Source organism: Streptomyces sp. NBC_00859, assembly GCF_045161865.1.
Classification (GTDB): domain Bacteria; phylum Actinomycetota; class Actinomycetes; order Streptomycetales; family Streptomycetaceae; genus Streptomyces.
Genome location: NZ_CP108826.1, coordinates 5,496,374 through 5,554,044 on the forward strand (window position 1 = coordinate 5,496,374; position 57,671 = coordinate 5,554,044).

General features: G+C 71.1%; 49 protein-coding genes, 2 tRNA genes and 1 pseudogene (1 of these 52 cut by a window edge). 43 read left to right on the top strand and 9 right to left on the bottom strand.

Translation table 11 applies throughout. From position 1 onward, the window contains the following. The first annotated feature begins 106 nt into the window (after positions 1-106). The 5 genes from OG584_RS24040 to OG584_RS24060 all read left to right on the top strand — a co-directional run bounded on the left by OG584_RS24040 (position 107) and on the right by OG584_RS24060 (position 6,318). The gene (locus OG584_RS24040) at positions 107-2,209 is read left to right on the top strand and encodes a hypothetical protein (RefSeq protein WP_405780808.1); all 2,103 of its coding nucleotides are present in this window, start codon (positions 107-109) and stop codon (positions 2,207-2,209) included. A gap of 149 nt (positions 2,210-2,358) precedes the next feature. Beyond that, positions 2,359-3,426, top strand: a complete 1,068-nt coding sequence (locus tag OG584_RS24045) for a glucose-1-phosphate thymidylyltransferase (protein ID WP_405780810.1) — start codon at positions 2,359-2,361, stop codon at positions 3,424-3,426. Then, a complete protein-coding gene (gene rfbB / locus OG584_RS24050) occupies positions 3,423-4,412 on the top strand; it encodes a dTDP-glucose 4,6-dehydratase (RefSeq protein WP_405780812.1) in 990 nt (329 codons plus the stop codon). Before OG584_RS24045 ends, rfbB begins: the two co-directional genes overlap by 4 nt. Before the next feature lie 73 nt (positions 4,413-4,485). Next, positions 4,486-5,370 (top strand): dTDP-4-dehydrorhamnose reductase, encoded by an 885-nt coding sequence (rfbD, locus tag OG584_RS24055; protein WP_405780814.1) that lies wholly within the window; start codon positions 4,486-4,488, stop codon positions 5,368-5,370. Positions 5,371-5,550: 180 nt separating this feature from the next. Next, on the top strand, positions 5,551-6,318 hold the full coding sequence (locus OG584_RS24060) for a class I SAM-dependent methyltransferase (protein WP_405780816.1): 768 nt from the start codon (positions 5,551-5,553) through the stop codon (positions 6,316-6,318). 73 nt (positions 6,319-6,391) lie between these two features. On the opposite strand, the gene rfbC is transcribed toward OG584_RS24060, so the two are convergent. Then, positions 6,392-6,985 (bottom strand): dTDP-4-dehydrorhamnose 3,5-epimerase, encoded by a 594-nt coding sequence (rfbC, locus tag OG584_RS24065; RefSeq protein ID WP_405780817.1) that lies wholly within the window; start codon positions 6,983-6,985, stop codon positions 6,392-6,394. Positions 6,986-7,389: 404 nt separating this feature from the next. Here rfbC and OG584_RS24070 point away from each other — a divergent pair, with 404 nt between their 5' ends. The 5 genes from OG584_RS24070 (at position 7,390) to OG584_RS24090 (ending at position 12,433) form a co-directional block, all read left to right on the top strand. Beyond that, the gene (locus OG584_RS24070; protein WP_405784249.1) at positions 7,390-8,550 is read left to right on the top strand and encodes a glycosyltransferase family 2 protein; all 1,161 of its coding nucleotides are present in this window, start codon (positions 7,390-7,392) and stop codon (positions 8,548-8,550) included. 15 nt (positions 8,551-8,565) lie between these two features. Further along, a complete protein-coding gene (gene proB, locus OG584_RS24075; protein ID WP_405780819.1) occupies positions 8,566-9,693 on the top strand; it encodes a glutamate 5-kinase in 1,128 nt (375 codons plus the stop codon). Between the two features lie 154 nt (positions 9,694-9,847). After that, the gene (locus OG584_RS24080; RefSeq protein ID WP_405780821.1) at positions 9,848-10,333 is read left to right on the top strand and encodes a hypothetical protein; all 486 of its coding nucleotides are present in this window, start codon (positions 9,848-9,850) and stop codon (positions 10,331-10,333) included. Between the two features lie 106 nt (positions 10,334-10,439). After that, positions 10,440-11,723 carry a glutamate-5-semialdehyde dehydrogenase gene (locus tag OG584_RS24085; protein WP_405780822.1) on the top strand — a complete coding sequence of 428 codons (1,284 nt, stop codon included), beginning with the start codon at positions 10,440-10,442 and terminating at the stop codon, positions 11,721-11,723. A gap of 65 nt (positions 11,724-11,788) precedes the next feature. Then, entirely contained in the window at positions 11,789-12,433 is a 645-nt protein-coding gene (locus tag OG584_RS24090; protein WP_405780823.1) for a hypothetical protein, read from the top strand. Positions 12,434-12,556: 123 nt separating this feature from the next. On the opposite strand, the gene OG584_RS24095 is transcribed toward OG584_RS24090, so the two are convergent. Continuing rightward, entirely contained in the window at positions 12,557-12,829 is a 273-nt protein-coding gene (locus tag OG584_RS24095; RefSeq protein WP_405780825.1) for a DUF6059 family protein, read from the bottom strand. Here OG584_RS24095 and OG584_RS24100 point away from each other — a divergent pair. Continuing rightward, positions 12,822-13,649, top strand: coding sequence for a hypothetical protein (locus OG584_RS24100; protein WP_405780827.1), 828 nt, complete (start codon positions 12,822-12,824; stop codon positions 13,647-13,649). The two genes, OG584_RS24095 and OG584_RS24100, sit on opposite strands and share 8 nt — an antisense overlap. Here OG584_RS24100 and OG584_RS24105 read toward each other — a convergent pair. Continuing rightward, positions 13,615-14,742: a M48 family metallopeptidase gene (locus OG584_RS24105; protein ID WP_405780829.1), complete on the bottom strand. Its 1,128-nt coding sequence runs from the start codon at positions 14,740-14,742 to the stop codon at positions 13,615-13,617. The genes OG584_RS24100 and OG584_RS24105 overlap by 35 nt on opposite strands. A gap of 115 nt (positions 14,743-14,857) precedes the next feature. Here OG584_RS24105 and OG584_RS24110 point away from each other — a divergent pair, with 115 nt between their 5' ends. The 16 genes and pseudogenes from OG584_RS24110 (at position 14,858) to OG584_RS24185 (ending at position 31,101) form a co-directional block, all read left to right on the top strand. Next, a complete protein-coding gene (locus tag OG584_RS24110) occupies positions 14,858-15,001 on the top strand; it encodes a hypothetical protein (RefSeq protein WP_405780831.1) in 144 nt (47 codons plus the stop codon). An 81-nt stretch (positions 15,002-15,082) separates the two neighbouring features. After that, the gene (locus OG584_RS24115) at positions 15,083-15,244 is read left to right on the top strand and encodes a hypothetical protein (RefSeq protein WP_328317451.1); all 162 of its coding nucleotides are present in this window, start codon (positions 15,083-15,085) and stop codon (positions 15,242-15,244) included. 46 nt (positions 15,245-15,290) lie between these two features. Further along, complete coding sequence (gene nadD / locus OG584_RS24120) at positions 15,291-15,887, top strand: nicotinate-nucleotide adenylyltransferase (RefSeq protein WP_405780832.1); 597 nt, start codon at positions 15,291-15,293, stop codon at positions 15,885-15,887. 19 nt (positions 15,888-15,906) lie between these two features. Continuing rightward, positions 15,907-17,601: a LytR C-terminal domain-containing protein gene (locus OG584_RS24125; protein WP_405780834.1), complete on the top strand. Its 1,695-nt coding sequence runs from the start codon at positions 15,907-15,909 to the stop codon at positions 17,599-17,601. Positions 17,602-17,826: 225 nt separating this feature from the next. Continuing rightward, a complete protein-coding gene (gene rsfS / locus OG584_RS24130; RefSeq protein ID WP_405780835.1) occupies positions 17,827-18,279 on the top strand; it encodes a ribosome silencing factor in 453 nt (150 codons plus the stop codon). Then, positions 18,276-18,929, top strand: coding sequence for a histidine phosphatase family protein (locus OG584_RS24135; protein WP_405784251.1), 654 nt, complete (start codon positions 18,276-18,278; stop codon positions 18,927-18,929). Before rsfS ends, OG584_RS24135 begins: the two co-directional genes overlap by 4 nt. A 111-nt stretch (positions 18,930-19,040) precedes the next feature. Further along, a tRNA-Ala gene (locus tag OG584_RS24140) sits at positions 19,041-19,113 on the top strand. Between the two features lie 386 nt (positions 19,114-19,499). Then, positions 19,500-19,733, top strand: coding sequence for a hypothetical protein (locus tag OG584_RS24145; protein ID WP_275494237.1), 234 nt, complete (start codon positions 19,500-19,502; stop codon positions 19,731-19,733). 85 nt (positions 19,734-19,818) lie between these two features. Next, positions 19,819-19,891 (top strand) — tRNA-Ala (locus OG584_RS24150). A 297-nt stretch (positions 19,892-20,188) separates the two neighbouring features. Further along, a complete protein-coding gene (gene leuS, locus OG584_RS24155) occupies positions 20,189-23,104 on the top strand; it encodes a leucine--tRNA ligase (RefSeq protein WP_405780837.1) in 2,916 nt (971 codons plus the stop codon). 161 nt (positions 23,105-23,265) lie between these two features. Next, positions 23,266-24,102 (top strand): hypothetical protein, encoded by an 837-nt coding sequence (locus OG584_RS24160; protein ID WP_405780839.1) that lies wholly within the window; start codon positions 23,266-23,268, stop codon positions 24,100-24,102. 104 nt (positions 24,103-24,206) lie between these two features. Continuing rightward, on the top strand, positions 24,207-25,052 hold the full coding sequence (locus OG584_RS24165) for a DegV family protein (RefSeq protein WP_405780841.1): 846 nt from the start codon (positions 24,207-24,209) through the stop codon (positions 25,050-25,052). Between the two features lie 677 nt (positions 25,053-25,729). After that, on the top strand, positions 25,730-26,515 hold the full coding sequence (locus tag OG584_RS24170) for a helix-hairpin-helix domain-containing protein (protein ID WP_405780843.1): 786 nt from the start codon (positions 25,730-25,732) through the stop codon (positions 26,513-26,515). Beyond that, positions 26,512-28,986, top strand: coding sequence for a ComEC/Rec2 family competence protein (locus OG584_RS24175; RefSeq protein ID WP_405780845.1), 2,475 nt, complete (start codon positions 26,512-26,514; stop codon positions 28,984-28,986). The genes OG584_RS24170 and OG584_RS24175 overlap by 4 nt, the downstream gene beginning before the upstream one ends. Positions 28,987-29,207: 221 nt before the next feature. Beyond that, a pseudogene (locus OG584_RS24180) lies at positions 29,208-29,576 on the top strand (VOC family protein); the annotation flags it as partial. Between the two features lie 634 nt (positions 29,577-30,210). Beyond that, complete coding sequence (locus tag OG584_RS24185) at positions 30,211-31,101, top strand: YceI family protein (protein WP_405780847.1); 891 nt, start codon at positions 30,211-30,213, stop codon at positions 31,099-31,101. A gap of 169 nt (positions 31,102-31,270) precedes the next feature. Here OG584_RS24185 and OG584_RS24190 read toward each other — a convergent pair whose 3' ends face one another. Then, positions 31,271-31,516 carry a hypothetical protein gene (locus OG584_RS24190; protein ID WP_405780849.1) on the bottom strand — a complete coding sequence of 82 codons (246 nt, stop codon included), beginning with the start codon at positions 31,514-31,516 and terminating at the stop codon, positions 31,271-31,273. Between the two features lie 260 nt (positions 31,517-31,776). Between OG584_RS24190 and holA the strand changes: the two genes are divergently transcribed. Beyond that, a complete protein-coding gene (gene holA, locus OG584_RS24195) occupies positions 31,777-32,772 on the top strand; it encodes a DNA polymerase III subunit delta (protein ID WP_405780851.1) in 996 nt (331 codons plus the stop codon). 301 nt (positions 32,773-33,073) lie between these two features. Here holA and rpsT read toward each other — a convergent pair whose 3' ends face one another. Continuing rightward, positions 33,074-33,340, bottom strand: coding sequence for a 30S ribosomal protein S20 (gene rpsT, locus OG584_RS24200; protein WP_405780854.1), 267 nt, complete (start codon positions 33,338-33,340; stop codon positions 33,074-33,076). A gap of 240 nt (positions 33,341-33,580) precedes the next feature. Between rpsT and lepA the strand changes: the two genes are divergently transcribed. The 4 genes from lepA to hemW all read left to right on the top strand — a co-directional run bounded on the left by lepA (position 33,581) and on the right by hemW (position 40,955). Next, positions 33,581-35,449, top strand: a complete 1,869-nt coding sequence (lepA, locus tag OG584_RS24205) for a translation elongation factor 4 (RefSeq protein ID WP_405780856.1) — start codon at positions 33,581-33,583, stop codon at positions 35,447-35,449. 189 nt (positions 35,450-35,638) lie between these two features. After that, entirely contained in the window at positions 35,639-37,528 is a 1,890-nt protein-coding gene (locus OG584_RS24210) for an AMP-dependent synthetase/ligase (RefSeq protein ID WP_405780858.1), read from the top strand. Between the two features lie 230 nt (positions 37,529-37,758). Beyond that, positions 37,759-39,696, top strand: a complete 1,938-nt coding sequence (locus OG584_RS24215) for a SpoIIE family protein phosphatase (RefSeq protein ID WP_405780860.1) — start codon at positions 37,759-37,761, stop codon at positions 39,694-39,696. Between the two features lie 26 nt (positions 39,697-39,722). Beyond that, on the top strand, positions 39,723-40,955 hold the full coding sequence (gene hemW, locus OG584_RS24220) for a radical SAM family heme chaperone HemW (protein WP_405780862.1): 1,233 nt from the start codon (positions 39,723-39,725) through the stop codon (positions 40,953-40,955). A 131-nt stretch (positions 40,956-41,086) separates the two neighbouring features. On the opposite strand, the gene OG584_RS24225 is transcribed toward hemW, so the two are convergent. Together OG584_RS24225 and OG584_RS24230 are read right to left on the bottom strand one after the other, a co-directional pair. Beyond that, positions 41,087-41,926, bottom strand: a complete 840-nt coding sequence (locus OG584_RS24225; protein ID WP_405780864.1) for a DUF3097 domain-containing protein — start codon at positions 41,924-41,926, stop codon at positions 41,087-41,089. Positions 41,927-41,936: 10 nt separating this feature from the next. After that, positions 41,937-42,695: an MBL fold metallo-hydrolase gene (locus OG584_RS24230; RefSeq protein ID WP_405780866.1), complete on the bottom strand. Its 759-nt coding sequence runs from the start codon at positions 42,693-42,695 to the stop codon at positions 41,937-41,939. Positions 42,696-42,850: 155 nt separating this feature from the next. Between OG584_RS24230 and hrcA the strand changes: the two genes are divergently transcribed. From hrcA to OG584_RS24280, 10 genes are all read left to right on the top strand, one after another. Then, positions 42,851-43,861, top strand: a complete 1,011-nt coding sequence (gene hrcA, locus OG584_RS24235; RefSeq protein WP_328317434.1) for a heat-inducible transcriptional repressor HrcA — start codon at positions 42,851-42,853, stop codon at positions 43,859-43,861. Continuing rightward, positions 43,862-44,998 (top strand): molecular chaperone DnaJ, encoded by a 1,137-nt coding sequence (dnaJ, locus tag OG584_RS24240; RefSeq protein ID WP_328317433.1) that lies wholly within the window; start codon positions 43,862-43,864, stop codon positions 44,996-44,998. A gap of 86 nt (positions 44,999-45,084) precedes the next feature. Next, on the top strand, positions 45,085-46,158 hold the full coding sequence (locus OG584_RS24245; protein WP_405780868.1) for a nitronate monooxygenase: 1,074 nt from the start codon (positions 45,085-45,087) through the stop codon (positions 46,156-46,158). Further along, on the top strand, positions 46,155-46,913 hold the full coding sequence (locus OG584_RS24250) for a 16S rRNA (uracil(1498)-N(3))-methyltransferase (protein WP_405780870.1): 759 nt from the start codon (positions 46,155-46,157) through the stop codon (positions 46,911-46,913). The genes OG584_RS24245 and OG584_RS24250 overlap by 4 nt, the downstream gene beginning before the upstream one ends. A gap of 94 nt (positions 46,914-47,007) precedes the next feature. Then, positions 47,008-47,526, top strand: a complete 519-nt coding sequence (locus OG584_RS24255; RefSeq protein WP_405780872.1) for a hypothetical protein — start codon at positions 47,008-47,010, stop codon at positions 47,524-47,526. 210 nt (positions 47,527-47,736) lie between these two features. Then, a complete protein-coding gene (locus tag OG584_RS24260) occupies positions 47,737-48,678 on the top strand; it encodes an ATP-binding protein (RefSeq protein ID WP_405780874.1) in 942 nt (313 codons plus the stop codon). Between the two features lie 5 nt (positions 48,679-48,683). Continuing rightward, a complete protein-coding gene (locus tag OG584_RS24265) occupies positions 48,684-51,893 on the top strand; it encodes a S41 family peptidase (protein WP_405780876.1) in 3,210 nt (1,069 codons plus the stop codon). A gap of 133 nt (positions 51,894-52,026) precedes the next feature. Beyond that, the gene (locus tag OG584_RS24270; RefSeq protein ID WP_405780878.1) at positions 52,027-52,386 is read left to right on the top strand and encodes a histidine triad nucleotide-binding protein; all 360 of its coding nucleotides are present in this window, start codon (positions 52,027-52,029) and stop codon (positions 52,384-52,386) included. A 5-nt stretch (positions 52,387-52,391) separates the two neighbouring features. Then, on the top strand, positions 52,392-53,309 hold the full coding sequence (locus tag OG584_RS24275; RefSeq protein WP_405780880.1) for a ribonuclease Z: 918 nt from the start codon (positions 52,392-52,394) through the stop codon (positions 53,307-53,309). A gap of 40 nt (positions 53,310-53,349) precedes the next feature. Then, positions 53,350-54,363: an adenosine deaminase gene (locus OG584_RS24280; protein ID WP_405780882.1), complete on the top strand. Its 1,014-nt coding sequence runs from the start codon at positions 53,350-53,352 to the stop codon at positions 54,361-54,363. Here the strand turns inward: OG584_RS24280 and OG584_RS24285 are convergent. Together OG584_RS24285 and OG584_RS24290 are read right to left on the bottom strand one after the other, a co-directional pair. After that, positions 54,309-55,661 (bottom strand): MFS transporter, encoded by a 1,353-nt coding sequence (locus OG584_RS24285; RefSeq protein WP_405780884.1) that lies wholly within the window; start codon positions 55,659-55,661, stop codon positions 54,309-54,311. The genes OG584_RS24280 and OG584_RS24285 overlap by 55 nt on opposite strands. Positions 55,662-55,850: 189 nt before the next feature. Further along, positions 55,851-56,633 (bottom strand): IclR family transcriptional regulator, encoded by a 783-nt coding sequence (locus tag OG584_RS24290; RefSeq protein WP_405780886.1) that lies wholly within the window; start codon positions 56,631-56,633, stop codon positions 55,851-55,853. A 370-nt stretch (positions 56,634-57,003) separates the two neighbouring features. Between OG584_RS24290 and OG584_RS24295 the strand changes: the two genes are divergently transcribed. Further along, positions 57,004-57,671, top strand: partial view of a 5-dehydro-4-deoxyglucarate dehydratase gene (locus tag OG584_RS24295; protein WP_405784252.1) — the 5' portion only. It continues 295 nt past the right edge of the window; only the first 668 of its 963 coding nucleotides appear in the window; its start codon is at positions 57,004-57,006; the stop codon falls past the right edge of the window.

Genomic DNA, 57,671 nt, shown 5'->3' on the forward strand with positions numbered 1-57,671 from the left:
AGCCTTCACATTTTCCCCAAATAAAGCATCCGGTGAATCTCCGGATCAAATGCCCCCGAATCAATACACCCCGAATAAAACCGGCACCCCCTGGAGCAGGTTCTTCGTGATTTCGACCGCCATTCGACTGGCGCGCGTAGGCAGCCGGTCCGAGCTGATCGCCGCAGCCTTCATGGGACTCAGCTACCCGTGCGTGATGATCGCCGCGCTGATCCCCAATATCTGGTTCTTCGCCGCGGCCACCGCTGTGACCTACGTGTCCGACTGGTTCCTGCACCAGCGCCGCAGTTACCTCATCAACCGCCTGGCCAAGGTCCGTGCCGGCCTGTCGATCCGTTTCCTCCTGCGCGAACTGCTGCTCATCCTGCTGCTCGCCCGCCTCCAGCTGGCCGAGCAGACTGTCTATTACGCCGCCGTCGCCTGTTTCCTCCTCTTCTACGGTCTCCAGGCCGCACACGGCACGCTGACCACCCTGATCCGGCTGCGCCGGGTCATGCCGGTGGTCACGCGGAACGTCGACCTCGGCGCCGTCCCGATCCCCCAGCCCCCGCCGCGCCGGCTGCTGAACCGTGCCGCGGAGAAGATGCTCCACCTGGACGTCTTCGCCATGGCCGGGCTGCTGGTCGCCGCCAAGACCGGTACCGACGACTACGGCTACCTCGGCATACTCCTCACGCTGGGCCTGGGTGTCCTCTACATCGCCGGGCTCGTCCCGTACATCCTCAAGGGCCGCCGGGTCCCCTCCGCCGCCACGGTGCTCGCAGGGCTCGACGGCTGGCTGGGCGAGTACCGGCCGACCGTCGTTCTCTACTTCTCCGGCTCCAGGGACTCCGCCTATCAGGTGAACATGTGGCTGGACACGATGGCCCAGGTCGAGGGCCGCCCGCTGATCATCCTGCGGGAGCGCGCCATCGTCTCGCAGCTGGCCTCCACCACGGTGCCCGTGGTGTGCGTGCCCGGCGGTGTGCACCTGATGAACATGGATCTCTCCACCGTGCGCGTCGCGCTGTACGCGGCGAACGTCGGCAAGAACATCCACATGCTCCGCGTACCCACCATCAAGCACGTCTTCATCGGACACGGCGACAGCGACAAGCTCGCGAGCGTCAACCCGTACAGCAAGGCGTACGACGAGGTGTGGACCGCCGGCCGGGCCGGACGTGACCGCTACGCGCTGGCCGACGTCGGCGTGCGTGACGAGGACATCGTCGAGGTGGGACGCCCCCAGCTGGCCCCCATCGCGAGCTGGACCGGCGCCCCGAAGCAGCAGATCCCGACCGTGCTGTACGCCCCCACCTGGGAGGGCTGGGACGACAACCCGGGCAACACCTCGCTGCTGCTGGCCGGGGAGAACATCGTCAAGCGGCTGCTCGGTGCCGACAAGCCGGTCCGGGTGCTGTACAAGCCGCACCCCTTCACCGGCACCCGCAGCGCGCACGCCAAGGCGGCGCACCTGCGGATCACGGCGATGGTCGAGAAGGCCGCGGCCGAACGTGCGGCCGAGCCCCGCTGGACCGAGAAGGCCGCGGCCGGGGCCGCCGACCGTGCCGCCGCGCAGGCCGAGCTGACCCGGATCGACGCCAGGCTGGCCGAGCTGGCCGAACGCGGGCGCGTGGGCGCCGACGAATCCGAGAAGTCCCGGACCGCCCTGGCCGACCCGGAGCGCGACGACGAGACCGCCGCACTGCGCTCCGAGTGGAACAGCGCGTACTGGCGGACCTTCGGCTACTGGGAGCACCGCGTCATCACCGGCGGCCAGCCGCATCTGTACGACTGCTTCAACGAGTCGGACGGAATGGTCTCGGACATCTCCAGCGTCGTCTCGGACTTCATCGCGAGCGGCAAGCCGTACGCGGTCACCGACTCCGCCGAACTGGGTGTCGAGGAGTTCAAGCGGCAGAACACCGCCGTACGGGCCGCGGTCATCCTGTCCAACACGGCCGAGGAGATCGACCGGCTGCTCACCGCGATCACCACATCGTCGGCGGACCCGCTCGCCGACGGCCGGCGGGAGCTGAAGGAGTATCTGCTCGGCCCCGACGAGCCGACCTCGATGGAGCAGTTCAACGCGGCGGTGCGGGCGCTCACGGTCAAGGCCGACGCCCGTAACCTTGCCGTCGCCCAGCGCACGTCCGCAGTCGAGCCGGAGTCCGCACCGGGCCTCAACGACTCGGACGCGACCGGCGTCGATTCGGCGGTCGGTGGCTGACACCCGCTCAGGAAAAACCGCTCGTACGGCCGTTCGCGCTTTCGCGCGGACGGCCGTACGGCGTTGTGCTAACGGTTTCGCAACAGGAAAGCGGATAAAATTCCGCAGTACCGATCAAGCCAGACCGACAGCTCGCCAGGGACCGAATCGTGAAGGCTCTTGTACTCTCCGGTGGCGCCGGCACCCGCCTGCGCCCCATCACCCACACCTCAGCGAAACAGCTCGTGCCCGTTGCCAACAAACCCGTGCTGTTCTACGGGCTGGAGGCAATCGCCGCCTCCGGTATCACCGACGTCGGCATCGTCGTAGGTGACACGGCCGAGGAGATCCGCGACGCCGTGGGGGACGGATCCCGGTTCGGCATCGAGGTCACCTACATCGAGCAGGAGGCACCGCGCGGCCTGGCCCACGCCGTGCTCATCTCGCGTGACTTCCTCGGCGACGAGGACTTCGTGATGTACCTCGGCGACAACTTCATCGTCGGAGGCATCACCGACCTGGTCGACGGCTTCCGCACCGCCCGGCCCGAAGCCCAGATCCTGCTCACCAAGGTGCCCAACCCGACATCGTTCGGTGTGGCCGAACTCGACGGCGAGGGCCGTGTCGTCGCGCTGGAGGAGAAGCCGGAGGTCCCCAAGAGCGATCTCGCGCTCGTCGGTGTCTACCTCTTCACGCCGGCGGTGCACGAGGCCGTCCGGTCCATCGAGCCGTCCTGGCGCGGCGAGCTGGAGATCACGCACGCGATCCAGTGGCTGATCGACCAGGAGCGTGACGTGCGCTCCACGACGATCTCCGGCTACTGGAAGGACACCGGCAACGTCACCGACATGCTGGAGGTCAACCGTGCGGTCCTGGAGACCGTGGAGCCCTGCGAGGACGGCGAGGTCGACGAGGCGAGCGAGGTCATCGGGCGGGTCAGGATCGAGGCGGGCGCCCGGATCACCCGCAGCCGTATCGTGGGCCCCGCGATCATCGGGGCGTGGACGGTGATCACGGACGCGTATGTCGGTCCGTACACCTCGGTCTCCGAGAGGTGCCGGATCGAGGACAGCGAGATCGAGTACTCCATCGTCCTGCGCGACTCCTCGATCACCGGGGTCCGCAGGGTGGCGGCCTCGCTGATCGGCCGGGGCGTCGAGGTGACGCCTTCGCCCCGCAGCCCAGCAGCGCACTGCCTTGTACTCGGTGACCACAGTAAGGTTCAGATCTCTTCATGACGAACAGGATTCTGGTGACCGGCGGCGCCGGTTTCATCGGCTCGCACTACGTCCGCACGGTGCTCGGCCCGCAGGGGCCCGGTGGCATCTCGGTGACCGTGCTCGACAAGCTCACCTACGCGGGCAACCCCGCGAACCTCGACGAGGTCAGGGACCACCCCGGATTCTCCTTCGTCCAGGGCGACATCTGCGACCCCGCGCTGGTCGGCAGGCTGATGGCCGAGCACGACCAGGTGGTGCACTTCGCCGCCGAGTCCCACGTGGACCGGTCCATCGACGGTGGCGCCGAGTTCGTCGTCACGAACGTGCTCGGCACCCACACCCTGATCGACGCGGCCCACCGGGCGGGGATCAAGACCTTCGTGCACATCTCCACCGACGAGGTGTACGGCTCGATCGACGAGGGTTCCTGGGCCGAGACCCACGCACTCGAACCCAACTCCCCGTACTCGTCGGCCAAGGCGTCGAGCGATCTGATCGCGCTCTCCTACCACCGCACCCACGGCCTGGATGTACGCGTCACCCGCTGCTCCAACAACTACGGGCACCACCACTTCCCGGAGAAGGTCATCCCGCTCTTCATCACCAACCTGCTGGACGGCAAGTCCGTCCCGCTGTACGGCGACGGAGCGAACGTGCGTGACTGGCTGCACATCGACGACCATGTGCAGGGCATCGAACTGGTCCGCACGAAAGGCCGGGCGGGCGAGGTCTACAACATCGGCGGCGGCACCGAACTCTCCAACAAGGAGCTCACCGGGCTGCTCCTGGAGGCCTGCGGCGCGGACTGGGACACCAGCGTCGAGTACGTGGCCGACCGCAAGGGCCACGACCGGCGGTACTCGGTGGACTGCGCCAAGATCCGCGCGGAGCTCGGGTACCGGCCGCGCAAGGACTTCGCGGACGGTCTCGCCGAGACCGTGCAGTGGTACCGGGACAACCGGGCCTGGTGGGAGCCGCTCAAGGAGCGGGCCGCGCTCGTCTGACGCGCCGCGACACGGGCGACCGCTTCCCGCAGGCGGCACAGGCAGCAGAAGTTCCAGAGAACAGGTGTGAGACATGAGCGGCAGTTGGCTGGTCACCGGAGCGGGCGGCATGCTCGGCCAGGACCTCCTCGCGCGGCTGGCCGATGACGGCACCCCGGCGGCCGGCCCCGGCCGGGCGGACCTCGACATCACTGACCCGGCAGCGGTCCGGAAGGCGCTGGCGGCCCACCGCCCCGCCGTGGTCGTCAACTGCGCGGCCTGGACCGCGGTCGACGACGCCGAGTCCGAGGAGGACCAGGCGCTCGCCGTCAACGGCACGGGCCCCCGGGTACTGGCCGAGGCATGCCGGGAGACCGGCGCCGTGCTGCTCCAGATCTCCACGGACTACGTCTTCGCCGGCGACAGCACCGAGCCGTACGCGGAGGGCGCCCCGGTCGCCCCGCGCAGCGCGTACGGACGCACCAAGCTGGCCGGTGAGCAGGCTGTGCTGAGCACGCTGCCCGAGCACGGCTACGTGATCCGTACGGCCTGGCTGTACGGCGCGGGCGGTGCGAACTTCGTCCGCACGATGATCAAGCTGGAGGGCGTCAAGGACACTCTGGACGTGGTGGACGACCAGCGTGGCCAGCCCACCTGGACCGCCGACCTGGCGGACCTGCTGGTGCGCCTTGGCACGGCGGCCCTCGCGGGTACCGCGCCCGCCGGGATCTACCACGGCACCAGCGGCGGTGCGACGACCTGGTTCGGCCTCACCCGGGAGATCTTCCGGCTGCTGGGCGCCGACCCGGAGCGGGTGCGCCCGACGACCAGCGAGGCCTTCGTGCGGCCTGCGCCACGGCCCGCGTACAGCGTGCTGGGCCATGACCGGTGGACGGCGGCCGGTCTCGAACCGCTGCGCGACTGGCGGCGCGCGCTCGGCGACGCGTTTCCCGCGCTGCTCGCGGCGGAACGGCCCTGAACCGACCGGTATACGAATTCTGCAAATGTCCCGCGGACGCCGGTCCCGGCAAATAGACGTTTAAATCAACACTGACGCTTTCAATGCCCGGCGTCGATGGGGTAGCTTCGCCGGAGATCGGACCAGGCTCTATTCCGGCGAAGGGCGCTCCTCGTGCACCGTCATGAATTCCTGCGCGGCATGCATCGTGTTTACCGACCCCGCAACTATCTGGAGATCGGGGTCAATGACGGTCGTAGCCTCGCGCTCTCGCGGGTACCTTCCATCGCTGTCGACCCCGCATTCAAGGTCGTGACATCGATCAGCTGTGACGTGCATCTGGTCAAGCAGACGAGCGACGCGTTCTTCGCGAGGAAGGACCCGCTGCTGCACCTGCGCACCGGGCGCAACCCGTTCCGGGCGCTCGCCCGCCGGGACCCGCTGCGGGCACTGGGCGGCGACCCCAGGCTGGAGCTGGCGTTCATCGACGGCATGCACCTCTTCGAGTTCGCCCTGCGCGACTTCATGAACATCGAGAAGCACGCCCGCTGGAGCAGTGTGATCGTCCTTGACGACATGATGCCCCGCAACGTCGACGAGGCCGCCCGCGACCGTCACACCGGGGCGTGGACGGGCGATGTCTACAAGGTCGCCGAAGTGCTGCGGCGGTTCCGCCCCGACCTCCTGGTGGCCGAGGTGGACACCACGCCGACCGGGGTGGTCGCCGTCTTCGGCGCCGACCCGTCGAACACCGTCCTGACACAGAAGTACGACGCCATCATCGAGGAGTACGTCACCGAGGACCCGCAGGACGTCCCGGACGAGATCCTGACCCGCAAACGCGCGGTCGCCCCGGAGGCTCTGCTCGGCGCCGGCTTCTGGCCAGCTCTGATCCGCGCCCGCAACCTCAACCGCCCGCGCTCGGCCTTCACCGATCTGCGCCGGCAGATCGAGCGGGTGACCGGCTGACCCGTGGGTGTGAAGGCCGGCCGCCCGCGCCTGTCCGGGACGCGGCGGCCGGCGCTCTGTCCGTCCGCGGGGTTCAGCCGCGCAGCTCCTCGGCGTACGCGACGCAGTCCGCGTACGAGGGCAGCAGGCCCTGGGCCTCGGCCTCGGCCAGCGTCGGGGCCGCCGCGTCCTTGTCGGAGAGCAGCGGGGTGACGTCCGCCGGCCAGTCGATGGCCAGCTCGGGGTCGAGCGGGTGGATGCCGTGCTCGCGCTGCGGGGCGTAACCCGTGGAACAGAGGTAGATCACGGTGGCGTCGTCCGTCAGCGCCAGCAGGGCGTGGCCGAGTCCTTCGGAGAGATAGACCGAGTGGTGGTCCACATCGTCGAGCCGTACCGCCTCCCACTGCTTGTACGTGGGTGAGCCGACCCGGATGTCCACGACGACGTCGAGAATGGCGCCGCGCACGCATTTGACGTACTTGGCCTGACTCGGCGGCACATCGGCGAAGTGAATTCCGCGCAGTGTTCCCCTGCGGGACACCGAGCAGTTGGCCTGTGCCAGCTGCAGGCCGTGGCCCGCCGCCTCGGACAGGTCGGGTTCCCTGAACCACTCGTGAAAGCTGCCGCGGCTGTCGGGGAAGACCTTCGGCTCATGAACCCAGGCTCCCTCGATGGTGAGCTGCCGCATCCGATCACGTCCTTGTCTGCATTTCCGCTGCCGGACATCAAGAATCTGCGGTGAACTCCGCAGTGACCGGACGGGTGATTCCACGGGCCGGAAATTCGCCGCCCGCCCCTCGCCGAGCCCCCTCGGCACGCGTCGTGCCGCGCCCGGGAGCCGTCCGGCGGACGGTGATTCTATCCGCCGGGGAGCCCGTTCCACCGGATGCCCGGCCGTGTGCGGAGCGGAGGTTCCGGGGACCGCGGGCGTGGCGACGTCCAGCAAGGGGCGCGGTATCTCCGCCCTTTGGCCGGAGATGGCTGGATTCAGTACGGTCACGCAGGCAACCAAACGCCGGATTTTTCTGTCTTCCGGATGTGAACTGCACAAGTGAGCCCGATGTGACCGTGGTCATCGGGGCCTATGAAGCGATGCCGTACCTCGTGAAGTGCCTTGATTCCGTGGAGGCCCAGACCCTGGGCGCGGACCGGATCGAGATCGTCGCCGTGGACGACGGATCGACCGACGGCACGGGGGAGTACCTCGAAGAGTTCGCCGCCAGGTCGAAGATAAGCACGAGAGTCGTACGGCAGAAGAACTCCGGAGGCCCCAGCGGACCGCGCAACGTCGGTCTCGGCCTCGCGCGCGGCCGCTACGTGTTCTTCCTCGACGCGGACGACTACTTCGGTGAAGAGGCACTCGAACGCATGGTCGCGATGGGCGACCGCGCAGGTACCGATGTGGTGCTCGGAAAGGCCGTCGGCGTCAATCGCGGGGCCCCCAAATCCATGTGGAAGCAGACCGTCGAGCACGCGGACGTCTTCGATTCGCAGATCAAGTTCACTCTCAGCGCCCAGAAACTCTTCCGGCGCGAGCTCCTCGTTCGCCTGGGCGTCACCTTCGACGAGAACCTGAAGACCGGCGAGGACGCCCTCTTCACCCTGGAGACCTACCTGCGCGGCAGCGGGGTCTCCGTCGTCGCCGACTACACCTGCTATTACCTGGTGGGGCGCGACGACGGCAAACACGTGACGAAGAGCGGAAGTTACCTGCTCCGGTTCGACTCGGCGCGGGCCCTCATGAAGCTGATAGCCGAGTACGTCCCGGCGGGCGCGCAGCGCGACAAACTCATGGTGCGCCCTTTCGTGGTCACCCTGCTCCCGCAGTTCGGACCCGGCTTCCTCAAGCAGTCCGCCGAGGTCCAGCGGAAGCGGATGGAGCTCGCGGCGCCGCTGATGGCCGCGTACTGGAACCCCGGCGTGGCCGGGAGACTCAAGCCGGCCGAGAGGCTGCGGCTGCACTGCGTCGCGCTCGGCAGGACCGACCTCCTCACCGGCGCACTCACCCACCTCAAGAAGGGTGAGCAGCCCGAGCGGGTCGGCCGGGGGCTCAACGGCACGTACCACCTGGCCCTCCCGTACTTCAGGGACCGCTCGGCCGGTATCCCCGACCACATCTACGCCATGTCCTGCCCGCCGCTCTGGCGGCGGTTGCCGGCCGCCGGGCGCACCCGGCTGCGCAGACTGCGCAAGTGGGCCGGCGCCCACCCTGTCCAGCGCGTGGAATACCCGCGCGCGGGCAGACGCGGCTGACATAGATTCGGCCGTGTGACAGAGGCAAGACAGCTCGTAACGGAAGCCCGCAGGATCGTCGTGAAGGTCGGGTCCTCCTCCCTCACGACCGCGGCAGGCGGCCTGGACGCGGACCGGGTGGACGCCCTCGTCGATGTGCTGGCCAAGGTGAGGGGCGGTGGCGACAAGGAGATCCTGCTGGTCTCCAGCGGCGCCATCGCCGCCGGGCTCGCGCCGCTGGGGCTGGCCCGGCGCCCCAAGGACCTGGCCAGGCAGCAGGCAGCCGCCAGCGTCGGCCAGGGGCTGCTCGTCGCCCGCTACACCGCGTCCTTCGCGCGCTACGGCGTCCGGGTCGGCCAGGTGCTGCTGACATCCGACGACACCAGCCGCCGGGCCCACTACCGCAACGCCTACCGGACCCTGGACCAGCTCCTGGCCATGGGCGCCCTGCCGGTCGTCAACGAGAACGACACGGTGGCGACGGACGAGATCCGCTTCGGTGACAACGACCGGCTCGCCGCGCTCGTCGCCCACCTCGTCCGGGCCGACCTGCTCGTCCTGCTCTCGGACGTCGACGGCCTGTACGACGGTGACCCGGCGAAACCGGGCACCCGCCGGATCGCCGAGGTGGCAGGGCCCGACGACATCGCGCACGTCTCCATCGGCTCGGCGGGGAAGGCGGGTGTCGGGACCGGAGGCATGGTCACCAAGGTCGAGGCCGCCAGGATCGCCGCGGCGGCCTCCGTACCGGTCGTGCTGACCTCGGCCTCGCGCGTCGCCGACGCCCTCGCGGGCCGGGACACCGGCACGTACTTCCACCGCACGGGCCGCCGCTCGGCCGACCGGCTCCTCTGGCTCCAGCACGCGTCGACGCCCCGGGGCGCGCTCACCCTGGACGACGGTGCGGTGCGCGCCGTCGTCGAGCGGAACTCCTCGCTGCTCCCCGCCGGAATCGCCGCGGTCGAGGGCGAGTTCAGCGCCGGGGACCCGGTGGAACTGCGGGACACCGCGGGCCGCACCGTCGCCCGCGGTCTGGTGAACTTCGACGCCAAGGAGCTCCCCCAGCTCCTCGGCCGGTCCACCCGCGATCTGGCCCGCGAGCTCGGACCCGCCTACGAGCGGGAAGTCGTACACAGGGACGATCTCGTCGTCATGGCACCCTGAAACGGCTGAAACACCAGCCTTCCGGCAGAGACCTTCGGGAAAACCGTCACGCGCCGGGCGCGGGGCTGGTCAACTTTGTCCGGGAGCCTGCTCCCTTCCGCTGCCCGGCCCGTCACCGCGGGGCAGACTCAGCAACGCACACAGGAGGCCGCCGGTGAGACGAGCCCGTCCGGGGGCACCGCCCCGAGGAGCCGGGGAGCGGACCCTGACGAGCGTCGGCACGGGAGCCGGCTTCGAAGCCCGTCAGGACGAAGCGAGCGGCGAACAGCGGCCGCAGAAGCCCGGGGACGACGCACCCCTGTCGAAGCTGTGGCACATCACCCTGAGCGTGTCGGGCGGCGCCGCCCCGCTCAGGGAGGTCAGACGCGGCCTCGAACAGCTCGCACACGACCACCCGTTCCTGCTGACCAGCCGCTACGCCGACGACCACGCGGAGATCCGGTACTGGGAGGAGGCGCGGGACCTGCACGACGCCGCCGCTGTGGCCCTGCGTCTCTGGGGTGAGCACCGCTCGACATCGAAGCTGCCGCCGTGGGAGATCGTGGGCCTCGAAGTCATCGACCGCGAGACCTACCACCTGCGCATCGCCGAGGGGTACGGCCCGCCGCCCGCGGCGCCCGTAGGAGTCCACCCCTTCTGAGGGACCACCGTGCTGCGAAGCCCGCGCTCCTGCCCGGACAGGGCCGGCCGTCTCGGAGCGTGGGATAACGGGCGGACACCCGCAGACCGCGCATTAGTCTGCGGGCATGACCTCGCTCTCCCCGCTCTCCGACCAGTCCCCGGTCATCCAGGCCGCCTACCGGTCCCGCGCCGCCGCAGCCGGCCTCGCGCCGCTGCCGCGCGCCGCCAAGGACGACGCGCTGCTGGCCATCGCCGACGCACTCGAAGTGCGCACCGCCGAGATCGTCGAGGCCAACGCCGAGGATGTCGCGAAGGCGAGGGCCGCCGGAGCCGCCGAGACGGTCATCGACCGCCTGACCCTCACCCCCGGGCGCATCCGCGCGATCGCCGGGGACGTACGGGACGTAGCGGCCCTGCCCGACCCGGTCGGTGAGGTCGTACGCGGCTCCACGCTGCCGAACGGGATCGACCTGCGCCAGGTGCGGGTGCCGCTCGGCGTCGTCGGGATCATCTACGAGGCCAGGCCCAATGTGACGGTCGACGCCGCCGCGCTCTGCCTGAAGTCGGGCAACGCGGTGCTGTTGCGCGGCTCGGCCTCGGCGTACGCCTCCAACACCGCCCTGGTGCGGGTGCTGCGGGACGCGGTCTCGGGCGCGGGGCTGCCGGCCGACGTCATCCAGCTCGTGCCGGGGGAGTCCCGGGAGTCCGTGACGGAGCTGATGCGCGCCCGCGGGATGGTCGACGTGCTGATCCCGCGCGGGGGCGCCTCGCTGATCCGTACCGTCGTCGAGCAGTCCACCGTCCCGGTCATCGAGACCGGCACCGGGAACTGCCATGTGTACGTGGACGCGCAGGCCGACATCGACATGGCCGTCGCCATCCTCGTCAACTCCAAGGCCCAGCGCCCCTCCGTCTGCAACGCGGCCGAGACCCTCCTGGTCCACCGGGACATCGCCGACGCCTTCCTGCCGAGGGCTCTCGACGCACTCGGCGAGGCGGGGGTGACCGTGCACGGCGACGAGCGGGTGCTCGGATACGCCGCGTCGGCCAAGGCGACAGTCGTCGAGGCGACCGCGGAGGACTGGGAGACCGAGTACCTCTCGTACGACATCGCGGCCGCCGTCGTCGATTCGCTGGACGCGGCCGTCGCGCACATCAGGCTGTGGACGTCGGGGCACACCGAGGCGATCGTCACCACCTCGCAGGCCGCGGCCCGCCGTTTCACCCAGCTGGTCGATTCGACGACGGTCGCTGTGAACGCGTCCACCCGTTTCACGGACGGCAGCCAGTTCGGATTCGGCGCCGAGATCGGTATCTCCACGCAGAAGCTGCACGCCCGCGGCCCCATGGGGCTGCCCGAGCTGACCTCGACCAAGTACATCGTGACAGGAGACGGTCACACCCGGTGACGCCCCGATCGGGCGACTTCGCACTCTCCCTGCCCAAAACCACCCGCCGGGTCTACTCTGATGCTGTGCCGGACGACGTGGGGGGCAGGCCGTTCCAGGACGGCTGGGAGCCTGACGACGACCGCGGAGGAGCGGACGAGGAATTCGCCTCCGTGGTCTTCGGCGAGGACTTCGTCAGGGCCGCCACCATCCATGAACCGTCCGCCGTCGAGCGGCTGCTGGCCGCCGCCGAGGCGCGCGCGGAGGCCGAGGCCGCCAAGGCGCGTGCGGGCGGCCCCGGCGGCGAGGACGACCACTACGACGAGTACGACGAATTCCTCCGCCAGAGCGCCGGGGAGTACGGCCTGCTGCGCCGGCCGGGCGGCCCGGGGGACTACGGCGACGGGTCGGACGACGGCGGGGGCGGGCCCTACGGGCTCCACGGCGGCGCCCTGCGCCCCTACCGCGGCCGGGCGCGCTGGCACCGCCCGGTGGCCTGGCTGCTGGCTCTGGTGATGGGGATCGGCATGGTGGCGCTGGCATTCGCCGCGGTCTACCGGGGGGCTTCGGCCAGTCGGCAGGACCAGGTTCCCGCGCCCGTGACGACGGGGGTGGGCGCTGTGCCGGGCGGTACGGGCGTCACCCGGCCGTCCGCTTCGCGGTCGGTCCCCGCGGGCCGCTCGGTGAGCCATTCGGCTCCCCCCGCCCCGGTGCTTCCGCGCACGCCCTGAACCGCGGCACCCGCCCCTGTCGGCCCGCCGTGGCCACGGTTGCCGCGCCTTTCGCGTGCCGCCGGGGTACGGACCGCCCCGAAGTTGTCCTGGGCGGGAGCGTTTAGGCAGCCCCGCCGCGACCTACTCTGAAGGTATGGCGGGGCGCGACGAGCCACCCGAGGGGACACCCGACGGCCTGCCCAGCGGTGGCGAGGACGAATACCGGTCCGTCGTCTTCGACGAATCGTTCATCCGTGCTGCCCGGCTCCAGGAGTTCTCCGCGCAGGAGCGCATGGGCGACCACGCGCGGGCCGTCCGCAGCCGCTCCGGATGGCCGGGCCGGGGCCCCGGACGGCTCCTCGCCGCACTGGCCCTGCTGTTCCTGGCCTTCGGCACGGCGGTCTTCATGGGCATCCACCACCCCTACCAGGCACCACGCGTCACCCGGGCGGAGCCGCTGCGCACCGTGGTCGTCCCGCTCGCGCCACGCGGCGCCGTACCGGGTGGGACGCCGGCCGAGCTCTTCGCCCACAGCCCGGCCGCCGAATTCAGCAGCGGGGCCTCCGGGGTGAGTCTGCCCGGCGCCCGTGGGACCGCGCACTTCGCGTACAGCGAGGTGCTGGCCGGGCTGAAAATCGCCAGGCAGTACGTCCTGGCGTCCTCGCTGGACCCCGCCGTGCTGATGGGCGGCTCGGCGGGAAGGGTCAGGGACCTGATCGCCCCGGCCCAGTACGCGCAGTTCAACCGGAGCCTGGCCGCGCCGTCGGCCGACGGCCGCCACGCGGCGACGGGCTGGCTGGTGCGCTTCGACCCCGCACAGGTGGTGCAGGCCGGCACCGAGATCCGGGTGTCGGGTTCCATCCAGTACGCGGAAGCGGCGGACGGGACCCTGGAGGTCGTCGCGGACCACACCTTCGTCTATCCGCTCAGGCCGGCCGGGTCAGCGAAGGCGGCCGGTGCCTCGCTCTTCACCGTCCGCCGCGAGGTGCACTTCCGCTTCAGTGCCGAGGACCTGAGGCTGCGCCAGGCGCAGGTGGCGGTCAGCGATGTGCAGGCCGGGCCGCAGAACTGCACCGCCGACGCGGTGAACCGGCTGCGTCCGCTGCTCGCGGGGCAGCACGCGACGGACGGCGGTCCGGCGGGTACGGACCCATACACCACCGGACGCCCGGCCACCGCCCTGTGCGGGACCCTCGCCGCTAGTTCGCAGCCGGTCCTTCCCGGTCACCGCTAGGACCGTCGCCCTCGCCGCCGGCCCCGCCCTCGGACTTCCCGCTCTCGTCCTTGGCTGCGCCGCCTCCGGTGAACTTCCCGCGCAGCTTCCCGCCCAGGTCGCCCGCGCCGCCCGCTATGTCGCCCACCAGCTTCATCAGCGGGTCCTTGCTGGTGCGCACCGTGTCGGCGTAGTGCGACGCGGACTCACGGAAGGAGTCCGCGACCGACGTGTCCTTGTCCTCGTCGCGCCGGGGGTAGTGCCCGTCCATGATCCGCTGGAAGTCCCGGCTCGCCGCCCACTTCTTCAGCTCGGCTGCGCGCACCGTGGTGAACGGGTGGCTGCGCGGCAGCACGTTCATGATCTTGAGCACGGAGTCGCGCAGGTCGCCTGCCGCCTCGTACTCCTCGGCCTGCTCCAGGAACGCGTCCACGTTCATCTCGTGCAGGTGATTGCCGCCGGCGATCTTCATCAGGCCGCGCATCGAGGCCCGGAGGTCCTGGCCCACGAGCAGCCCCGCCCGGTCGGCCGAGAGCTCCGACTTGCGGAACCACTCGCGCAGCCCCGTCACCAGCGCCATGATCGCCACATTGCCCAGCGGGATCCAGGCCACCTTCAGCGCTATGCCGGTGAGGAAGAGCAGGATCGTGCGGTACACCGAGTGGCCGGAGAGCGCGTGCCCCACCTCGTGGCCGACGACCGCGCGCATCTCCTCCTCGTCCAGCAGCTCGACCAGGCCGGTGGTGACCACGATGACCGGCTCGTCCAGGCCGATGCACATCGCGTTGGGCTGAGGGTTCTGCGTGACGTACATGGCGGGGACCTTCTCCAGGTCCAGGATGTAGCAGGCGTCCCGCAGCATGACGTGGAGGTGCGCGAACTGGGCGTCGCTCACCCGCACCGAATCCGAGAGGAAGAGGAGCCGCAGACTGCGCTCGGGCAGCAGCCCGCTGAGGGCCTTGAGGACGGTGTCGAAACCGGTGAGCTTGCGCAGCGCCACCAGAGCGGACCGGTCGGCCGGATGCTCGTACGCCCGTGAGGAGATGCCCTCGAACCGCCTGCGCTGCCTGCTCGGCACGTGCTCGTGACTGTTCTCGTGACCGCTGTCTGTCATGAATGTCCCCCTGCCTTCTGTCTTCGAGCCCTGCTCGTCCCCCTGACGGGCCCCAGCGTATGCGGTGGGGCTACCGTGTGGCGGGGGACCGATACCGAGAAGGAGCGCACCCGTCATGCCGGACGCGACCACACTGCTCGCCGCTGCCACCGACCAGCAGGGGCCCGGCGACACCTTGCGGGTCCTGCTGGTCGTCCTGCTTGTCGGGGCTGTCCTGCTCGCCTGGTTTCTCCTGCGTGGATATCGCGACAACGACTGAGTCGGCGTGAGCGTGCCCGGGAGGCCCGCATACGATGTCCGCGAAGCCCCCGCTCCGACTCCCGGATAGGTCCTGCAGACCATGAGCCTTCACAGCACCACAGCCAGCCTCGCCACTCTCGCTTCCGAGAGCGGACACGGCGGCAACCACGAAAGCCTCAGCCCCTACGTCACCGGCGGCGGCGCGTTCCTCGCGCTCCTGCTGCTGCTGTGGATCACCACCCGTTTCAACCGCGACCGCTGACCCGCGGCGCTGACGGTCAGGTGGCGGGCCAGTAGGGTCTGCACGCATGGGAGAGCAGAAGAGGCGTCTCGGCGTGATGGGCGGGACATTCGACCCGATCCATCACGGACACCTGGTGGCCGCCAGTGAGGTGGCCTCCCAGTTCCACCTGGACGAGGTCGTGTTCGTACCGACCGGGCAGCCGTGGCAGAAGAGCCACAAGGTCGTCTCGCCGGCCGAGGACCGCTATCTGATGACGGTCATCGCGACCGCGTCCAACCCCCAGTTCTCGGTCAGCCGTATCGACATCGACCGCGGCGGGCCGACGTACACCATCGACACCCTTCGGGATCTGCGCGACATCAACACCGACGCGGATCTCTTCTTCATCACCGGTGCCGACGCGCTCGCCCAGATCCTCACCTGGCGGAACGCGGAAGAGCTTTTCGCACTCTCCCATTTCATCGGCGTGACCAGGCCGGGTCACGTCCTGACGGACGACGGCCTGCCGGAGGGCGGTGTCTCCCTGGTGGAGGTCCCCGCCCTGGCGATCTCGTCGACCGGCTGCCGCGCCCGGGTCGGGCAGGGGGATCCGGTCTGGTATCTGGTTCCGGACGGTGTGGTGCGCTACATCGACAAGCGCCAGCTGTACCGCGGCGAATGAACCGCGGAGAGGGGCACCGTTGAACGACCGACAGAATCCGTATGTTCAGTACGACCAGTACGGGCAGCCGATGCAGCTCGTCGGGTACGACGAATACGGGCAGCCGGTGTACCAGCAGGTGCAGCCGCGGCAGGAGCAACAGCAACAGCAGCAACAGCAGTACGACTCGTACGGGCAGCAGCACCAGCAGGCGCCGGGGTACGGATACGACCCGTACGCCCAGCAGCAGCCCCCGGACCCGTACCAGCCCCAGGGCTACGACTACGGCACCGGGCAGCAGCCCGCCGTGGACACCGCCCAGCAGTGGATCCCGCAGCAGAGCCAGCAGTCCCAGAGCCGGCCCCCGCAGCCTCAGTCCCCGCAGAGCCGGCCCCCGCAGCAGCCGGAGCCGGAGCAGCCCGCGGAGGACCAGCCGCAGCGGGCCGTTCCCGGCCAGCGGCGTGCCGCGCCGGGCGACGCCGATTACCGGACCGAGCAGTTCTCCTTCATCGAGGAGCCCGACGAGGACTCCGAAGACGTCATCGACTGGCTGAAGTTCACCGAGAGCCGCACCGAGCGGCGCGAGGAGGCCAGGCGCCGGGGGCGTCACCGCGTCGTCTCACTGGTCGTGGTGCTGGCACTCGTCGTCGCCGGCGGTGTCGGCTACCTCTGGTACGCGGGCAAGCTGCCCGGAGTCTCCGGTTCCGGCGACGGCAGCGACGTCGCATCCGGGGCGCAGCAGCGGAACGCGATCGTGGTCCATCTGCACAACACGAAGAGCGGCGGTACATCCACCGCGCTGCTCGTCGACAACGTCACCACCGGCAAGGGCACCACGCTCCTGCTGCCCAACTCCCTCTCGGTCTCGAACGACGACGGGACGGCGACCACACTCGGCAAATCCGTCGACGACGACGGCTCGGACGGCACCAGGGACGCGCTCGACAGCCTCCTCGGAGCCAAGATCGGCGGCACCTGGCGGCTCGACACCCCGTTCCTGGAGAACCTGGTCGAGCTGGTCGGCAACATCGACGTCGACACCGACACCGACGTACCGGACACCAAGAAGAGCGCCGAGCCGCTGGTGCACCGGGGCAAGGACCAGACACTCAGCGGACAGATGGCAGTCGCGTACTCCACCTACCGCGCACCCGGCGAGCCCGAGGCGAAGCAACTGGAGCGGTTCGGACAGGTCATGCAGGGCGTCCTGAAGAAGATCTCGGATGTGCCGCAGGCGGCCACTGTCACGGTGAAGAACCTGGCGCAGATCCTGGATCCGCCGCTGACCGACAAGGACCTGGGTACGTCCCTGGCCAAACTCGCCGCACATGCCAGGAAGGGCGACTACAGCACGGAGCTGCTTCCTGTGCGGAGCGACGGCACGCTCAGCCCGCAGGCGAGCAGCAGTGTGGTCAAGGATGTCCTCGGCGGTTCCGTGAAGGCACCCGCCCAGGGCGACGCCGTCACTGTCGGGATCACCAACGCCAGTGGCCGGAGCGCCGCGCCGGAGAGCGCCAGGATCGCCCTCGTCAACGGCGGCTACTCGGTCGTCGTCGGCGGGACCGCCGGCGCCGCCGCGTCTTCCCAGGTCACCTACAGTGACTCGGCGCAGAAGGCGAAGGCGGGCGAGGTCGCGAAGACCCTCGGTCTGCCGGCCGGATCGGTCCGTAAGGGCAAGGCCGCGTCGAACGCGGACGTCACTGTGGTGCTCGGCCGGGACTACAAGGTCACCTAGGCGTCCTTGCACGATGAGCGTCCGGTGAGGTCGCGTGGTCCGGCGCCTCGCGAGACGCGGTGCCGGACCACGCGACCCGGGCGGGCACAGTGCAAGACCCCTCGGGACCGACCGGTGAACGGGCCCGTGCCCGTGCCCGGCCGGCCGCCGTTCGCGGAAATTGCGGGACCGTCGGCGGTCCGTGAGACCCTGGGGTACTCCACGACCGCCGACGAAAGCCTGCCAGTGACCGCCACGGACCGTTCCATCGAGCTCATCAACGCCGCCGCTCAGGCGGCCGCCGACCGGCTCGCGCACGACATCACCGCGTACGACGTCAGCGATGTGCTGTCGATCACAGACGCCTTCCTGCTCGCTTCGGCGCCCAACGACCGCCAGGTCAAGTCGATCGTCGACGAGATCGAGGAGCGGCTGAACAAGGAGCTCGGCGCCAAGCCGGTGCGCCGGGAGGGCGACCGCGACGCCCGCTGGATCCTCCTGGACTACGTCGACATCGTCGTCCACGTCCAGCACAGCGAGGAGCGCGTCTACTACGCGCTGGAGCGGCTCTGGAAGGACTGCCCCGAGATCGCCCTCCCCGAGGACGCCGTCAAGACGCGCGGCAAGGGCGAGGAGCATGCCAGGCTCAACGGCGCGGGCGCCGGAGCCGACGACGACCTGGACGGTGAGCTGCACTGAACGGCACCAAGGGCGGCCGGGGCCGCCGAGTGGTTCTCTGGCGGCACGGCCAGACCGCCTGGAATCTGGAGCGCCGTTTCCAGGGCTCCACGGACATCGAGCTGACCGAGACGGGCGTCGGCCAGGCGCGCCGCGCCGCCCGGCTGCTCGCCTCGATGAAGCCCGACGCGATCGTGGCCTCCGACCTCAGCCGGGCCGCCACCACCGCCCGTGAGCTCGGTGCTGTGACCGGCCAGGAGATCACGTACGACGCCGCCCTGCGGGAGACCTACGCGGGTAGCTGGCAGGGACTCACGCACGACGAGATCCTGGCGAGCTTCGGCGAGCAGTACACGGCGTGGAAGCGCGGTGAACCCGTGCGGCGCGGTGGCGGCGAACTGGAGTCCGAGGTCGCCGACCGGGCCGCCCCTGTGGTGCTCAGCCACGCGGACGCGCTGCCCGACGACGGGACGCTCGTCGTCGTCAGCCATGGCGGCACCATCCGCACCACGATCGGACGGCTGCTCGGTCTGGAGTCGCGCCACTGGGAGAGCCTGGGCGGGCTCTCCAACTGCTGCTGGTCGGTGCTGGGCGAGGGTGCCCGCGGCTGGCGACTCCTTGAGCACAACGCCGGGACCCTCCCCGAGCCGGTCCTCGGCGACGACGACTGAGCGTTCTCCGGAGGACATCGGGGCGGATTTCACTTTCCGGCTGGTCGCAGGCTAAAGTTCTTCTTGTTCGCGCCGCAGGACGCAGAGAATGCAGCGAGCGAAGCGAACAGCGGGGCTATAGCTCAGTTGGTAGAGCGCCTGCATGGCATGCAGGAGGTCAGGAGTTCAATTCTCCTTAGCTCCACAGTCGAAAGCCGGACAAATCCCGTCCCCATCAGGGGGCGGGATTTTTCGTCCGCCTGCCCCGGTCTCCGTCCGCGCGTCCCCCGACGCCGCTGCCCCTCTTGCGGGGCCATGGCAGAATCGGACCGCCGGAGGGACGACGGCCCGTAGGGAGGGGAGAGCGCGATGCCCGCGAGCATGCTCGATCGCGTCCACGCCCTGGCCGGCGGGGCGACGGCCCGCGCCCGCCCCCGTCACGGCACCCCGCCCAACTGCCCTGCACGGCCTGTCCGTCCGGCTCGCCGCCCCTGTCCGTCCCGCGGATCCGCCCACGTCGCCCGGATGCCCGGCGACAGCGGCGGCATCTCGTACATGTGCCCGGCCTGCGGCCACAGTTGGAGCTGACTGATGGGTGCACACAGGAGGAAATGCGACTGGTGCGGCAGTGGTACGCCGATCGTCAGGGACATGGACCCGATCAACGCCGACTACCAGTACTGGTGCGAGGAGTGCGCGCGGGCGCTGATCATAAAGGGCGACCCGATCGAGACCTACCGAGAGCTGGAGGGGGAGCCGATCTACGGACGGCTCCTGGAGGAGCACTGCACGCTCAAACGGTTCTACTCCTTCGCCACCGCCTGACCGCGGAACGGATTTGGCGGAGCAACGGGGGACCGGTAATGTTGGCGGAGCCGAGGGGGCGACCCCGCGAAACGGCGGACAGTACGGGGCTATAGCTCAGTTGGTAGAGCGCCTGCATGGCATGCAGGAGGTCAGGAGTTCAATTCTCCTTAGCTCCACAGTGGGATACGCAGAAGCGGGTCATCCGAATCGGATGGCCCGCTTCTGCGTGTCGGCGCGACCGTCCCGGTGGCCGGGCGCCGGGACGGCCCGTGCGGTGCCTGCGGTACCCTGACGCCATGCGTGCCGTACGCCTTCTGCTTAGTGAGCCGCGCTGATCAGTCCCGACCGATGAAGTGTCCCGGTCGGCATCAGCGCGGCGCCCCCTCCTGTGCGAGGGGCTTTTTCGTTTGGTGCCCCTGGCGCCACAGCCATGAGGATCGCGGGCAGAGACGACCGATGGAGCTTTGAGGACCATGACCGAGACGAATTCTTCCCCCGCTGCCGAAAGCGCGGGAGGAGCCCCCTCCGATGTGACCGCAGCGCACCGTTACACGGCTGCCATGGCCGCTGACATCGAGGCACGCTGGCAGGACTTCTGGGACGCCGACGGCACGTACGACGCACCGAACCCCACCGGCGACCTGGCGGGCGATCCGGTGCTGGCCGCCAGGCCCAAGAAGTTCGTCATGGACATGTTCCCGTACCCCTCGGGCACCGGTCTGCACGTCGGTCACCCGCTGGGCTACATCGCCACGGACGTCTACGCCAGGCACCAGCGCATGACGGGCCACAACGTCCTGCACACCCTGGGCTTCGACGCCTTCGGTCTGCCGGCCGAGCAGTTCGCCGTCCAGACCGGCACCCATCCGCGGGCCTCCACCGAGGCCAACATGGAGAACATGAGGAGCCAGCTGCGCAGGCTGGGCCTGGGCCACGACAAGCGCAGGTCGTTCGCGACGATCGACCCCGAGTACTACAAGTGGACCCAGTGGATCTTCCTGCAGATCTTCAACTCCTGGTACGACCAGGACGCGCAGAAGGCCCGGCCGATCGCTGAACTGGCCGCCCAGTTCGAGAGTGGTGAGCGCCCGGTCCCCGGCGGCCGTGTGTGGAGCGCGCTGAGCGCCGTGGACCGCGCCGACCTGCTGAGCGAGTACCGCCTGGCGTACGCGTCGGACGCCCCCGTCAACTGGTGCCCGGGTCTGGGCACGGTCCTGGCGAACGAGGAAGTGACCGCCGACGGCCGCTCGGAGCGCGGCAACTTCCCCGTCTTCAAGGCGAAGCTGCGCCAGTGGAACATGCGCATCACGGCGTACGCGGACCGGCTGCTGTCCGACCTGGACGGACTGGACTGGCCCGAAGCGATCAAGCTGCAGCAGCGGAACTGGATCGGCCGCTCCGAGGGCGCGCGCGTCGACTTCGCGGTCGGCGGCGGCTCCGGGCCGATCACGGTCTTCACCACCCGCCAGGACACCCTGTTCGGTGCGACTTACATGGTGCTGGCGCCCGAGCACGAGCTGGTCTCCGGCGAGAAGTCCATCGTCCCGGACGCCTGGCCCGAGGGCACGCACGACGTATGGACCGGCGGCCACGCGACCCCGGCCGAGGCCGTCGCCTCGTACCGCGCCTTCGCCGCGTCGAAGTCCGATGTCGAGCGGCAGGCCGACGCGAAGGAGAAGACCGGCGTCTTCACCGGTGCGTACGCGGTGAACCCGGTCAGCGGCGAGCAGGTCCCCGTCTTCATCGCCGACTACGTGCTGATGGGGTACGGCACCGGCGCGATCATGGCCGTCCCCGCACACGACAGCCGTGACTTCGCCTTCGCGCGCGCCTTCGAACTGCCGATGCGCTGTGTCGTCGAACCGTCCGACGACCGCGGCACCGACCCCGCCACCTGGGACGACGCCTTCGGTTCCAACGACGCGAAGCTGGTCAACTCCGCCCGCGACGGCATCTCCCTGGACGGCCTGGGCGTCGTCGAGGCCAAGGAGCGGATCACCGGGTGGCTGGCCGCTCGCGGGATCGGTGAGGGCACGGTCAACTTCCGGCTGCGCGACTGGCTGTTCAGCCGCCAGCGCTACTGGGGCGAGCCCTTCCCGATCGTCTACGACGAGGAGGGCATCGCACACCCGCTGCCCGAGTCGATGCTGCCGCTGGAGCTGCCCGAGGTCGACGACTACTCGCCGCGCACCTTCGACCCGGACGACGCCGACACGTCACCGGAGACCCCGCTGTCCCGCAACGCGGACTGGGTCCACGTCGAGCTGGATCTGGGGCTGGGCGACGGCGTGAAGAAGTACCGCCGCGAGACCAACACGATGCCGAACTGGGCCGGTTCCTGCTGGTACGAACTGCGCTACCTGGATCCGCACAACAGCGAGAAGCTGGTCGACCCGGCCATCGAGCAGTACTGGATGGGCCCGCGCGAGGGCCTGCCGCACGGCGGCGTGGATCTGTACGTCGGCGGCGCCGAGCACGCCGTACTGCACCTGCTGTACGCGCGGTTCTGGTCCAAGGTGCTGTTCGACCTGGGGCACATCTCGTCGGTCGAGCCGTTCCACAAGCTGTACAACCAGGGCATGATCCAGGCCTTCGTCTACCGGGACAGCCGGGGCATCGCGGTGCCCGCGGCCGAGGTCGAGGAGCGGGACGGCGGATTCTGGTTCGAGGGCGAGCAGGTCAGCCGCGTCCTGGGCAAGATGGGCAAGTCGCTGAAGAACGCCGTCACCCCGGACGAGATCTGCGCGGAGTACGGCGCGGACACGCTGCGCCTGTACGAGATGGCGATGGGTCCGCTGGACGTGTCACGGCCGTGGGACACCCGCGCGGTGGTCGGCCAGTACCGGCTGCTGCAGCGGCTGTGGCGCAACGTCGTCGACGAGAACACCGGTGAGGTCACCGTCAGCACCGCGGAGCCCGGTGAGGAGACCCTGCGCGCGCTGCACAAGGCGATCGACGGCGTCGGCCACGACATGGCGGGGCTGCGGTTCAACACCGCCATCGCCAAGGTCACTGAGCTGAACAACTACCTGACCAAGGCGGGCGGCCCCGTGCCGCGCACGGTGGCCGAACGGCTGGTGCTGCTGGTCGCCCCGCTGGCGCCGCACATCGCCGAGGAGCTGTGGCGCAGGCTGGGACACACCGGGACCGTGGTGCACGAGGACTTCCCGGTGGCCGACCCCGCGTACGTCGTGGACGAGACCGTGACGTGTGTCGTCCAGGTCAAGGGCAAGGTCAAGGCGCGCCTGGAGATCTCCCCGTCGATCGCGGACGAGGACCTGGAGAAGCTGGCGCTGTCGGACCCGGGAGTGGTCGCCGCTCTGAACGGCGCCGGGATCCGCAAGGTGATCGTGCGGGCGCCGAAGCTGGTGAACATCGTTCCGGCCTAGGGTCTGCCGTCGTCGCCCGGAGGGCGTCGCACCGCAGACGGCAGTTTGACCACAGACCCCGGGGTTTCCCCTACGGGCAGGCTGGGGGTTCCGGCGGAACCCCCAGCCTGCCCGTTCCGTTTACCGTGGAGGTACTCAGTCCGACAACCGAGGGACGCCCCATGGAAGCCGTGATTCTCATCCTGGTGCTGCTGTTCCTCGCCTTCATCGGCGCAGGGGTGTACGCGGCCGTGAAGGTGGTGGGGACGGCCAGGCGGAGCGTGGACCGTACGATCTCGCAGGCCAGGCGCACCGTCGAGGACACCGCGCTGCGCGCGAAGAGTTACGGTCAGCCGGGTGCGGCGGGCGAGCTGGCACAGCTGCGGCTCTCGCTGCGCACGTCGATGCGGGCCACCCAGGACGCGCTGCACGCGGGCGTGGCGGAGGACGAGTCGCTGCGCGAGACGCTGGGGCTCTTCGAGCGGCTGAGCGCGCACGGCCTGGAGCTGGACGCGGAGCTGAGGCGGCTGGAGCGCGAGCCGGACAAGGCCGGGCTCGGCCGGCGGCTGCCGGGGCTCCGGGAGCGCACGGAGCAGATCACGCACTCCGCGGACGCGCTGCGGTGGGCCGCCAGGGACCGGGCACGGAGGTTCGCGGACGACGACCTGATCGCGCTGAACGAGCAGATCGATGTCGAGGCCGGGGCACTGCGGCACTGGACGACGGCGGACGGCAGCGAGCGGGAGCCGGGGGGACGGGCTGCCGGGACCCTGCATGACCAGGGGGGCACGCGTGCCGCTGACGGGCGTCCCCAGGGGCACGCAACCGGTCCGGGGACCGGGGCGTCGCCGCAGGCGCAGTCGTGGCCCTCGCCCGGCGGCGCGGCCGGTGCGGCGCAGTCCTGGCCGCCGGCCGACGACGAGACCGTGGCCGGCCCCGAGGCGATCACCGCACGGGACCCGAAGCAGCGGCAGCGCTACCCGTGGGAGAAGACCGCCCGGCCCGACAGCACCACCTGAGTGTCCGTCGAGCCCTCCGTGACGGGCGAGGACGGAGCGCCGCCGGTCACGTCGGCGAGGGGCCGCACTGCCGGGCCGCCGCCTCTGCGGGTAATCTCCGGCTCATGTCCCGCCATGTCGCGATCGTCACCGATTCCACGGCCTACCTGCCGCAGCAGACGTTGGCGCGGCACGGCATCACCGCGGTGCCGCTGACCGTCGTCCTCGGCGACCGCGCCCTGGAGGACGGTACGGAGACCTCGGCCCGCGCGCTGGCGCTGGCCCTGCAGAAGCGGCGTTCGGTGACCACGTCCCGACCTGGCCCCGAGGTGTTCGCTGCCACCTACCGGGCGGCCGCCGAAGCCGGGGCGAGCGGAATCGTCTCGCTCCATCTGTCGTCGGAGTTCTCCGGCACGTACGACGCCGCCGTCGTGGCGGCGCGGGACGCGCCCGTGCCCGTCCGCGTGGTCGACACCGGCATGGTCGCGATGGCCCTCGGGTTCTGCGCCCTGTCAGCGGCCGGAACGGCGGAGACGGGTGGCACGCTGGACGACGCGGTGGCGGCCGCGGAGAAATGCGCCGGAGGGATGTCCGCGTACTTCTACGTCGACACGCTGGACTATCTGCGGCGGGGCGGCCGGATCGGTGCGGCCCAGGCACTGCTCGGCTCGGCCCTCGCGGTGAAGCCCCTGCTGGAACTCGACGGCGGCCGCATCGAGATGCTGGAGAAGGTGCGCACGGCGTCCAAGGCGATCGCCCGGCTGGAGGAGCTCGCCGCCGACCGGGCGGGAGCGCGCCAGGTGGACATCGCCGTGCACCATCTGGCGGCGCCCGAGCGCGCGGCCGCGCTCGCCGATCGGCTGCGGGAACGTGTGCCCGGCCTGATGGATCTTCACGTCAGTGAGGTCGGTGCGGTCATCGGCGCGCATACGGGGCCCGGTTTGCTCGCGGTCGTGGTCTCGCCCCGCTGAAATGCCGGAGGCACTCGTTCGGGTGGCGGTGTTATCCACAAGTTCCGGTGTTTCCACCGTAATTGACCTTGATCAGCAGGGTTGTGCCGACTTCCCTACTGTCTCGTGGCATGACTTCCCGCACGCTCACGTCACGTTCCGCGACCAGCGGTCCCGGCCGGGCTCCCGCATCGGACGGCCGTATCCGCCACACCGGCCCGCGCCGCCGTATCCGGCGCATGCGTCACCGGCGGGCGCCGACGGGGTCCGACGAGGCTCCGCGTCTGCGGGCCGAGGCGCTCTTCCAGCGTCGCTCGGTGGCTGCGGCGGGTTTGAGGAGCCCGGGGGACGAGCCGGCTCCGGTCGCCGCGACGGGTGTCGTGACCCCTGATGGAGCGGGCGCCCCGGCCGCGGTGGCCGATGCGGCACGGGCGGTCGCGGCGGATGGCTCGGTCCCGGCAGCCGTCCCGGCCGTGCGCCCTGCGCCGCGTGCCCCGCGTAAGAGGGCGCCGTCCCCGGAGCGGAGGGCGGCCGGGAGCGGGGGCGCTGGTGCCGGCGGAGGCACGCGCGGTGGCTCGGGCACAGGTTCCGGGGGCCGCGTCGGCGAAGTCACCGGTGTGGGTACGACCGGCGGGGCAGGCGCGGCAGTTGCGCCGGGCCTGCCGGGTGATCGGGGCCTGCCGGGTGGTGGCGCACCGGTGTCCGGGCGTACGGGCGCGGCTGTCGCCCGGACTGCTGAGGCCCTTCGGGAGCGCCTGCCACTGTGGATCCAGGCACGCTGCGGGCTGGCGCCCAGGACCCTGGCCGCTCTGGCCGTCGTGCTCGCCGTGGCCGCGGCCCTCGCAGTCCAGCACTTCTGGGCCGGGCGTCCGCAGCCCGTCCGGGCGCCAGCCGTGGTCAGCGCGGGGCTGCCCACCACCGGATCACGGACCGCTGCCGCCGGGCAGGCGCCGTCCGGGTCTCGCCCGTCCCCGGGATTCCTGGCGTCCGGGGGATCGGGACCCGCGCCGTCCGGGGCGCCCGCCGCCCGGATCGTCGTCGATGTGAGCGGCAAGGTCCGGCGGCCCGGCATCCAGCGGCTGCCCGCCGGATCGCGGGTTGCCGACGCGCTGCGAGCGGCGGGAGGGGCCGAGGACGGGGTGGACACCGAGGACCTCAACCGGGCCCGTGTACTCACGGACGGCGAACAGGTGATCGTCGGCGCCCCGGTGGCGACGGCAACGACGGCAACGCACGGCGTCGGCACCGGGGGAGGCACCGGCGGCCCCGCTGCCGCTACGGGGGCCGCAGCGGGGCCGGTCAGCCTCAGCAGCGCCACTGTGGACCAGCTGGACACACTGCCCGGTGTCGGCCCGGTACTGGCCCAGCACATCGTCGACTACCGCTCGGAGCACGGTGGGTTCGCCTCCGTCGACGAACTCCGGCAGGTCACCGGCATCGGCGACCGGCGCTTCTCCGACCTGCAACCCCTCGTACGGCCATGACACGCGCGGCAGTTCACGCGGCGTCGGGCCACCGGCTCGGCGCGGCCGATCCACGGCAGGAAGGCCCTGCCGACCTGCGGCTGGTGGCGCCCGCTCTGGCAGCGTGGGCCGCGGCCGCCCTTTCCGTGGCGGCCTCAGGGCGGTGGGCGTTCTGTTTCACGGTGCTCTGCGCCGGTACAGCGGCGGTGGTGGCGGTGCTGGGGCGCGGCGCCGTCCCACGGGGAGTCACCCGGCCGGGAGGCCGGCTCAACACGACGGCGGTGGTCACCGCGCTGCTGTGCGCCGCCGCGGGCACGGCGTCCGGCGGGCTGCACGGCGCTGATGTCCGGCGCGGGCCCCTGCCCGCACTGGCACGTCAGTCGGCCCGGGTCACGGTGGAGCTGACCGTCACCTCCGACCCCCGCCCGACGCGCCCCCGGATCCGTGGCGACCACGCGACCCGCGCATCCGTCGTCCTCGACGCAGAAGTGACCCGGGTACGGGGCCCGGACGGAACCACATCAACCATCCGCACGCCCGTCCTGGTGATCGCCCACTCGGCCGGTTGGCAACGGCTGCTGCCGACCACCCGGCTGCGGCTGAGCGCCCGCACGGAGCCGCCGCTGCCCGGCGACGATCGCATCGCTGCCGCGCTCAGCGCGGACGGCGGCGGGCCCCCGCGGATCATCGGCGCGCCGACGTCCGTCCAGCGTCTCGCCGGGCACCTGCGCGCCGGACTGCGCGAAGCAAGCGAAGGGCTCGCCCCGGACGCACGGGCACTGCTCCCCGGGCTGGTGGTGGGAGACACCTCACGGGTCCCGCCCGATCTGACCGATGCTTTCAGGACAACCGACCTCACCCATCTGCTGGCTGTATCGGGCAGCAACCTCACCCTTGTCCTCGCCCTTCTGATCGGTTCGCCGGGCACCGCACTCCGCGCGGAGCGGGGCGGCCTCGCGCCGCGGCTCGGAATCCCGCTGCGGACGACGGCCGCGCTCGGTGGCGCCCTCACGCTGGGCTTCGTGATCGTGTGCAGGCCGGAGCCCAGTGTCCTGCGCGCCGCCGCCTGCGGGCTCGTCACGCTCCTCGCGATCGCCACGGGCCGGCGCAGGTCACTGATCCCGGCCCTGGCTGCCGCGGTACTGCTGCTGGTCCTGTACGACCCGTGGCTGGCCCGGAGTTACGGCTTCCTGCTCTCGGTCCTCGCCACGGGAGCCCTCCTCACGCTCGGTCCGCGCTGGAGCGACGCACTGCGGCGGCGCGGCATGACACCGAGGCTCGCCGAGGTGGTGGCGGCAGCTGCCGCCGCGCAGGCGGTGTGCGCGCCTGTGATCGTCCTGCTGGCCTCCCGCGTGGGGCTGGTCGCCGTCCCCTGCAATCTCCTTGCCGAGCTCGCGGTCGGACCTGCGACGGTTCTGGGTTTCGCGGCTCTCGGGGTGGCTCCGCTGTGGAGCGCGGCTGCCGCCGTACTGGCGCACTGCGCCGGGTGGCCGGCAGGCTGGATCGCCGCAGTGGCCCGGACCGGCGCCGCGCTGCCCGGCGCGGAGATCGACTGGCCGGGCGGCCCGGTGGGAGCAGTGCTGCTCGCAGCGGTCACGCTCGCCCTGGTGGCGGCCGCCCGCCGAGTGCGCCGTCGCCCCTGGGTCTGCGCGGCCTGCATCCTCCTGCTGCTGCTCGCGGTCGTCCGGCCCGCACCACTCACCCGGGTCGTGACGGGCTGGCCGCCGCCCGGGTGGAAATACGCGATGTGCGACGTGGGGCAGGGCGATGCGACGGTGCTCGCGGCCGGCGAGGGGGCTGCCGTCGTCATCGACACCGGACCCGACCCCCGCCTGGTCGACCACTGCCTCCGGGCCCTCGGTGTGACCCGGGTCCCGCTGCTCCTGCTCACCCACTACCACGCCGACCACGTGGCCGGCCTGCCCGGCGTGCTGCGCGGCCGGACGGTAGGCACGATCGAGACGACGGACCTCCAGGACCCGCCCGACCAGCGAGCGGCCGTGGTGCGAGAGGCAGCGGCCGCGCGTATCCCCGTCGTCCGGGCGGGGCCGGGGGAGCAGCGCCGTATCGGACCGCTCAGCTGGCAGGTCCTTTGGCCGCCCGCAGCATCCGCGTCCGTCGCCGACGGGCCGAACGACGCCAGCGTCACGCTCCTCGTCCACGCGGCGGGTCTGACCCTGCTGCTGCCGGGCGACCTCGAACCACCCGCCCAGCAGGCACTGTTGCGGACCTATCCGGCTCTCCCGCCGGTGGATGTACTCAAGGTGGCCCATCACGGCTCGGCCTACCAGGACCCGGCGCTGCTCCGCGCGCTGCGCCCCCGGCTTGCCCTGATCTCCTGCGGCGAGGACAACCCGTACGGCCACCCGGCGCCGCGCACGGTCGCGTCGCTCAGAGCGGGCGGTGCCACGGTGCTGCGCACGGACAAGGACGGTTCCATCGCGGTGACGGGCGCCGGGCCGGCGCTGCGGGCGATACCGGTGGGGCACTGACCCGCGCCCGCAGGCGGGCAGGGTGGCGGTGGCCCGCCTGCTTCGGCAGGACATGATCCTGACGGGTGACGGGTGACGGGTGACGGGTGACGGGTGACGGGTGACGGGTGACGGGTGTCGGACGACGGGTGACGGAATGTCGGTTCGTCGATGCAGGCCGTGTGATGGAGGCGGTGTGATGAAGGCCGTGTGATGGAGGCGGTTTACATAGGGTCGGCGGCATGACGACACGGCTTGCTCACATCGCTATGAATGCCCGGGACGATTCCGCGCTCGGCGCGTTCTGGGCTGAGGTGTTCGGCTGGAGTGCTGTCGGCGAGGGGCCCGGCGTGACCACCGTCGAACCTGTGGGCCTTGTCCATCCCGACCCTGTCGCCATCCGTATCGACGTCCTTCGCGTCCCGGAACCCAAGACGGTCAAGAACCGTCTGCACATCGACCTTGCCACCACGTCTGAGGCTCATCAGGCGGATTTGGTCACGCGACTTCAGGCTCTCGGTGCGAACCGGGCCGACGTGGGCCAGGGCGATGTGCCGTGGACGGTCATGGCCGATCCGGAGGGCAATGAGTTCTGCGTGCTCACTCCGCGCTGACACGGAGTCCTCCGACACCTCGGCCCGTGGGTAACGGGGCACCACTCCGGTGCCCGACTCGCCGGCTGAAGTGGTGGCCCGCGAGGGCCCGGTGGTGCCTTCCGTATCTGTTGCACGGCGGACGGCGGACGGTGGGCGGCGGCCCGGACGTCGTGCGGCCCGGCGACAGCAGTGGCAGGTGGAGGAACGCCCGTGCGGTCCGGCCGACTTCGGGGGAGGGGGCGGCGCCACCGCACCTCGCCCGCCTCTCGCGCCACCGTTCAGTCACCCGCTCGTCCGTCGGATCAGGGCCCGGCGGCAACGGCAGGATCACGTTCACCGGCAACATGTCGTCCACTGCGGTGCGGCGTGAGCGGGTACGAGCAGTCACTGTGCAGCGGCGCGTTGAGCCTGGCGTCCCACCTTGACCACTGCGGGCTGGAGTTGGGCCGGGTTCTGTTGGACACGGACATTACTTCTGAGTAAGTACAACTCGTGACAGCTGCCCGCCAACCCGTACGACCAGCGCCGTTTGCCCAGACCGGCCCAACAGTGATCGAATGCATATTCGTCAGCGGGTCGCCGCCCCGACAATGACGTCCTCCCGTGCGTGCGACCGAAGGTCGACCCGATGCGCGGGGGTTCTGCAGAAGTGTTCAGCCGTTGGTTTGGTAACCGGTCACAGGCCGGCGCAGGTCGAAGTGGCGGCCCCCTGGGCGGGCTGACGGTGCCGGCTCACGCGGGTGTGCTCAGTTGCCGGGTGCTCGACCCCGTCAACGAGCCTGTCCAGCAGGCGGAGTTCGTACTCACGGACGCCATGGGCCGCAGAACCGTCGGCGGCGAGACCGATCCGTACGGTTCCATATTCGCCACCGTGCCCCCGGGTGAGTACCGGCTGGCCGTCACCGCCGAGGGCTTCACCCCCTTCCACGGCAGCGCCACCGTGACCGAGGGCGGCCACTCCGGGCTGGGCGACGTCACACTCCAGGTCACCCAGCCTCCCTCGCTGCCGGAGCCGGGCGAGTGGGAGATCGAGCCGATGCACTCGCAGATCAGCTTCACCGCCCGCCACATCGGGATGGCCCGCATCCACGGACGTTTCAACACCTTCGCGGGTGCGGTCAGGATCGCGGAGCACATGGAGCAGTCCGCGATGCACGTCATCATCGACGCGGCGTCCATCGACACCAACGTCCGGATGCGGGACGACCACCTGCGCTCGGGAGACTTCCTCGATGTGGCGCACTTCCCGACGCTCGAGTTCTACAGCGAGCGCTTCGTGCACCGCGGCGGCAGCCGCTGGGGGGTGACCGGCGCGCTCACCCTGCACGGCGTCAGCCGTACGGTCACGCTCGACACGCAGTACCTCGGCATCGGCAATGGTATGGAGGGGGAGGTGCGTGCGGCCTGCCGCGCCACCACCGAACTGCACCGGGACGACTTCACCGTCAGCTGGCAGACCATGCTGGCCCGTGGCATCGCCGTGGTCGGCAACAGCATCACCATCGACCTGGACGTCCAGATCGTGAAGAAGGCCGTCTGAACGAGGCGGTCGGGGACGCGCCCTCGTCGGCCGACTGGACGCCGGCCGACTGGACACCGACCGACTGGACACCGGTCCCACTGGACACCGACCGACTGGACACCGGTCCCACTGGACACCGGTCCGAGGGACACCGGCCGGACGGCACCGGTCGATACCGGGGGACGGCTCAGGGCGCCTCCAGCCACCCCTCGTACTCCGCGGCGAACGCGTCCAGGGCCACCGGATCCAGCCGGGCCTCCGGGTCCTCGACGACGACCAGCCACTGTGCGTCCTCGGCGTCGTCCTCGCCCGCCAGCGCGTCACGGACGAGCTGGGGCTCCTGGACCACTCCGAAGCGCTCGGTGACCTCCCCGGCCACCTCGTCGGCTGTGTCGCGGTCGGGCAGCACCAGTACATGTCTCACATCGCTCACCGGTCCATTCTCCGGCACGCACGGACAGCACGGGGCTGCACGGACCGCCGTACGAGCTGCACGGGCTGCACGGATCGCCGTACGGACTGCACGGGCCGCACGGGCCGCTCGGACCGCATCTGCGCCGGGGCGGCGGGGCGGCGGGGCAGTGGGGCAAGCGGGGCAGCGGGGTGCCGGACGGTGTCCCGGGCTCCGGATCACCAGGGCAGCCGACGTGATCGCCGGGGCGCTGTCGGTGCCGCGTGGGATGCTGGACCGCGATGATCCGGAAACAGAGTCAGCAGAGCTCCACCGACAACCCGCTGGTACCCCTCACCCTCGCTGTGGGACAGGAGGACCTGCTGCTCGACCGTGCCGTTCAGCAGGTGGTCGCGGCCGCCCGCGCGGCCGATGCCGACACCGATGTCCGTGATCTCACGTCCGACCAGCTCCAGCCGGGCACCCTCGCCGAGCTGACCAGCCCCTCGCTCTTCGCGGAGCGCAAGGTCGTCGTCGTGCGGAACGCGCAGGACCTCTCCGCCGACACGATCAAGGACGTCAAGAATTACCTGGGAGCCCCGGCCGAGGAGATCACTCTGGTGCTCCTCCACGCCGGCGGCGTGAAGGGCAAAGGGCTGCTGGACGCCGCCCGCAAGGCCGGCGCACGCGAGATTGCCTGCCCGAAGACGACCAAGCCTGCCGAGCGGCTCTCCTTCGTTCGGTCGGAGTTCCGGGCCCTGGGCCGTTCCGCGACCCCCGAGGCGTGCCAGGCGCTGGTCGACTCCATCGGCAGCGATCTGCGGGAGCTCGCGAGCGCCGCCTCGCAGCTCGTCGCTGACGTCGAGGGGACGATCGACGAGGCGGTCGTCGGGCGCTACTACACAGGGCGCGCGGAGGCCTCCAGCTTCACGATCGCCGACCGGGCCGTCGAGGGGCGCGCGGCGGACGCGCTGGAGGCGCTGCGCTGGTCGCTGTCGACCGGGGTCGCTCCCGTACTGATCACCAGCGCCCTGGCCCAGGGAGTCCGGGCCATCGGCAAGCTCTCGTCGGCCCGCGGGGGGCGTCCCGCCGATCTCGCACGTGAGCTGGGCATGCCGCCGTGGAAGATCGACCGGGTGCGGCAGCAGATGCGGGGCTGGACGCCGGACGGAGTCGCGGTCGCGCTGCGAGCCGTCGCCGAGGCGGACGCGGGGGTCAAGGGCGGCGGCGATGACCCGGAGTACGCGCTGGAAAGAGCGGTGGTGGCGGTAGCCGGGGCGGCCCGGATGCGCCGCTGACAGGCAGGACCGCCACAGGCAGGACCGCCACAGGCAGGACCGCCCGCGGACGACGCGGTCCGGCCCGGCACGCCGGAGGCCCCGTCTCCGTCCTGGGGAAGGACAGAGGCGGGGCCTCGGCTCAAGCTGTGGTGCGCCGCACCCGCGTGGCGAACGCAGGCCGTGTGCGGCGCGGGGTGCCGTACCGGAGCGGTAGAGGGGCCGCTGGGCCCGGGACGACGGTGTGGGGCTCGGACGGAGCCCCGTCGGTCGAAGTCACTCGAAAGCGGTCAGCCGGAAGGCCGGACCGGATCGGTCAGCTTCAGGCGGAGAGACCGGCAACGCGCTTGGCGATCGCCGACTTCTTGTTGGCCGCGGAGTTCTTGTGGATGACGCCCTTGCTGACGGCCTTGTCGAGCTGCTGCGACGCCAGCCGAGCGGCCGTGGTGGCCTTCTCGACGTCGCCCGCGGCAGCGGCCTCACGGGACTTGCGGATCGCGGTCTTGAGCGACGACTTGACGGCCTTGTTGCGCAGGCGCGCCTTCTCGTTGGTCTTGTTCCGCTTGATCTGGGACTTGATGTTCGCCACGAAAGAGCCTTTTCAGGTTCGATGAATTCGAAATTTCGATGAGCGCCCCGCGCCGACCGTCAGGAACCATGTGGAGCGTTCATCCGGAAGGCCCAGGAGGCACAGCTGACCACGGTACCAGCCGGCCGTCCACCGGCCCAAAACGGGATCGGCCCCACAGCCGTGGGACCATGGTGCCTACGTATCGATCCGCCATCGCCCGAGACGAGACGCCCGGCGTCTCAAGAATCAGGACCCTGCGTGCCCGCGACTCCTACCAACGTGCCCGAGCCGAGCCGTACCGACCCGGCGCTGATCCGCAATTTCTGCATCATCGCGCACATCGACCACGGCAAGTCGACCCTTGCCGACCGGATGCTCCAGCTGACCGGTGTGGTCGACCAGCGGCAGATGCGCGCTCAGTACCTCGACCGTATGGACATCGAGCGCGAGCGCGGCATCACGATCAAGTCCCAGGCGGTACGGCTGCCCTGGGCGCCCATCACGGGCCCGGACCTGGGCACCACCCACGTCCTGAACATGATCGACACCCCTGGTCACGTGGACTTCACCTACGAGGTCTCCCGTTCCCTCGCCGCCTGCGAGGGCACGATCCTGCTGGTCGACGCGGCCCAGGGCATCGAGGCGCAGACCCTCGCCAACCTCTATCTGGCGATGGAGAACGACCTCACGATCGTTCCGGTCCTCAACAAGATCGACCTGCCCGCCGCGCAGCCCGAGAAGTTCTCCGAGGAACTGGCGAACCTCATCGGCTGCCAGCCCGAGGACGTGCTCAAGGTCTCGGCGAAGACCGGTGTCGGAGTGGACGTGCTCCTCGACCGGGTCGTCAAGGACGTGCCCGCGCCCGTGGGCCAGGCCGACGCACCGGCCCGCGCGATGATCTTCGACTCGGTCTACGACTCCTACCGCGGCGTCGTGACGTACGTCCGTGTCATCGACGGCCAGCTCAACAAGCGCGAGCGCATCCGGATGATGTCCACCAACGCCACCCACGAGCTGCTGGAGATCGGTGTCTCCTCCCCGGAGATGACACCGGCCGACGGTATCGGCGTCGGCGAGGTCGGCTACATCATCACCGGCGTGAAGGACGTCAGGCAGTCGAAGGTGGGTGACACCATCACCTCGATGCACAAGGGCGCCACCGAAGCCCTGGGCGGCTACAAGGACCCCAAGCCGATGGTGTTCTCCGGGCTGTACCCGCTGGACGGCTCGGACTACCCGGACCTCCGTGAGGCCCTGGAGAAGCTCCAGCTCAACGATGCCGCCCTGGTGTACGAGCCGGAGACATCGGCCGCGCTCGGCTTCGGCTTCCGGGTCGGCTTCCTCGGCCTGCTCCACCTGGACGTCGTCCGGGAACGGCTGGAGCGCGAGTTCAATCTGGAGCTCATCGCCACCGCGCCCAACGTGGTCTACCGCGTGGACATGGAGGACGGTGCCGAGCACATCGTCACCAACCCGAGCGAATTCCCCGAGGGGAAGATCGACAAGGTGCACGAGCCGGTCGTCCGCGCGACGGTCCTCGCTCCCAGCGAGTTCATCGGCGCGATCATGGAGCTCTGCCAGAACCGGCGCGGCACGCTGCTCGGCATGGACTACCTCTCCGAGGACCGCGTCGAGATCCGCTACACCCTGCCGCTCGCCGAGATCGTCTTCGACTTCTTCGACCAGCTGAAGTCGAAGACCCGCGGTTACGCCTCGCTCGACTACGAGCCCACCGGCGAGCAGGCGGCCGAACTCGTCAAGGTCGACATCCTGCTGCACGGCGACAAGGTCGACGCGTTCTCCGCCGTCACGCACAAGGACAAGGCGTACGCGTACGGGGTGCGCCTCGTCGCCAAGCTGCAGAAGCTGATCCCGCGGCAGAACTTCGAGGTGCCGATCCAGGCCGCCATCGGTGCCCGGGTCATCGCCCGTGAGACCGTCCGCGCCATCCGCAAGGACGTCCTCGCCAAGTGCTACGGCGGTGACATCTCCCGTAAGCGGAAGCTGCTGGAGAAGCAGAAGGAAGGCAAGAAGCGCATGAAGATGGTCGGCAACGTGGAGGTCCCGCAGGAGGCCTTCATCTCGGTGCTGTCGACCGACGACTCGGGCGAGAGCAAGAAGAAGTAGCCGGGACGCAAGAACCGGCGAACGGGCCCCCGCGCATCTGCGCGGGGGCCCGTTCGTTATGAAGCACACGCCCGTCCCCCCTTACGTGGCGGAGACCGGCGCTCTACTCTGATCACTAGTTACTCGCCAGTTTAATAACAGCCACCAGCCAGTCGCGCAGAGCTGCCCGCAGGCCCGGAGGACGACGTCGTGAGCGACACACAGACCTTGATCGATAGCCGGCCGCCCTCCGTGGCGACCCTTTTCACCCAGCGGGTGGCCGAGACGCCGGACGCCGAGGCGTATCGCTTCCCGGTACCCGCGGCCTCCGGTGACGGACCCGACGAGTGGAAGTCCCTGAGCTGGGGCCAGGCCTCCGAGCGGGTGTACGCCATCGCCGCCGGCCTGATCGGACTCGGAGTGCGGCCGGAGGAGCGCGTAGCGCTCGCCTCGTCGACACGCGTCGAGTGGATCCTGGCCGACCTCGGTGTGATGTGCGCGGGAGCCGCGACCACGACGATCTACCCGTCGACGAACACCGAGGAGTCCGCGTTCATCCTGGCCGACTCCGGGAGCCGGGTGCTGATCGCGGAGGACGCGGCGCAGCTCGCCAAGGCGCGGGAAAACCGGGCGGAGCTGCCGGAGCTGAGGCATGTCGTGGTGATCGACACCGCGGGGCTCGAACCCGGTGAGGCCGACGGGACCGGCTGGGTCCTCTCGCTCGCCGATCTGGAGGCCCGCGGAGCGGCGTACCTGGCGGAGAACCCGGGGGCGGTCAAGGAGCGGATCCAGGCCATCACCCCAGAGCAGCTCGCCACGCTGATCTACACCTCGGGCACCACGGGCAGGCCCAAGGGCGTACGGCTTCCGCACGACAACTGGTCGTACATGGCCAGGGCCATCGTCTCCACCGGACTGATCTCCAAGGACGACGTCCAGTACCTCTGGCTGCCGCTCGCCCACGTCTTCGGCAAGGTGCTGACCTCCGGCCAGATCGAGGCCGGCCATGTGACGGCCGTCGACGGCCGGGTGGACAAGATCATCGAGAATCTCCCGGTTATCCAGCCGACCTACATGGCGGCGGTCCCGAGGATCTTCGAGAAGGTCTACAACGGGGTCGCGGCCAAGGCACGGGCCGGTGGCGGGGCCAAGTACAAGATCTTCCAGTGGGCGGCCGATGTGGCACGCGAGTACGCGCAGGTCACCCAGGACAACTTCCGGCACACCGGCTCCGCGTCGGCGCCGTTCGCGCTCTCCGCCAAGCACAGGGTCGCCGACGCGCTGGTGTACGCCAAGATCCGGGAGGCGTTCGGCGGGCGGCTGCGCGCCTGTGTGTCGGGCTCGGCGGCACTGGCCCCCGACATCGGGCTGTTCTTCGCCGGAGCGGGCATCCACATCCTGGAGGGTTACGGGCTCACCGAGTCCAGCGCCGCCTCCTTCGTCAACCCCGGCGAGGCCTACCGCACCGGCACGGTCGGCAAGCCGCTGCCCGGTACGGAGGTCCGGATCGCCGACGACGGCGAGATCATGCTCCGCGGCCCCGGCATCATGGCGGGCTACCACGGGCAGCCGGAGAAGACCGCCGAAGTGCTGGAGTCCGACGGCTGGTTCCACACCGGGGACATCGGTGAGCTGTCCTCCGACGGCTATCTGCGGATCACCGACCGCAAGAAGGACCTGATCAAGACGTCCGGCGGCAAGTACATCGCCCCGGCCGAGGTCGAGGGCCAGTTCAAGGCGGTGTGCCCCTTCGTCTCCAACATCCTGGTGCACGGCGCGGACCGTAACTTCTGCACGGCGCTGATCTCCCTGGACGAGCCGACCATCCTCGACTGGGCGGAGGAGAACGGCCTGGGCGGCCGGACCTACGCCGACGTGGTGGCCTCCAAGGAGGTCGAGTCGTTGATCGACGGCTATGTGAAGCGCCTCAACGAGGGCCTCCAGCGCTGGCAGACGGTCAAGAAGTTCCGGCTGCTGCCGCGCGACCTGGACATCGAGCACGGCGAGCTGACGCCCAGCCTCAAGCTCAAGCGGCCGGTCGTGGAGCGCGAGTACAAGGCGCTCATCGAGGAGATGTACGCCGGCTCACGCGAGGCGTGACGGCCCGCCAGGGAACGGCGGCGGCAGGCCCCGCCGCCGTTCCCGGCGGACTCCGGTGGGGCCGAACCCTGCTCCGCAGTGGAAATCCGTGTCTTCGCACCGCTCCGACCAGCGCTTTCGCCGTCCCGCACGGCTCATTTGGGTAACTCGACGCATATGGGCGGGCTCAGTCTGTCACTCTGTCGTTGTCGTCATCGGCGCAACGTCAGATCTGGTCAGGGAGCCACCGAGTGGGGTCCATTCCCGTGCAGAGGGAGACCGCGGTCCGAACCGTGCGTCCCTCGGGGTCACCGGCCGGCGTGCCGTCGGTGGTCCGCACCAGCCTGCCCGGCAACCCGCTGTCCCCGTCCGCCGCACGCCGGTTCGTCCGGGCCGCGCTCGCCGACTGGAGCGCGCTCGGGCTGCCGACCGCCACCGCGTTCACCGACCAGCTCGCCGACGACTCCGCGCTGATCGCCAGTGAACTCGTCACCAACGCCGTCGTGCACGCGGGCACCACGGTCGAGGTGCTGGTACGGCTGGAGGACGCGGCAGGCGACGAGCCGCCCGCGCTGGTGATCGAGGTCTCCGACCACCATCCGTCGCGAGTGGTGCGCAACGACCCGGAGAGCGGGCAGGACAGCGGCATTCCGGAGTACGGGCGGGGGCTGCGGCTCGTGTCGTCCCTGGCCGAGGCCTGGGGCATCACCTACCGCACCGGGCTCAAGACGGTCTGGACCCGGCTTCCGCTCGACGGGGGCGACCCGCAGCCCGCCCCCGGCAGCGGCAGGCACCTCCAGCGCGGGCTGCGCGCCACCGAGATCCTGGCCCCCACGCCCCGGCGTGCGACCGGCGAGGAACGGGAGTGGAGCAGCAGCGGAGCGCTGAGCTTTCTCGCCGAGGCGTCCGAGCTGCTCGCCGGGCAGTTCGACGAGGACATGATCGCCGCACTGGCCGGCCAGCTCCTGGTGCCCCGGCTCGGCGACTGGTGCGCCGTCTGGCTGGACCCGGAAGCGGGCGGCCCCGGACGCAGACCGAGACTGTCGCGGGTCTGGCACGCCCAGGAGAGCCGGATCGACGAACTGCGGGCCGTACTGGAGAAGGAGCCGCCGCAGCTGCCGGAGTCCGCGAAGGGCGGCGGCGTCCCCCTGGTGTGGCCCGCCGCCGGCGGACCCGCGGAATCCGGCGTGCCGACGGGAGCCGGTGCGCCGACGGGGGCCGACGGCACGGTGCTCGGCTACCGGCTGCTCGCGGCGGGCCGGCCGCTGGGCACACTGCTGCTGGGCCGGGCCGCCGGGCGGCGCGCCCAGGAGGAAGTGACCGCCCTCGTGGGCGACTTCGCGCGCCGGGTCGCCCTGGCGATCGCAGCCGCGCGCCAGTACACCCGGCAGGCCACCATCAGCAGAGTCCTCCAGCGCGGGCTGCTGCCCAGCAGCGTCGCCGAGATCCCCGGCGTCGACAGTGCCCTGGTCTACGAGCCGCGCGGCGAAGGCGTCGCGGGCGGCGACTTCTACGACGTCTTCCCCGGTGACAGCGCGGGCGGCCGCTGGTGCTTCGCGCTCGGGGACGTCCAGGGCAGCGGCCCGGAGGCCGCCGTCGTCACCGGACTCGCCCGCCCCTGGCTGCGGCTGCTCGCCCGCGAGGGCTACCAGGTCTCCGCGGTGCTCGACCGCCTCAACAAGCTGCTCCTCGACGACGCCATGGAGACCGCTGAGGCCGCGGCCCGGATGGTCGCGATGGCGGGCGGCCAGGAGCTCCACGAGGACCACCAGTCCCGCTTCCTCTCGCTGCTCTACGGCGAGCTGGTGCCGCTGCCCGACGGTGCCGGGGTGCGCTGCACCCTCGCCAGCGCGGGTCACCCGCTGCCCCTGCTGCTCAGCCCCGACGGCACGGTGCGGGCCGCCGCCGCACCACAGATGCTGCTCGGGGTGATCGAGGGCGTCACCTACGTGAGTGAGACGTTCGACCTGCTGCCGGGGGACACACTGCTCTGCGTCACCGACGGCGTCACCGAGCGGCGGGCGGGCCCGCGCATGTTCGACGACGGCGACGGGCTTGCGGCCGAGCTCGCTGACTGCACGGGGCTGACCGCGCAGGGCGTCGCCGAGCGGATCAAGCAGGCCGTCTACGCGTTCGGGGTGGAGCCGCTGGACGACGACATGGCGCTCCTGGTGCTGCGGGCGGAGTAGGTCCCGGCCCGGGGGACAATGGGGGCATGCCTTCCGTACTGCCCGATGGTGAGCCCATGCCCGAAGACGGGGCGCTGCCCGGTCATGCCCTGGAGGGCGCGAGCGGCCGGCCGCTCGGGTTCTATCTGCACGTGCCCTACTGCGCGACGCGCTGCGGGTACTGCGACTTCAACACGTACACCGCCACCGAGCTGCGGGGTTCTGGCGGCGTACTGGCCTCGCAGGACAACTACGCCTCGACCCTGACCGAAGAGGTCCGGCTGGCCCGCAAGGTGCTCGGGGACGATCCCAGGCCGGTCAGCACCGTGTTCGTCGGTGGCGGCACTCCGACCCTCCTCGACGCCGCCGACCTGGTACGGATGCTCGGCGCGGTACGGGACGAATTCGGTCTCGCCGACGACGCGGAGATCACCACCGAGGCCAACCCCGAATCGGTCGGCCCCGAGTACCTGGAGACGCTGCGGGCCGGCGGCTTCAACCGGATCTCGTTCGGCATGCAGAGCGCGCGGCAGCACGTCCTGAAGATCCTCGACCGCACACACACCCCGGGCAGGCCCGAGGCGTGCGTCGCCGAGGCACGCGCCGCCGGCTTCGAGCACGTCAATCTGGATCTGATCTACGGCACACCGGGCGAGTCCGACGACGACTGGCGGGCCTCGCTGTCGGCGGCGGTCGGAGCCGGTCCCGACCACATCTCCGCGTACGCGCTCATCATCGAGGAAGGCACCCAGCTGGCGCGGCGGATCCGGCGCGGCGAGGTGCCGATGACGGACGACGACGAGCACGCCGACCGCTATCTGATCGCGGACTCGGTCCTGGCCGACGCGGGGTTCTCCTGGTACGAGGTCTCCAACTGGTCCACCACCGAAGCGGGCCGCTGCCTGCACAACGAGCTGTACTGGCGCGGCGCGGACTGGTGGGGCGCCGGGCCGGGCGCGCACAGCCACATCGGCGGTGTGCGCTGGTGGAACGTGAAGCACCCCGGCGCCTACGCGGCCGCCCTCGCCGCCGGGAAGTCCCCCGGCGCGGGCCGGGAGATCCTGCCCGCGGAGGACCGCAGGGTGGAGCGCATCCTGCTGGAGCTGCGCCTCCGCGACGGCTGCCCGCTCGCCATCCTTGCCCCGGCCGGACTCGCCGCGTCCCGGCGCGCCCTGTCGGACGGGCTGCTGGAGGCGGAGGCCTACGAGGCGGGGCGCGCGGTGCTCACGCTGCGGGGGCGGCTGCTGGCCGACGCGGTGGTCCGGGACCTGGTCGACTGAGCCGTCGGTACGTCCACCGGGCGCAGCCCGGAGGACCCTGCTGACCCCGCTCCGTGGACTCCTCCCCGCCAGGCTGTGTCCGTAAAGTCGCGCCCGCCCTCCGGGCAACGACGCGACTCTGCGGACACGGCCTAACGCTGGGAGGAGTCCCCCGCGCCTTCCGGCGCCGTCACGAAGTCGATCAGTTCTTCCACCCGGCCCAGCAGCGCGGGCTCCAGATCCCGGTAGGACCGCACGCACGCGAGGATCCGCTGCCACGCGGCGCCGGTGTTCTCAGGCCATCCGAGGGACCGGCACACCCCCGTCTTCCAGTCCTGGCCGCGCGGCACGGAAGGCCACCCCGGGATGCCGACGGACGACGGCTTCACCGCCTCCCAGACATCGATGTAGGGGTGCCCCACCACCAGCGCGTGGTCGCCGGTGACCCCGGCCGCGATCCGTGACTCCTTCGACCCCGGGACCAGGTGGTCGACCAGGACACCGAGGCGCGCGTCCGCCGCCGGGCCGAACTCCGCGACGATCGCCGGGAGATCGTCGACGCCCTCCAGATACTCGACGACGACACCCTCGATCCGCAGGTCGTCGCCCCACACCCGCTCGACGAGCTCCGCGTCGTGCCGTCCCTCGACGTAGATCCGCCCGGCGCGGGCGACCCGCGCCCGCGCGCCGGGGACCGCCAGCGAACCGGAAGCCGTCCGGCTGGCGCGCAGGGGCGCCGCCGTGGGGCGTACGAGAGTGACCGGGCGTCCTTCGAGCAGGAAGGCACGCGGGCCCATCGGGAACACCCGGTGCTTGCCGAAGCGGTCCTCCAGGGTGACCGTCGGCCCCTCGGCCGTCTTCTCGCACCGGATCACCGCACCGCAGAACCCGGTGGCGATCTCCTCGACGACCAGATCGGGCTCCGCCGTGACCTCGCGGGCGGGCGTCTGCTTCTTCCACGGCGGCGTGAAGTCGGGGCTGTAGCTGCGCATTCCGCAGACGCTACGACACCCTTGACCGCGCTGCCAGCACATCCCGCTGACCGCGGACGAACGCGGCGTCGACCACAGCGCCGTGCCCCGGCACGTACAGCGCGTCCTCGCCGCCGAGCGCCAGCAGCCGGTCCACCGCGGCGGGCCACCGGGCGGGCATCGCGTCGGGGCCCGCCTGCGGCTCGCCCGACTCCTCGATCAGATCCCCGCAGAAGACGATGTCGCGGTCGCCGGATCCGCCGCCCGGCCCGCACTGGCCTCCGGGGACGAGCAGCGCCAGGTCGTGGCCGGTGTGCCCGGGGCCGCAGTTCACCAGGGTGACCCGGAGGCCGCCCAGCTCCAGGGTCAGCTCCCCGGAGACCGGATGGTGCGGAGCGACCAGGTGCGCCACCGCTTCGGCCGCCTCCGGGGCCGGGACCCCGTGACGCACCGCGTCCCGGCGCAGCGCGTCGGCGCCGCGGGAGCCCCGGGCGAGCAGCGCGTCTGTGCCCACCGCGCCGTAGACCTGTACACCCGCGAACACGGCGGTGCCCAGCACATGGTCGAAGTGGGGGTGGCTCAGCGCGATGTGCGTCACTCTGCGGCCCAGGACCGCCTCCGCCCGCGTCCGGAGCTCCCGGCCCTCGCGCAGCGTCGCACCCGTGTCGAACAGCAGCGCGCCGTCCCGGCCCGCCACGAGCCCGGCTGTCGCGTCCCAGCGGGGGAGACGGTAGCGGCCGACCCCCGCGGCCAGCTGTTCCCAGCCGGAGTCTTCCCAAGCGGCGTCCATACGGCGACGCTATCCCGGACGGCGGACACCGGCGCGACCGTGCGAAGGCCCGCCCTTGCCAGCAGTGAACGTCTCCGCCGTACACTGGGACGTCGCTGGCACTCGAACATCCCGAGTGCCAGGTAGGCCGGACCGACAGCTGGAGGTGTGCGCGGGTGCTCAGCGAACGCAGACTCGAAGTGTTGCGCGCCATCGTCCAGGACTATGTGGGCACCGAGGAGCCCGTCGGCTCCAAGGCGCTCACCGAGCGGCACCGGCTCGGTGTCTCACCGGCCACCGTCCGCAACGACATGGCGGCCCTGGAGGACGAGGGATTCATCGCCCAGCCGCACACGAGCGCGGGCCGTATCCCCACGGACAAGGGGTACCGGCTCTTCGTCGACCGGCTCGCGGGCGTCAAGCCCCTCTCGTCGCCCGAGCGGCGCGCCATCCAGAACTTCATGGACGGCGCCGTCGACCTCGACGACGTGGTGGGCCGGACCGTGCGGCTTCTCGCACAGCTCACCCGGCAGGTCGCCGTGGTGCAGTACCCGTCGCTGACCCGTTCCACGGTGCGGCACGTGGAGCTGCTCGCACTGGCACCGGCCCGGCTGATGCTCGTGCTGATCACGGACACCGGGCGGGTGGAGCAGCGTCTTGTCGACTGCCCGGGGCCGTTCGGTGAGACTTCTCTCGCCGATCTCCGTGCCCGGCTCAACAGCCGGGTGGTGGGGCGGCGCTTCGCGGACGTACCACAATTGGTGCAGGACCTTCCCGAGTCCTTCGAGCAGGAGGACCGGGGTACGGTTTCCACGGTGCTCGCGACCTTGCTCGAAACGCTGGTCGAGGAGACCGAGGAACGGCTGATGATCGGCGGAACCGCCAATCTGACGCGATTCGGACATGACTTCCCACTGACCATCAGGCCGGTGCTGGAAGCGCTGGAGGAGCAGGTCGTGCTCCTCAAACTGCTCGGTGAGGACTCGGGCATGACCGTACGCATCGGGCATGAGAATGCCCACGAGGGCCTGACGTCCACATCGGTCGTCGCCGTCGGCTACGGTTCGGGCGACGAGGCAGTCGCCAAACTCGGCGTGGTCGGACCGACCCGCATGGACTACCCCGGAACGATGGGAGCGGTACGCGCAGTGGCACGTTACGTCGGACAGATCCTGGCGGAGTCGTAAGTGGCCACGGACTATTACGCCGTTCTCGGCGTGCGCCGCGACGCTTCCCAGGACGAGATCAAGAAGGCATTCCGGCGATTGGCGCGCGAGCTCCACCCGGATGTCAATCCCGATCCCAAGACGCAGGAACGCTTCAAGGAGATCAACGCCGCCTACGAGGTGTTGTCGGACCCGCAGAAGAAGCAGGTCTACGACCTCGGCGGCGACCCGCTCTCGCAGGCGGGCGGCGGCGGAGCCGGCGGCTTCGGCGCGGGCGGCTTCGGCAACTTCTCGGACATCATGGACGCGTTCTTCGGTACGTCGTCCCAGCGCGGGCCGAGGTCGCGTACGCGGCGCGGCCAGGACGCGATGATCCGGCTGGAGATCGACCTCAACGAGTCGGCCTTCGGTACGACGAAGGACATCCAGGTCGACACCGCTGTGGTCTGTACGACCTGCAGCGGCGAGGGCGCGGCCCCCGGCACGTCGGCCCAGACCTGCGACATGTGCCGTGGACGCGGTGAGGTCTCGCAGGTCACCCGGTCCTTCCTGGGCCAGGTCATGACCTCGCGGCCGTGTCCGCAGTGCCAGGGCTTCGGCACGGTCGTGCCGACCCCGTGCCCCGAGTGCGCGGGCGACGGGCGCATCCGCTCCCGCCGCACCCTGACGGTGAAGATCCCGGCCGGTGTCGACAACGGCACCCGGATCCAGCTTGCGGGCGAGGGCGAGGTCGGCCCCGGCGGCGGCCCCGCCGGCGACCTGTACGTCGAGATCCACGAGCTGCCGCACGCGGTCTTCCAGCGGCGGGGCGACGACCTGCACTGCACGGTGACGGTCCCGATGACGGCGGCCGCGCTCGGCACCAAGGTGCCGCTGCAGACGCTGGACGCGCTGGAGGACGTCGATATCCGGCCGGGCACGCAGTCCGGGCAGTCGATCCCGATGCACCAGCGCGGCATCACGCATCTTCGCGGCGGCGGCCGGGGTGACCTGATCGTGCACGTCGAGGTGCTCACCCCGACCAAGATGGACGCCGAACAGGAGCGCCTGCTGCGGGAGTTCTCCAAGCTGCGCGGTGAGGAACGGCCGACCGGCCAGTTCCAGCCCGGCCAGCAGGGGCTGTTCTCACGGCTGAAGGACGCGTTCAACGGGCGGTAGCGGGATCGGCCCGACGCCGCTTATCCGCCCCGGTTGTGGCCGGGCGCCGATTCGATGCGGTGCGGAGGACGTGACACGATGCGGTCATGTCCTCCGCACTCGCCGATCTCTGCCGATATCCGATCGTGCAGGCCCCCATGGCGGGCGGTGCTTCAGGCCCGCAGCTCGCCGCAGCCGTCTCCGAGGCGGGCGGCCTCGGGTTCCTGGCCGCCGGGTACAAGACCGCCGACGGCATGTACGAGGAGATCAAGCAGCTTCGCGGGCTGACCTCCCAGCCTTTCGGCGTGAACCTGTTCATGCCCCAGCCGGAGAACGCCGACCCGGCGGCCGTCGAGGTCTACAGCCATCAGCTCGCCGGTGAGTCCACCTGGTACGAGACACCACTCGGCGATGTACTGGGCAGCACGGACGACGGGTACGAGGCAAAACTGGCGGTCCTGCTCGACGACCCCGTTCCTGTCGTCTCCTTCACCTTCGGCTGTCCCTCCCGAGACGTGCTCGACGCCCTCGACCGGGCCGGCACCTTCACCATCGTCACCGTCACCACCGCCGAGGAGGCACAGGCCGCCCAGTGGTGCGGTGCCGACGCGGTGTGCGTGCAGGGTGTCGAGGCCGGCGGCCACCGGAGCACGCACCGCGACGACCCGCAGGCGGACGGCTCCGGCATCGGTGTGCTGTCGCTCATCACGCAGGTGCGGGAGACGGTCCAGCTGCCGGTCCTGGCGGCCGGCGGTCTGATGCGCGGTTCCCAGATCGCCGCGGTGCTCGCGGCGGGCGCGGAGGCGGCGCAGCTCGGTACGGCTTTCCTGGTGTGCCCGGAGTCCGGGGCGAACCCGCTGCACAAGCAGGCACTGACGAACCCGCTCTTCGTCCGCACCGATCTCACCCGCGCGTTCAGCGGGCGCCCGGCGCGTGGCCTCGTCAACCGGTTCATGCGCGAGCACGGGCCGTACGCGCCCGTCGCCTACCCGCAGGTGCACCATCTCACCGCGGGGCTGCGCAAGGCCGCGGCCGGAGTGGGCGACGCCCAGGGCATGGCGCTCTGGGCCGGGCAGGGCCACCGCCTCGCCCGGGAGCTGCCCGCGGGTCAGCTCGTCGAGGTGCTGGTGTCCGAACTGGACGCGGCGCGCGCCGCGTTGGCCACCGGCGGCGCCTCATGACGGCCCCGGTCTTCGTCGTCGACGCGGCCGGCGGCCTCGATGTGCCCCCCGGCGGCAGATTCGTCCTGGACGGTCCCGAGGGACGGCACGCGGTGTCCGTGAAGCGGCTGCGGGCCGGCGAGGACGTCGTACTGACCGACGGCGCGGGCCGCTGGTCGAGGGCCGTCGTACTGTCGGCGGAGGGCAAGGACCAGCTGGTCGTCCGGGTGGACTCCACCACCGACGATCCGCCGCCCGCCCCCCGGATCACCGTCGTCCAGGCGCTGCCCAAGGGCGACCGCGGTGAGGTCGCCGTCGAGACCATGACGGAGACGGGCATCGACGCGATCGTGCCGTGGCAGGCCTCGCGCTGCATCACCCAGTGGCGGGGCGACCGGGGAGCGAAGTCCCTCGCCAAATGGCGCAGTACGGCACGGGAGTCGGGAAAGCAGTCGCGGCGGACCCGCTTCCCCGAGATCGCCGACGCGCTGAGCACCAAGCAGGTCGCGCGGCTCCTCGCGGACGCCGACTTCGCAGGGGTGCTGCACGAGGACCAGGAGTACGGCAGCGAGCCGCTGGCCGCGGCCGAACTCCCCACGCGGGGAGAGATCGTGCTGGTCGTCGGCCCCGAAGGCGGAGTCTCGCCCGACGAATTGACGGCTTTCACGGCGGCCGGGGCCGGGGTCTACCGGCTGGGGCGCAGCGTGCTGCGCACGTCCACGGCCGGCACGGTCGCCGGGGCGCTGCTGCTCGCACGGACGGGACGCTGGGGCTGACTCCGCTCCGGCCCCGCCCTGTTGCGCACCCGCGAGAGTGAAGTACGCCCAAGAGGGCTGCACAACGGCCGCGTTCGATGGGATCCTGCCCCGTATGGGGGCATTGAGCCGCGTACGTGGCACATCGGTTCTTGTGGCGATCTGCGCTGTCGGCGCGGCAGTTGTGGGCGTCGCGGGCTGTGACCCGGTCGACGGCGTCGACACCGCGTCCGTCGCGTACACCACCGACCGCACCGCCACCAGCGCCCTGGAGCACCACGGCGTCGCTGTCGACTGGCTGACCTGCACGGCCGACGCCGGTACCGGTACGTCGCCCTCGCCCGCCGCGTCCGCGTCCGTGCACGGCCTGGCACAGGTCGACTGCCAGGGCAGGACCAAGGACAAGAAGGACATCACCGTCAAGGGCAAGGTGACCAGGACCGTCGACGGCCGGTGTGTGAGCGGGGACGTGACCGGCAGGATCGGCGGGGATCTCGCGTTCAGGGCCACGCTGCTCGGCAACTGCGCGGCGCCGCCCCCGGCGGCCAGTGCCACGCCGCCGGACCCCGGCGGCGCACGGCCGACGGCCACCGTCACCGTGACCGCCACGGTGACGCAGTATCCGGGCAAGTAGGGCTGCCGTGGCGCCGCGGTCCTGGGCCGTGTCCGCGAAGTCGCGCCGTCGCCCGGTGCGGCGAGAGTGCGTATCGGGCGTCGCACGCCGGGCGCGGCTTCGCGGATACGGCCTAGGTATCCCTCCTAGGTACCCCACCCGCGGATTTAGGTGTACGGATCTTCGGTCGTCGCCCGCGCGCGGCGGGCGGTCTCCGGCCAGGGTGGGGCCATGGCTGCCCTTCCCGAACCGGACGTCCTGCCCGAGCCGGAGCTCGGTGCGCTCACCGAACGCCTTGCCGCCACCCGTCTCGTCACCCTCACCGGCCCCGGCGGCGTCGGCAAGTCGCGCCTTGCCGCCCGGCTCGGCGAGGCCGTGGGGCCGCCCGTGCGGTGGGTCGACCTCTCCGGATGCCCGGACGCGGCGCTCGTGCCGCACACCGTGGCCACCGCGCTGTACACCGCCCCCGCGCCGGGCGCCGACCCGGTGCCCGCGGTGCTCGACCTGCTCGCCACGAGCAGGGGGCTGCTCGTCCTGGACACCTGCGAACACGTGCTGACGGGCTGTGCCTACCTCGTCGGCAGGCTGCACGACAGCTGCCCCGGGCTCCGGATCCTGACCACCAGCCGAAAGCCGCTCGGCGTGCCCGGCGAACAGCTGGTGGAGGTCCCGGCGCTGACCCGCGAGCGGACGGCCGGGCTGCTCCAGGAACATGCCGCCTCGTACGGTTTGGAGCTGCCCGCTTACTGGGCCGGGCTGCTGGCCGGGCAGCTCGACGGCGATCCGCTCGCCACCCTGCTCGCGGCGCGGAGTCTGCGACTGATGACCGCAAGGCAGTTGCACGGATCGCTCCGCGAGCCCGGCGGGCGCTTCGCCGTCCTCACCGACGGCCCCGGGGACCCGGCCAGGCACCGCACACTGCTGCGGACCGTCGAGTGGAGCCACGAACTGTGCAGCAGGGCGGAACGACTGCTCTGGGCACGGCTGTCGGCCTTCGCCGGTGAGTTCACCGAGGAGCAGGTCCGTACGGTGTTCCCCGACGGATCCTCACTCGCCTCCCTGGTGAGTTCGTCGGTGGTTCTCGCCCACCGCGACGGGATCTACCGGCTGCCGCTGGCGCACCGGGAGTACGGACAACTCAGGCTCGCCGGGCTGGGCGACACCCTAGGGTGATCCTTGTGACGCAGCCTTCCTATCTCCGGTTTCCGCATGTCCAGGGCGATCAGATCGTCTTCACCGCAGAGGACGACGTCTGGACGGCCCCGCTCGACGGCGGCCGTGCCTGGCGTGTCAGCGCCGACAACAGCCCCGTCAGCCATCCCCGGATATCGCCCGACGGCCAGTGGGTCGCCTGGACTTCCACCAGGGACGGCGCTCCCGAAGTGCACATCGCACCGGCCGACGGCGGTCCTTCCAGGCGACTGACGTACTGGGGCGACGCGCGGACATCCGTCCGGGGCTGGACACCGGACGGTGAGGTGCTCGCCATCAGCGCCCAGGGCCAGGTATCGCTGCGGCGCACCTGGGCGCGGGCCGTTCCTGTCGACGGCGGCCCGGCCAGGACCCTGCCGTACGGGCCGGTCGGCTCCCTCGCGTACGGGCCGGACGAGCGGGTGCTGCTGCTGTCGGCGACCATGGGCCGCGAGGCCGCCGCCTGGAAGCGGTACCGCGGCGGTACCGCGGGCAAGCTGTGGACCGGGGAGACCGGCGGGGACTTCGTACGCCTCCACGCCGGCATCGACGGGAACATCGAGTGCCCGCTGTGGGTGGGCGGCCGGGTGGCCTTCCTCTCCGACCACGAAGGCGTCGGCGCGCTCTACTCCTCGCTCCCGGACGGCTCGGACCTGCGCGGGCACACGGGGACCGACGGGTTCTACGCGCGCCACGCGTCCACCGACGGCACCCGTGTCGTGCTCGCGTCGGCGGGCGAACTGTGGATCATCGACGACCTCGAAGGCGCCGGACCGCGACGGCTCGACATCCGGCTCGGCGGCCAGCGCGCCGACCTGCAGCCCCAGTCCGTACGCGCCGGACACCACATCGGCGCGGCGTCCCCGGACCGCACCGGACGCGGCAGCGCCGTCGAGTCACGCGGCGCCGTGCACTGGGTCACCCACCGGGACGGCCCGGTCCGCGCACTGGCCGCGGAGCCGGGCGTCAGGGCGAGGCTGCCCCGCACCTTCAGGGCCGACAGCGCCGAGCACGTCGTCTGGGTCACCGACGCGGAGGGCGAGGACGCCCTGGAGTGCGCGCCCGCGACCGGCGCCGGAACCGGCGCGGCCCCGCGCCGCCTCGGCCGGGGCAGGCTCGGACGGGTGCTCGGGCTCGCCGCCGCCCCGGACGGCAGCCGGTTCGCCGTCGCCGCGCACGACGGGCGGGTGCTGATCGTCGAGCGGGAGTCCGGCGACGTGCACGAGGTGGACCGCAGCGAGGACGGCGACGCCTCGGGTCTGGTCTTCTCGCCCGACTCCGCCTGGCTGGCCTGGTCGCACCCCGGCCCCGAGCCGCTGCGCCAGCTCAAGCTGGCGCACCTCGCCGACCTCTCCGTGGCCGAGGCGACCCCGCTGCGCTTCCGGGACGTCGAGCCCGCCTTCACCACCGACGGCAAACACCTCGCCTTCCTCTCCGAGCGCGCCTTCGACCCGATCTACGACTCGCACGTCTTCGACATGGCTTTCATCGGCACCTGCCGTCCGCACCTGCTGACGCTCGCCGCGGCCACCCCGTCCCCGTTCGGGCCCCAACGGCACGGCCGCTCGACCGAGAAGGACCGGGACACCGACGAGCACGACACGCTCACCGCGCTGCCCGTGACCCGTATCGACCTCGAAGGCCTGGCCGACCGGATCGTGCCGCTGCCCGTCGAGGCCGGCAGCTACTCGACCCTGCGTGCGGCCAGGGACGGACTGCTCTGGCTGCGCCATCCGCTGCGCGGAGTCCTCGGCACGACCAGGGCCACCCCGGACGCTCCCTGGCCGCACACCGTCCTCGAACGGTACGACCTGGAGAAGCTGCGCGACGAGGAGATCGCCCCCGACGTCGACCACTTCGAGGTCAGCGGCGACGGCAAGCGGCTGGTGCTGCACATGGACGGCAAGCTGCGCGTCGTCCCCTCCGACAGCCGGGTGGCCAAGCACGACGCGGATGGTGACAACGAGAACAACGTCTGCGTCGACCTCTCCCGGATCCGCCGGACCCTCGACCCGGCCGCCGAATGGCGGCAGATGTACGAGGAGGCCGGACGCATCATGCGGGACAACTTCTGGCGCCCCGACATGTCCGGCGTGGACTGGGACGCCGTCCTGGAGCGCTACCGGCCCGTCCTCGCCCGTGTGGCCACCCACGACGACCTGGTCGACCTGCTCTGGGAGGTGCAGGGCGAGCTGGGCACATCGCACGCCTACGTGACCCCGCCGGCCGGCTGGCGCGACGACACCACCCGGCAGGGACTGCTGGGCGCCGACATCTCCCGTACGGACGAGGGACATTGGCGTATCGACCGGGTGCTCCCTTCGGAGACGTCCGACCCGGCGGCGCGCTCCCCGCTCGCCGCACCCGGTGTGGCCGTACGCGCGGGGGACACCGTCCTGGCCGTCGACGGCCAGGACGTCGACCCGCTCACCGGCCCGGCGCCGCTGCTCACCGGCTCGGCGGGCAAGCCCGTTGAGCTCACCGTCTCGCCCGCGGACGGGGGCGGCCCGCGCCATGTCGTGGTCGTCCCGACCGACGACGAGGAGGCGTTGCGCTACCACGCGTGGGTGGCCGACCGCCGGAGCTACGTCCACGAGCGCTCGGGAGGCCGTCTCGGCTACCTCCACGTCCCCGACATGGTCGGTTCGGGCTGGGCGCAGCTCCACCGTGACCTGCGCGTGGAGGTGGCCAGGGAGGGCCTGGTCGTGGACGTACGGGAGAACCGCGGCGGCCACACGTCGCAGCTGGTGGTGGAGAAGCTCGCCCGCCGCATCGTCGGCTGGGACCTGCCGAGGGGCATGCGGCCCGCCAGTTACCCACTGGACGCGCCGCGTGGCCCGGTGGTGGCCGTCGCCAACGAGTTCTCCGGCTCGGACGGCGACATCGTGAACGCCGCGATCAAGGCGCTGGGGATCGGGCCCGTGGTCGGCACCCGGACCTGGGGCGGGGTCGTCGGTATCGACAGCAGGTACCGGCTGGTCGACGGGACGCTGGTGACCCAGCCCAAGTACGCCTTCTGGATGGAGGGTTACGGCTGGGGCGTCGAGAACCACGGAGTCGACCCGGACGTCGAGGTGGTCCACGCGCCGCAGGACCACGTGGCCGGGCGGGACCCGCAGCTGGACGAGGCGGTCAGGATCGCGCTCGCCGCGCTCGATGAGACCCCGGCGAAGACGCCGCCCGGTCTGCCGGTCTGACGGCCGCATCCCCCGCCCGTGCCAGGGCGGGGGAGCGGGCACCGAGGGCGGAGCACCGGTCCGCCGGCCGCCCCCGGCTAGCATGGCCACGTACACGATCATCACCGACCGAACGACACCGAGGAGTGCGCGCATGGCGGGAGAGCCGCAGACCGACTGCCTGTTCTGCAAGATCGTCTCGGGGGACATTCCGGCGACCGTCGTCCGGGAGACCGACACCACGGTCGCCTTCCGCGACATAAACCCGCAGGCACCCACCCACGTTCTGGTGATCCCCAAGGCCCACTACCCGGACGCGGCCTCCCTCGCGGCGGCGGAGCCCCAGATCACGGCGGACGTGCTGCGGGAGGCGGGCGAGGTCGCCGCCGCGGAGAAGGTCGACGGGACCGGATACCGGGTCATCTTCAACACCGGCTCCGGCGCCGGCCAGACCGTCTTCCACGCGCACGCCCACGTCATGGGCGGCCGCGGGCTCAACTGGCCGCCCGGATAGTTCCGTTGTCCGTACGAGAACTCGTGGTGCTCGGCACCGCAAGCCAGGTCCCGACCCGGCGCCGCAACCACAACGGTTATCTGCTGCGCTGGGACGGCCAGGGCATCCTCTTCGACCCCGGTGAGGGCACCCAGCGCCAGATGCTGCGCGCCGGCGTCGCCGCGCACGACATCGACCGGATCTGCGTCACGCACTTCCACGGGGATCACTCGCTGGGCCTGGCCGGGGTGATCCAGCGGATCAACCTGGACCGGGTACCGCACCCGGTCACCGCCCACTACCCGGCGAGCGGCCGGCACTTCTTCGACCGGCTGCGGTACTCCACCGCCTACCGCGAGAACGTCGACCTGGCGCAGGCCCCGGCGTCCGGTGACGGAGGAGTCCTGGCGCGGACGCCCGGGTACGAACTGGAGGCCCGCAGGCTCTCGCACCCCGTCGAGTCGTACGGCTACCGGCTGACCGAGCCGGACGGGCGCAGGATGCTGCCGGCGAAGCTCGCCGAGCACGGTGTGACCGGTCCGGACATCGGGCGGCTCCAGCGTGACGGCGAGCTCGGCGGAGTCACACTCGACCAGGTCAGCGAGGTACGGCGGGGCCAGCGGTTCGCCTTCGTCATGGACACCCGGCTCTGCGACGGCGTGCACCTGCTCGCGGACGGCTGCGACCTGCTCGTCATCGAGTCGACCTTCCTCGACGAGGACGAGCAGCTGGCGGCGGACCACGGTCATCTGACCGCGGGACAAGCGGGCCGGGTCGCGCGGGACGCGGGCGTACGGCATCTCGTCCTGACACACTTCTCGCAGCGGTACGCCGATCCTGCGGAGTTCGGCAGACAGGCGCGATCCGCCGGATTCGACGGCGCCCTGACCGTCGCCGACGACCTGATGCGCATCCCGGTCCCCACCCGGCACACCACCGACTGACCGCGCACGACCCCATCCCCCCGAACTGAGCGAGACCCCGATGCACCACCTCCCCAAGGCCGAACTCCACCTCCACATCGAAGGCACCCTGGAACCGGAGCTGGCCTTCACACTCGCCGCCCGCAACGGCATCGAACTTCCGTTCCCGGACACCGAAGCGCTGCGCAGGGCATACCTCTTCAGTGATCTGCAGTCGTTCCTCGACCTGTACTACGGGCTGATGGCCGTGCTGCGCACCGAGGACGACTTCGAGGAACTCACCGACGCCTACCTCGCGCGCGCCGCCGCACAGGGTGTGCGCCACGCGGAGATCTTCTTCGACCCGCAGGCGCACTCCGCGCGTGGCGTGCCGATCGGCACCGTGGTCGAGGGCATCTCGCGGGCGCTGGAGCGCAGCGAGGAGCGGCACGGCATCTCCACGCAGCTCATCATGTGCTTCCTGCGCGACGAGTCCGCCGACTCGGCGATCCGCACCCTGGAGGCGGCCGGGCCCCATCTGCACCGGATCGCGGCGGTGGGCCTCGACTCGGCCGAGGTCGGGCACCCGCCGTCGAAGTTCCGCGAGGTGTACGAGGCGGCCGGCGCGCTGGGGCTGCGCAAGGTCGCGCACGCGGGCGAGGAGGGCCCCGCGGCCTATGTGCGTGAGGCCCTGGACATCCTCGGGGTGGAGCGGATCGACCACGGGCTGCGTTCGATGGAGGATCCGGAGCTGGTGGAGCGGCTGGTCAGGGACCGGGTGCCGCTCACGCTCTGCCCGCTGTCGAACGTACGGCTGCGGGCCGTGCAGACCCTGGAGGAGCACCCGCTGCCGCAGATGATGGCCGCCGGGCTGCTCTGCACCGTCAACTCCGACGACCCGGCGTACTTCGGCGGCTACGCGGGTGACACCTTCCGCGCCGTGCACGAGGCGCTCGGCCTCGGGCACGAGGAGCTGCGGACGCTGGCCCGCAACTCCTTCCTCGCCGCGTTCCTGGACCACGACGAGGAGCGCAGGGCGCGCTACTTGGCCGAGGTCGACGCGTACGACTTCGACGAGGACCTGGATCTGGGCTGAACGCCCCCGGTGAGCCAGTACTTGCGGCGCGGTGGCGGATCCAGGGCGATCTCGGTGACGACGAGTTCGGGTGCGCCGAGCTGAGGGACGCCGGCCGCCACCGCGCCCAGGCTGCCCGCCACGACGGCCGCTGGGGCGCCGCCCCTGCGGCGTACCGAGCCGGGCAGCACCGGACGGCCCGATGTGTGCAGCGCGACCGCCGTCAGCGGGATCGCCAGCAGCAGTAGCAGTGCGCACAGGACCCCGCCCATCAGGGGGAATCCGGTCCGCGCCGCGAGCAGGCTGCCCGCGACCGGGCCGCAGGCCACGCCGATCGAGGACGCCGAGCCGACCAGGACGGCCCAGCGGCCGCGCGGATCGAGCGAGGCGGCCAGACCGATCAGATACGACAGGACCACCGGGTAGAAGGTGTTCCAGAGGATCTCGCCGGACGCGAACGAGGCGAGCCCGCTGGCCGATGAACTCAACGCGATGCAGGCCGAGATGACGACGGTGCCGCCACCGATCGGCAGCGCTCTGCCGAGCCGCGAGCCGAGTGCCCCGGCCCCGGCGACACCGATCAGCCCGGCGCCCAGTGACATCGCGAAGATCGCGCCGACCGTCACTTCGGACAGCCCTGCCTGGTCCTGGCCGATCCGGCTGCTGACGCCCCAGAGCGAGTTCTGGGCCATCGCCCAGCAGAGCATCGCACCTGCCAGTACCGCGCCCGAGCGCAGATGCGGGATGCGGCCGCGCCCGGCCCCAGGGGCCGGTGTGTGCGGGCACGCGCCGCCCAGCCGGCCGGTCGCGGGCCAGACGAGAGCGGCGACCAGCGCGATGGCGGCGAACGGTGTCCGGTGTCCGCCGCCGAACTGCGGCAGGACGAGGTAGAGGGCACCGGCTGTCGCCGACACCGTGAGCAGCCCGGTGGCCGAGGCCCGGTGGGGGTCGGGCAGGCCCGCGATACCGCCCGCGGCCACCGCCGTCGCCGCGCCGGAGCCCACCCCGCCGACCGCTGCCGCCGCGATGACGAGCGGCAGGCAGGCGGTGGTGGCGGCGGTGCCGTATCCGGCGAAAGCGAGCAGCAGCCCGGCGCGGGCGACCCGCTGCGGACCGATGCGATCGACATGCGAGGCCAGCACGAGACCGGCGCCCGCCGAACAGAGAAGGAGGACCGAGCCGGCGAGGCCGGCTTCGGCAGGAGAGAGACCGAGACCGGAGCCGAGGCGTCCGACGATGGTCGGGAGGAGGTACGAGGCGAGGTAACCAGCGGTGAACACGGCGATGAGAGGCCATGTGGCGCGTGAGCGCGAAGACACGGGCGTTCCTGACGGAGACATGCCTTGACCAGGCAGGAGAGTGGGGGGAAGTGGGCGGTGTCCCGTTGACAGGAGCGCGCGGCCAATGTGTATCAACCACGCGAAGCCAACGAAAAGCCGCCACCTCGTGATCTATAACACTTTCGGTTTATAGTCGCGGAGGCGCGGGCGGGAGCGATATTTTTTTGCTCAGATCCAGTCGGGTGCGCCGGGCGGCGTGTGCGCCGCGGCCTCGATCTCCGTCCGGATCCGGCGCATCGTCGCGATGATCCGGCGCTCGTGGTCGCCGGTCAGCCGGGCCACCGGCACCGAACAGCTGACGGCGTCGACCGCGGGGGTGTCGTACCGCAGTACGAAGCCGAACCCCACGATGCCGGTGACGCCCTCCTCGCGGTCGACCGAGTGGCCCCGCTCGCGTACCAGCGCCAGATCGGCGTCGAGGGCGGCCCGGTCGCAGAGGGTGTTCGGGGTGAACCGTTCCAGCTCCCCGGCAGGCAGCTCGGCCGCGTCACGCTCCGCCAGCAGCGCCTTGCCCAGCGCGCCCACGTGTGCGGGCAGTCTGCGGCCGACGCGGCTGAGGGTGCGCAGATACTCGTGCGACTCGCGGGTGGCGAGATAGACGACGTCGCCGCGGTCGAACCGTCCCATGTGGACGGTCTCGCCCAGCGTGGTGGACGCCTCGTCCAGGTGGGGCCCCGCCGCCCGCACCCGCGGATCCGTGTCGAGGTAGCTGGTGCCGGTGAGCAGGGCGCGGATGCCGATGCCGTACAGCGATCCGGTCGCGTCCGTACGGACCCAGCCGCGGTCGGTCAGGGTCTGCAGCAGCGCGTACATGGAGCTGCGGGGTACGCCGAGCTCCTCGGCGAGCTCCCGCAGCCGGGCGGGCCGGTCGCCGCGCGCGGCGAGTACTTCCAGCAGCTCGACCGTGCGGCCCGCCGACTTCACCTCGCGTACGCCCCCGGTCTCCGGCATGCCCAGAGCCTAAGGGGTCCTTGCGCGGTGCCCGCCCGGGTCGCGTGGGCTGGCACCGCGTCTCGCGGCGTTGCCGAAAAAGCCCAGGTGGCTCCTCCCTCAAGGCATTGAGGGCCAGGAGCCCCACCCAGGGCCCTCCGGCGCCTCGCGCTGCACGACACCTGCCCACGCGGCCTCATCGGAAGCTCATCGTGCACGGGCCCCTGAGAGCTGCCCCCGCCGGTTCTCCCGTCCGGCTCGGTCCGGTCCCGCTCCGGTCCCGCTCCGGGCCGGGGGAGGGCGCGCGGGGCGGTCGGTGCCCTTGACGCCCCTCGTTCAGCTATCTAGTCTCCATTTTCATGCATGGACGCTATCTACATACGGAGACATGATGGATGCGGGGACCGGCACGACGGCGGCGGAGGCAGCCGTGACGGTGGCGCGGCTCAGAGAAGGCATGGACCGCGGAGTCCTCTCCTTCCCGCTGACCGCCTTCACCGACGGCGGAGAGCTCGACATCGACAGGTACCGCGCCTACCTGGAGACCCAGCTGGCCGCCGCCCCCGGAGCGGTCTTCCCGGCCTGCGGCACCGGCGAGTTCTTCTCACTGGACGAGGACGAGTACCGCAGCGTCGTCACCGCCACGGTCGAGGCGGCCGGCGGACGCACACCCGTCGTCGCGGGCATCGGGTACGGCTGGGCACAGGCCGTCAGATTCGCCCGGATCGCCGAGGAGGCCGGGGCCGACGCGGCCCTCGTCCTCCCGCACTACCTCGTCGAGGCCCCGCAGGACGGGCTCGTCGCCCAGCTGGAACACATCGCAGCCCGCACCCGGCTGCCCCTCATCGCCTACCAGCGCGGCCAGGTCGCCTACACCGCCGCTTCGCTTCGCCGGATCGCCGAGCTCCCGGGCGTCATCGGGCTCAAGGACGGCCACAGCGACCTCGACCGGCTCCAGCGGCTGACACTCGCGGCCCCTGACGGCTTCCTCTTCTTCAACGGCGCTTCCACCGCCGAGATCCAGGCCCGCGCCTACGCCACCGTGGGCGTCCCCGCCTA

What these genes read in the sequence shown, in the direction of transcription:
- OG584_RS24100 (WP_405780827.1), top strand. Translation starts at nt 12,822, where the DNA reads ATGGGCATCCACCACCCCTACCAGGCACCACGCGTCACCCGGGCGGAG.
- OG584_RS24250 (WP_405780870.1), top strand. Translation starts at nt 46,155, where the DNA reads ATGACGGCCCCGGTCTTCGTCGTCGACGCGGCCGGCGGCCTCGATGTG.
- rfbD (WP_405780814.1), top strand. Translation starts at nt 4,486, where the DNA reads ATGAGCGGCAGTTGGCTGGTCACCGGAGCGGGCGGCATGCTCGGCCAG.
- OG584_RS24095 (WP_405780825.1), bottom strand. Translation starts at nt 12,829, where the DNA reads ATGCCCATGAAGACCGCCGTGCCGAAGGCCAGGAACAGCAGGGCCAGT.
- nadD (WP_405780832.1), top strand. Translation starts at nt 15,291, where the DNA reads ATGGGAGAGCAGAAGAGGCGTCTCGGCGTGATGGGCGGGACATTCGAC.
- OG584_RS24105 (WP_405780829.1), bottom strand. Translation starts at nt 14,742, where the DNA reads ATGACAGACAGCGGTCACGAGAACAGTCACGAGCACGTGCCGAGCAGG.
- OG584_RS24110 (WP_405780831.1), top strand. Translation starts at nt 14,858, where the DNA reads ATGCCGGACGCGACCACACTGCTCGCCGCTGCCACCGACCAGCAGGGG.
- OG584_RS24145 (WP_275494237.1), top strand. Translation starts at nt 19,500, where the DNA reads ATGGGTGCACACAGGAGGAAATGCGACTGGTGCGGCAGTGGTACGCCG.
- rfbC (WP_405780817.1), bottom strand. Translation starts at nt 6,985, where the DNA reads ATGCGGCAGCTCACCATCGAGGGAGCCTGGGTTCATGAGCCGAAGGTC.
- OG584_RS24270 (WP_405780878.1), top strand. Translation starts at nt 52,027, where the DNA reads ATGGCGGGAGAGCCGCAGACCGACTGCCTGTTCTGCAAGATCGTCTCG.
- leuS (WP_405780837.1), top strand. Translation starts at nt 20,189, where the DNA reads ATGACCGAGACGAATTCTTCCCCCGCTGCCGAAAGCGCGGGAGGAGCC.
- OG584_RS24070 (WP_405784249.1), top strand. Translation starts at nt 7,390, where the DNA reads ATGCCGTACCTCGTGAAGTGCCTTGATTCCGTGGAGGCCCAGACCCTG.
- rfbB (WP_405780812.1), top strand. Translation starts at nt 3,423, where the DNA reads ATGACGAACAGGATTCTGGTGACCGGCGGCGCCGGTTTCATCGGCTCG.
- OG584_RS24165 (WP_405780841.1), top strand. Translation starts at nt 24,207, where the DNA reads ATGTCCCGCCATGTCGCGATCGTCACCGATTCCACGGCCTACCTGCCG.
- OG584_RS24225 (WP_405780864.1), bottom strand. Translation starts at nt 41,926, where the DNA reads ATGCGCAGCTACAGCCCCGACTTCACGCCGCCGTGGAAGAAGCAGACG.
- OG584_RS24230 (WP_405780866.1), bottom strand. Translation starts at nt 42,695, where the DNA reads ATGGACGCCGCTTGGGAAGACTCCGGCTGGGAACAGCTGGCCGCGGGG.
- OG584_RS24160 (WP_405780839.1), top strand. Translation starts at nt 23,266, where the DNA reads ATGGAAGCCGTGATTCTCATCCTGGTGCTGCTGTTCCTCGCCTTCATC.
- OG584_RS24280 (WP_405780882.1), top strand. Translation starts at nt 53,350, where the DNA reads ATGCACCACCTCCCCAAGGCCGAACTCCACCTCCACATCGAAGGCACC.
- OG584_RS24115 (WP_328317451.1), top strand. Translation starts at nt 15,083, where the DNA reads ATGAGCCTTCACAGCACCACAGCCAGCCTCGCCACTCTCGCTTCCGAG.
- OG584_RS24260 (WP_405780874.1), top strand. Translation starts at nt 47,737, where the DNA reads ATGGCTGCCCTTCCCGAACCGGACGTCCTGCCCGAGCCGGAGCTCGGT.
- OG584_RS24175 (WP_405780845.1), top strand. Translation starts at nt 26,512, where the DNA reads ATGACACGCGCGGCAGTTCACGCGGCGTCGGGCCACCGGCTCGGCGCG.
- OG584_RS24085 (WP_405780822.1), top strand. Translation starts at nt 10,440, where the DNA reads ATGACCTCGCTCTCCCCGCTCTCCGACCAGTCCCCGGTCATCCAGGCC.
- holA (WP_405780851.1), top strand. Translation starts at nt 31,777, where the DNA reads ATGATCCGGAAACAGAGTCAGCAGAGCTCCACCGACAACCCGCTGGTA.
- OG584_RS24290 (WP_405780886.1), bottom strand. Translation starts at nt 56,633, where the DNA reads ATGCCGGAGACCGGGGGCGTACGCGAGGTGAAGTCGGCGGGCCGCACG.
- OG584_RS24060 (WP_405780816.1), top strand. Translation starts at nt 5,551, where the DNA reads ATGCATCGTGTTTACCGACCCCGCAACTATCTGGAGATCGGGGTCAAT.
- OG584_RS24255 (WP_405780872.1), top strand. Translation starts at nt 47,008, where the DNA reads ATGGGGGCATTGAGCCGCGTACGTGGCACATCGGTTCTTGTGGCGATC.
- OG584_RS24245 (WP_405780868.1), top strand. Translation starts at nt 45,085, where the DNA reads ATGTCCTCCGCACTCGCCGATCTCTGCCGATATCCGATCGTGCAGGCC.
- hemW (WP_405780862.1), top strand. Translation starts at nt 39,723, where the DNA reads ATGCCTTCCGTACTGCCCGATGGTGAGCCCATGCCCGAAGACGGGGCG.